The sequence below is a fragment of the Planococcus sp. NCCP-2050 genome, from assembly GCF_023708025.1.
In the GTDB taxonomy this organism is placed as follows: Bacteria; Bacillota; Bacilli; order Bacillales_A; family Planococcaceae; genus Planococcus.
The window spans coordinates 171,959-229,629 of the sequence record NZ_BRCX01000003.1 but is presented as its reverse complement, the minus strand read 5'-3'; the positions used below and the strand labels follow the sequence as shown (position 1 = coordinate 229,629).

General features: G+C 45.0%; 57 protein-coding genes, 1 tRNA gene and 2 other annotated features (2 of these 60 running past the window's edge). Of the genes, 7 read left to right on the top strand and 51 right to left on the bottom strand.

Annotated elements, in window-relative coordinates; translation table 11 throughout:
- Positions 1–295, top strand: partial view of a transcription repressor NadR gene (locus tag NFU07_RS12685; RefSeq protein ID WP_251478669.1) — the 3' portion only. Its footprint begins 239 nt before the window's first position; 295 of the gene's 534 nt are visible here — the last part of the coding sequence; the start codon falls outside the window, past its left edge; the stop codon is at positions 293–295.
- Positions 296–512: 217 nt separating this feature from the next.
- Here NFU07_RS12685 and pheA read toward each other — a convergent pair whose 3' ends face one another.
- From pheA to NFU07_RS12560, 25 genes are all read right to left on the bottom strand, one after another.
- Positions 513–1,382, bottom strand: coding sequence for a prephenate dehydratase (gene pheA, locus NFU07_RS12680; protein ID WP_251478667.1), 870 nt, complete (start codon positions 1,380–1,382; stop codon positions 513–515).
- A gap of 15 nt (positions 1,383–1,397) precedes the next feature.
- The gene (locus tag NFU07_RS12675; RefSeq protein ID WP_285835964.1) at positions 1,398–1,850 is read right to left on the bottom strand and encodes an ACT domain-containing protein; all 453 of its coding nucleotides are present in this window, start codon (positions 1,848–1,850) and stop codon (positions 1,398–1,400) included.
- 81 nt (positions 1,851–1,931) lie between these two features.
- A complete protein-coding gene (obgE, locus tag NFU07_RS12670; protein ID WP_251478665.1) occupies positions 1,932–3,221 on the bottom strand; it encodes a GTPase ObgE in 1,290 nt (429 codons plus the stop codon).
- 1 nt (position 3,222) lies between these two features.
- Complete coding sequence (locus NFU07_RS12665) at positions 3,223–3,735, bottom strand: Spo0B domain-containing protein (RefSeq protein ID WP_251478663.1); 513 nt, start codon at positions 3,733–3,735, stop codon at positions 3,223–3,225.
- Between the two features lie 147 nt (positions 3,736–3,882).
- On the bottom strand, positions 3,883–4,173 hold the full coding sequence (gene rpmA / locus NFU07_RS12660; protein WP_008431505.1) for a 50S ribosomal protein L27: 291 nt from the start codon (positions 4,171–4,173) through the stop codon (positions 3,883–3,885).
- Positions 4,174–4,186: 13 nt separating this feature from the next.
- Positions 4,187–4,516, bottom strand: coding sequence for a ribosomal-processing cysteine protease Prp (locus NFU07_RS12655; protein ID WP_251478661.1), 330 nt, complete (start codon positions 4,514–4,516; stop codon positions 4,187–4,189).
- 3 nt (positions 4,517–4,519) lie between these two features.
- Positions 4,520–4,828: a 50S ribosomal protein L21 gene (gene rplU / locus NFU07_RS12650; protein ID WP_235198996.1), complete on the bottom strand. Its 309-nt coding sequence runs from the start codon at positions 4,826–4,828 to the stop codon at positions 4,520–4,522.
- Between the two features lie 14 nt (positions 4,829–4,842).
- Positions 4,843–4,925, bottom strand: a sequence feature (ribosomal protein L21 leader region).
- Between the two features lie 170 nt (positions 4,926–5,095).
- The gene (locus NFU07_RS12645) at positions 5,096–6,034 is read right to left on the bottom strand and encodes a nuclease-related domain-containing protein (RefSeq protein ID WP_251478659.1); all 939 of its coding nucleotides are present in this window, start codon (positions 6,032–6,034) and stop codon (positions 5,096–5,098) included.
- Positions 6,035–6,133: 99 nt separating this feature from the next.
- Positions 6,134–6,934 (bottom strand): septum site-determining protein MinD, encoded by an 801-nt coding sequence (minD, locus tag NFU07_RS12640; RefSeq protein ID WP_235198994.1) that lies wholly within the window; start codon positions 6,932–6,934, stop codon positions 6,134–6,136.
- Position 6,935: 1 nt separating this feature from the next.
- Positions 6,936–7,601, bottom strand: coding sequence for a septum site-determining protein MinC (gene minC, locus NFU07_RS12635; protein WP_235198993.1), 666 nt, complete (start codon positions 7,599–7,601; stop codon positions 6,936–6,938).
- Between the two features lie 34 nt (positions 7,602–7,635).
- Positions 7,636–8,181, bottom strand: coding sequence for a rod shape-determining protein MreD (mreD, locus tag NFU07_RS12630; RefSeq protein WP_251478657.1), 546 nt, complete (start codon positions 8,179–8,181; stop codon positions 7,636–7,638).
- The gene (gene mreC, locus NFU07_RS12625; protein ID WP_235198992.1) at positions 8,178–9,062 is read right to left on the bottom strand and encodes a rod shape-determining protein MreC; all 885 of its coding nucleotides are present in this window, start codon (positions 9,060–9,062) and stop codon (positions 8,178–8,180) included. Before mreC ends, mreD begins: the two co-directional genes overlap by 4 nt.
- 14 nt (positions 9,063–9,076) lie before the next feature.
- The gene (locus NFU07_RS12620) at positions 9,077–10,105 is read right to left on the bottom strand and encodes a rod shape-determining protein (RefSeq protein ID WP_052651868.1); all 1,029 of its coding nucleotides are present in this window, start codon (positions 10,103–10,105) and stop codon (positions 9,077–9,079) included.
- A gap of 89 nt (positions 10,106–10,194) precedes the next feature.
- Complete coding sequence (gene radC / locus NFU07_RS12615; protein WP_251478655.1) at positions 10,195–10,890, bottom strand: RadC family protein; 696 nt, start codon at positions 10,888–10,890, stop codon at positions 10,195–10,197.
- Positions 10,877–11,491, bottom strand: coding sequence for a Maf family protein (locus tag NFU07_RS12610; RefSeq protein WP_251478653.1), 615 nt, complete (start codon positions 11,489–11,491; stop codon positions 10,877–10,879). The genes radC and NFU07_RS12610 overlap by 14 nt, the downstream gene beginning before the upstream one ends.
- 196 nt (positions 11,492–11,687) lie before the next feature.
- The gene (locus tag NFU07_RS12605) at positions 11,688–12,443 is read right to left on the bottom strand and encodes a prepilin peptidase (RefSeq protein WP_251478652.1); all 756 of its coding nucleotides are present in this window, start codon (positions 12,441–12,443) and stop codon (positions 11,688–11,690) included.
- Between the two features lie 147 nt (positions 12,444–12,590).
- Positions 12,591–13,553, bottom strand: a complete 963-nt coding sequence (locus NFU07_RS12600; protein WP_251478650.1) for a LysM peptidoglycan-binding domain-containing protein — start codon at positions 13,551–13,553, stop codon at positions 12,591–12,593.
- Positions 13,550–14,314 (bottom strand): PilN domain-containing protein, encoded by a 765-nt coding sequence (locus NFU07_RS12595; RefSeq protein ID WP_251478648.1) that lies wholly within the window; start codon positions 14,312–14,314, stop codon positions 13,550–13,552. The genes NFU07_RS12600 and NFU07_RS12595 overlap by 4 nt, the downstream gene beginning before the upstream one ends.
- Positions 14,315–14,316: 2 nt before the next feature.
- Entirely contained in the window at positions 14,317–15,255 is a 939-nt protein-coding gene (gene pilM, locus NFU07_RS12590) for a type IV pilus biogenesis protein PilM (RefSeq protein WP_251478646.1), read from the bottom strand.
- A gap of 54 nt (positions 15,256–15,309) precedes the next feature.
- Entirely contained in the window at positions 15,310–15,735 is a 426-nt protein-coding gene (locus NFU07_RS12585; protein WP_251478644.1) for a prepilin-type N-terminal cleavage/methylation domain-containing protein, read from the bottom strand.
- Between the two features lie 134 nt (positions 15,736–15,869).
- Positions 15,870–17,081 carry a type II secretion system F family protein gene (locus NFU07_RS12580; protein WP_251478642.1) on the bottom strand — a complete coding sequence of 404 codons (1,212 nt, stop codon included), beginning with the start codon at positions 17,079–17,081 and terminating at the stop codon, positions 15,870–15,872.
- 3 nt (positions 17,082–17,084) lie between these two features.
- On the bottom strand, positions 17,085–18,125 hold the full coding sequence (locus tag NFU07_RS12575) for a type IV pilus twitching motility protein PilT (RefSeq protein WP_251478640.1): 1,041 nt from the start codon (positions 18,123–18,125) through the stop codon (positions 17,085–17,087).
- Between the two features lie 2 nt (positions 18,126–18,127).
- Entirely contained in the window at positions 18,128–19,786 is a 1,659-nt protein-coding gene (locus tag NFU07_RS12570) for a GspE/PulE family protein (RefSeq protein WP_251478638.1), read from the bottom strand.
- 21 nt (positions 19,787–19,807) lie between these two features.
- Positions 19,808–21,307 carry a VanW family protein gene (locus NFU07_RS12565; RefSeq protein ID WP_251478636.1) on the bottom strand — a complete coding sequence of 500 codons (1,500 nt, stop codon included), beginning with the start codon at positions 21,305–21,307 and terminating at the stop codon, positions 19,808–19,810.
- Position 21,308: 1 nt separating this feature from the next.
- Positions 21,309–21,686, bottom strand: a complete 378-nt coding sequence (locus tag NFU07_RS12560; RefSeq protein WP_251478634.1) for a hypothetical protein — start codon at positions 21,684–21,686, stop codon at positions 21,309–21,311.
- A gap of 341 nt (positions 21,687–22,027) precedes the next feature.
- Here NFU07_RS12560 and NFU07_RS12555 point away from each other — a divergent pair, with 341 nt between their 5' ends.
- The 3 genes from NFU07_RS12555 to NFU07_RS12545 are packed head-to-tail and all read left to right on the top strand — an operon-like array spanning position 22,028 to position 24,903.
- On the top strand, positions 22,028–22,435 hold the full coding sequence (locus NFU07_RS12555; protein WP_251478632.1) for a type IV pilus modification PilV family protein: 408 nt from the start codon (positions 22,028–22,030) through the stop codon (positions 22,433–22,435).
- The gene (locus tag NFU07_RS12550) at positions 22,428–23,033 is read left to right on the top strand and encodes a type IV pilus modification PilV family protein (RefSeq protein WP_251478630.1); all 606 of its coding nucleotides are present in this window, start codon (positions 22,428–22,430) and stop codon (positions 23,031–23,033) included. Before NFU07_RS12555 ends, NFU07_RS12550 begins: the two co-directional genes overlap by 8 nt.
- Complete coding sequence (locus NFU07_RS12545) at positions 23,017–24,903, top strand: hypothetical protein (protein WP_251478628.1); 1,887 nt, start codon at positions 23,017–23,019, stop codon at positions 24,901–24,903. The genes NFU07_RS12550 and NFU07_RS12545 overlap by 17 nt, the downstream gene beginning before the upstream one ends.
- A 55-nt stretch (positions 24,904–24,958) precedes the next feature.
- Here NFU07_RS12545 and NFU07_RS12540 read toward each other — a convergent pair whose 3' ends face one another.
- A complete protein-coding gene (locus tag NFU07_RS12540; RefSeq protein ID WP_251478626.1) occupies positions 24,959–26,662 on the bottom strand; it encodes a sensor domain-containing diguanylate cyclase in 1,704 nt (567 codons plus the stop codon).
- A 45-nt stretch (positions 26,663–26,707) separates the two neighbouring features.
- Complete coding sequence (locus NFU07_RS12535) at positions 26,708–27,904, bottom strand: bifunctional folylpolyglutamate synthase/dihydrofolate synthase (protein WP_251478624.1); 1,197 nt, start codon at positions 27,902–27,904, stop codon at positions 26,708–26,710.
- A 73-nt stretch (positions 27,905–27,977) separates the two neighbouring features.
- On the opposite strand from NFU07_RS12535, the gene NFU07_RS12530 reads away from it, so the two are divergent.
- The 3 genes from NFU07_RS12530 (at position 27,978) to NFU07_RS12520 (ending at position 30,875) form a co-directional block, all read left to right on the top strand.
- Positions 27,978–28,841 carry an ATP-grasp domain-containing protein gene (locus NFU07_RS12530; RefSeq protein WP_251478622.1) on the top strand — a complete coding sequence of 288 codons (864 nt, stop codon included), beginning with the start codon at positions 27,978–27,980 and terminating at the stop codon, positions 28,839–28,841.
- The gene (locus NFU07_RS12525) at positions 28,838–29,623 is read left to right on the top strand and encodes an ATP-grasp domain-containing protein (RefSeq protein ID WP_251478620.1); all 786 of its coding nucleotides are present in this window, start codon (positions 28,838–28,840) and stop codon (positions 29,621–29,623) included. The genes NFU07_RS12530 and NFU07_RS12525 overlap by 4 nt, the downstream gene beginning before the upstream one ends.
- Before the next feature lie 160 nt (positions 29,624–29,783).
- A complete protein-coding gene (locus NFU07_RS12520) occupies positions 29,784–30,875 on the top strand; it encodes an NAD(P)-dependent alcohol dehydrogenase (protein WP_251478618.1) in 1,092 nt (363 codons plus the stop codon).
- A 603-nt stretch (positions 30,876–31,478) separates the two neighbouring features.
- Here the strand turns inward: NFU07_RS12520 and NFU07_RS12515 are convergent.
- From NFU07_RS12515 to sdhA, 24 genes are all read right to left on the bottom strand, one after another.
- Positions 31,479–34,115, bottom strand: a complete 2,637-nt coding sequence (locus tag NFU07_RS12515) for a valine--tRNA ligase (RefSeq protein ID WP_285835963.1) — start codon at positions 34,113–34,115, stop codon at positions 31,479–31,481.
- A gap of 478 nt (positions 34,116–34,593) precedes the next feature.
- Positions 34,594–34,815: a binding site (T-box leader), on the bottom strand.
- 22 nt (positions 34,816–34,837) lie between these two features.
- Positions 34,838–35,887, bottom strand: a complete 1,050-nt coding sequence (locus tag NFU07_RS12510) for an AbrB family transcriptional regulator (protein ID WP_251478616.1) — start codon at positions 35,885–35,887, stop codon at positions 34,838–34,840.
- Between the two features lie 189 nt (positions 35,888–36,076).
- Positions 36,077–37,363 carry a glutamate-1-semialdehyde 2,1-aminomutase gene (gene hemL, locus NFU07_RS12505; RefSeq protein ID WP_251478614.1) on the bottom strand — a complete coding sequence of 429 codons (1,287 nt, stop codon included), beginning with the start codon at positions 37,361–37,363 and terminating at the stop codon, positions 36,077–36,079.
- On the bottom strand, positions 37,363–38,343 hold the full coding sequence (gene hemB / locus NFU07_RS12500; RefSeq protein WP_235198968.1) for a porphobilinogen synthase: 981 nt from the start codon (positions 38,341–38,343) through the stop codon (positions 37,363–37,365). Before hemB ends, hemL begins: the two co-directional genes overlap by 1 nt.
- Positions 38,324–39,043 carry a uroporphyrinogen-III synthase gene (locus NFU07_RS12495; protein WP_251478612.1) on the bottom strand — a complete coding sequence of 240 codons (720 nt, stop codon included), beginning with the start codon at positions 39,041–39,043 and terminating at the stop codon, positions 38,324–38,326. The genes hemB and NFU07_RS12495 overlap by 20 nt, the downstream gene beginning before the upstream one ends.
- Positions 39,036–39,965 (bottom strand): hydroxymethylbilane synthase, encoded by a 930-nt coding sequence (gene hemC, locus NFU07_RS12490; protein WP_251478610.1) that lies wholly within the window; start codon positions 39,963–39,965, stop codon positions 39,036–39,038. Before hemC ends, NFU07_RS12495 begins: the two co-directional genes overlap by 8 nt.
- Before the next feature lie 17 nt (positions 39,966–39,982).
- Positions 39,983–40,813, bottom strand: coding sequence for a cytochrome c biogenesis protein CcsA (ccsA, locus tag NFU07_RS12485; RefSeq protein WP_235198965.1), 831 nt, complete (start codon positions 40,811–40,813; stop codon positions 39,983–39,985).
- An 84-nt stretch (positions 40,814–40,897) separates the two neighbouring features.
- Positions 40,898–42,265, bottom strand: a complete 1,368-nt coding sequence (gene hemA / locus NFU07_RS12480; RefSeq protein ID WP_251478608.1) for a glutamyl-tRNA reductase — start codon at positions 42,263–42,265, stop codon at positions 40,898–40,900.
- Positions 42,266–42,657: 392 nt separating this feature from the next.
- A complete protein-coding gene (yihA, locus tag NFU07_RS12475) occupies positions 42,658–43,239 on the bottom strand; it encodes a ribosome biogenesis GTP-binding protein YihA/YsxC (protein ID WP_235198963.1) in 582 nt (193 codons plus the stop codon).
- On the bottom strand, positions 43,236–45,563 hold the full coding sequence (lon, locus tag NFU07_RS12470; RefSeq protein ID WP_251478605.1) for an endopeptidase La: 2,328 nt from the start codon (positions 45,561–45,563) through the stop codon (positions 43,236–43,238). The genes yihA and lon overlap by 4 nt, the downstream gene beginning before the upstream one ends.
- Positions 45,564–45,699: 136 nt before the next feature.
- On the bottom strand, positions 45,700–46,971 hold the full coding sequence (gene clpX, locus NFU07_RS12465; RefSeq protein WP_251478603.1) for an ATP-dependent protease ATP-binding subunit ClpX: 1,272 nt from the start codon (positions 46,969–46,971) through the stop codon (positions 45,700–45,702).
- A 213-nt stretch (positions 46,972–47,184) separates the two neighbouring features.
- Positions 47,185–48,498, bottom strand: coding sequence for a trigger factor (tig, locus tag NFU07_RS12460; protein ID WP_235198961.1), 1,314 nt, complete (start codon positions 48,496–48,498; stop codon positions 47,185–47,187).
- Positions 48,499–48,601: 103 nt separating this feature from the next.
- Positions 48,602–49,582, bottom strand: coding sequence for a tetratricopeptide repeat protein (locus tag NFU07_RS12455; protein ID WP_251478601.1), 981 nt, complete (start codon positions 49,580–49,582; stop codon positions 48,602–48,604).
- Between the two features lie 92 nt (positions 49,583–49,674).
- Complete coding sequence (gene spx, locus NFU07_RS12450; RefSeq protein ID WP_235198959.1) at positions 49,675–50,079, bottom strand: transcriptional regulator Spx; 405 nt, start codon at positions 50,077–50,079, stop codon at positions 49,675–49,677.
- A 17-nt stretch (positions 50,080–50,096) separates the two neighbouring features.
- Positions 50,097–50,732, bottom strand: a complete 636-nt coding sequence (locus tag NFU07_RS12445; protein WP_251478599.1) for a TetR/AcrR family transcriptional regulator — start codon at positions 50,730–50,732, stop codon at positions 50,097–50,099.
- A 155-nt stretch (positions 50,733–50,887) separates the two neighbouring features.
- Positions 50,888–51,970, bottom strand: coding sequence for an S-layer homology domain-containing protein (locus tag NFU07_RS12440; protein ID WP_251478597.1), 1,083 nt, complete (start codon positions 51,968–51,970; stop codon positions 50,888–50,890).
- A 379-nt stretch (positions 51,971–52,349) separates the two neighbouring features.
- Positions 52,350–52,423: transfer RNA gene (locus NFU07_RS12435), tRNA-Arg, on the bottom strand.
- A 138-nt stretch (positions 52,424–52,561) separates the two neighbouring features.
- On the bottom strand, positions 52,562–53,167 hold the full coding sequence (locus NFU07_RS12430) for an XTP/dITP diphosphatase (protein WP_251478595.1): 606 nt from the start codon (positions 53,165–53,167) through the stop codon (positions 52,562–52,564).
- Positions 53,164–53,913, bottom strand: a complete 750-nt coding sequence (gene rph / locus NFU07_RS12425; protein ID WP_251478593.1) for a ribonuclease PH — start codon at positions 53,911–53,913, stop codon at positions 53,164–53,166. Before rph ends, NFU07_RS12430 begins: the two co-directional genes overlap by 4 nt.
- A 76-nt stretch (positions 53,914–53,989) precedes the next feature.
- Positions 53,990–54,793 (bottom strand): glutamate racemase, encoded by an 804-nt coding sequence (gene racE / locus NFU07_RS12420; protein ID WP_251478591.1) that lies wholly within the window; start codon positions 54,791–54,793, stop codon positions 53,990–53,992.
- A gap of 16 nt (positions 54,794–54,809) precedes the next feature.
- On the bottom strand, positions 54,810–55,262 hold the full coding sequence (locus tag NFU07_RS12415; protein WP_251478589.1) for a MarR family winged helix-turn-helix transcriptional regulator: 453 nt from the start codon (positions 55,260–55,262) through the stop codon (positions 54,810–54,812).
- Positions 55,263–55,337: 75 nt separating this feature from the next.
- Entirely contained in the window at positions 55,338–55,802 is a 465-nt protein-coding gene (locus tag NFU07_RS12410; protein WP_251478587.1) for an acyl-CoA thioesterase, read from the bottom strand.
- A 132-nt stretch (positions 55,803–55,934) separates the two neighbouring features.
- Positions 55,935–56,705: a succinate dehydrogenase iron-sulfur subunit gene (sdhB, locus tag NFU07_RS12405; RefSeq protein WP_235198953.1), complete on the bottom strand. Its 771-nt coding sequence runs from the start codon at positions 56,703–56,705 to the stop codon at positions 55,935–55,937.
- Between the two features lie 18 nt (positions 56,706–56,723).
- Positions 56,724–57,671: the 3' portion of a succinate dehydrogenase flavoprotein subunit gene (sdhA, locus tag NFU07_RS12400; RefSeq protein ID WP_235198952.1), read on the bottom strand. 801 nt of this gene lie beyond the right edge of the window; the window shows 948 of its 1,749 coding nt (coding positions 802–1,749); its start codon lies off the right edge, out of view — the gene reads right to left on this strand; its stop codon occupies positions 56,724–56,726.

Genomic DNA, 57,671 nt, shown 5'->3' with positions numbered 1-57,671 from the left:
CCAGCCGGATGACACGGAACGCGAATTGAAAGTTCTCGTTTCCACCGGCGTAACGGTTAAAGACGTATCCGTCGAACATCCGGTCTATGGTGAACTCACTGCCGGCATCCATGTATCGAACCATCAAGAAGTCGACGCTTTCATGCAGCGCGTCCGTGAGACTGGCGCAAGTTATTTGCTGGAGCTGACCGGCGGCACCCACCTCCATACGATTACTGCACCGAATGTTGCGATGCTTGAACAAGCGATTGCGGCGATGCGCGAAAACGGCTTTTTGCTGGAGGAAAATGAATAAATTCATGCTAAAAATCCTGAAACCGTTCGCCGGTTTCGGGATTTTTTCTTTTATTTGCGGAATTGGTGTTGTTGTTTGCGGAATAACTGAGTTTATTTGCAGAATCTGCATTGTTGTTTGCGGGATAAGCGAGTTTATTTGCGCAATCCCCTACTATATTTGCAAAAATCGCTGCTAGGCAGAAAAAATCCCACGGCGCCATCGCCGCGGGATTTTATCACTCGCTCTTATACGTATAATACGACCCCAGACTTTTCACTTCGCAGCCAAGCGCCGTAAGTTCCTCGAACGCCCCTCGCATCATCGGTGCCTGTTCGTCTTCTAAGACGTCGGTGATGAAGAAATAATTGCCGAGGCCAGTTTTAAGCGGACGCGATTCGATTTTGCTCAAGTTAAGCTGGCGCCATGCAAAGACGGAAAGTACCTGGTGAAGCACGCCGGAATGGTCGTCTTTTGGCGGTGAAATCATCAAGGTTGTTTTCACTTGGCCTTCGTGGCTCGGATCTTCCAGGCGGTGATTGGTTTTCGACAACACGAAAAAGCGGGTATGGTTGAAGTGGAAATCATGGATATCGCGCTGCAGAATCGTCAAGCCGTATTTCTCGGCTGAGAATTCATTGCCAATCGCTGCAATATTGCGTTCCGGTATCTCGCTGACCATTTTCGCAGCAGCGGCCGTCGAGCTGTATTGCTCAAGCGGTGTGTTTTTATATGTATAGTAAAGAAATTTATGGCATTGCGCCAATGCGTGCGGGTGTGAATAGATCGCTTCCAATGATTCTGCCCCTGCATTTTCCGGATGGACCAATAAATGCTGGCTGATCGGTGAAAGCACTTCTGCCACCACGTATAATTGCGCTTCGTGGAATAAATAATCCACTGTCAGTGGAACAGATCCTTCCAATGCATTTTCCAGCGGCACGACAGCATACTCGACGCTGCCTTCTGCCACTGCTTCTATGCATTCAGGAATGGAAGTGAAGGGAACCAATGTGCTGCTCGGAAAGACACGTGAAGCTGCCAAATGCGTAAAAGACGCTTCCGGCCCTAAAAAAGAAATTCGGTTTTTCAAACTTTTTTCAGCCATCCAACCACTCCTCTATTAAGATAATCCACTTGAAACCACATCAGCCGACTCGACAAAATCGAGTTTTTTCAGCTGCTGCAAGAAAGTTTCCAACTCCAACTCCATCGCCGTTACATCCAAGGAAAGCGTGACATTGGCACGGCCTTGGATCGGAATGGTCTGATGAATGGTCAAAATATTGCACCGGGCTTCCGCAACCGACTGCAATAATGTCGCAAGCGTTCCCGACCGGTCCTCAAGCTGCAAGAACACTGTCAAAATCCGCTCTTTGACAATTGAGTGGAACGGGAATACAGCGTCCCGGTATTTATAGAACGCGGAACGCGAAAGACCTGTTTTATTGACTGCGTCTAATATGGACATATGTTCGCGCTGCAGCAGTCTTTTCACTTCAAGCGTTTTTTGCATCGCTTCCGTCAAAACGTCTTCGCGCACCAAATAATACCGTTGTTCTGATATATCCTTCATCCATTAACCCTCCATCTAAAGAGAAACTAAACCCAGCCGGCACAAGTGGCCAGCTGAGCTCTATCCGGACTGATCCTTCGATCAATCCATAAATTCAAATTCAAATTCCATCAAACGAACCGTGTCGCCGTTTTCAGCGCCGCGTTCACGAAGTGCATCATCGATCCCCATGCCGCGCATCTGGCGGGCAAATCGGCGGATTGAATCTTCACGCGAGAAGTCGGTCATCTTGAAAAGACGCTCGATTGCATAGCCTGAAAGAACAAACGAACCATCCGGGTCGCGCGTAATTTCAAAGCCATCGCCTTGCGCTTCGTGCTTGTACAATACAGAGCTTTCAGACTCGTCTGCCGCTTCGTCGATCAATGGGAATTCTGGAGTGACTTCTACTAGATCCGTCACTGCGAATAAAAGATTCGACAAGCCTTGGCGCGATAGTGCTGAAATCGGGAAGATCTGTGCATCTTCCGGCATTTTCTCGCGGAACTTTTTCAAATTCTCTTCCGAATCCGGCATATCCATCTTGTTCGCCACAATGACTTGCGGGCGTTCTGTCAGGCGCATATTGTACTGCTTCAACTCTTCATTGATGGTCACGTAATCCTCATACGGATCACGGCCTTCCATCCCGGACATATCGATTACGTGGATGATAACCCGCGTACGTTCGATATGGCGCAGGAATTGATGCCCAAGGCCAACACCTTCATGCGCGCCTTCAATCAATCCTGGCAAATCGGCCATAACGAAACTGCGGTGGTCATCTGTTTCAACCATTCCGAGATTCGGTACGATTGTTGTAAAGTGGTATTCAGCGATTTTCGGTTTTGCAGCCGAAACGACTGACAATAAAGTAGATTTCCCGACACTCGGGAATCCGACTAACCCAGCATCCGCCAATACTTTCAATTCCAATATGACATTGCGCTCAAATCCAGGTTCCCCTTTTTCCGATAATTCCGGAGCCGGGTTCTGCGGCGTCGCAAAACGGGAATTTCCGCGTCCGCCGCGTCCGCCGCGAGCAATGACAGCTGTCTGTCCGTGTTCCACTAAATCGGCGATCGTTTCGCCTGTATCTGCATCTTTTACAACCGTGCCAGGCGGAACTTTGATGATCAAATCCGAAGCTTTCGCACCGTGTTTATTGGCGCTCATGCCGTGTGTACCGCGGTCTGCCTTAAAAATCCGTTTGTAGCGGAAATCCATCAATGTGCGCAAGCCTTCTTCAACGATAAAGACAACATCCGCGCCTTTACCGCCGTCGCCGCCTGCAGGTCCCCCGTTCGGTACATATTTTTCGCGGCGGAATGCGACCATTCCATCTCCGCCGTCCCCACCTCTAACATAAACTTTTACGTGATCGACAAACATATTATCCCTCCATCTGTGCGCGTATGGCGATTTTCAAGCCATCCGGTTCGCACGCTTTCACTATCTCAAGCTCCGTTTCCGGAACCGCTAATTCTGTCCATTCACCAGTCAACCGAATCTCTGCAATAAAAAAAGAATCTTCGTTCGAAAACGTGATGAAGCATTCGTACTCCTCGTAAGGATCCGTCTGTTCAAGCGCCGCTCTGATAAGCGCTTCAATCGTTTTCGAATAGGTTTCATCCAAATGGACTGGTGCCTTTGCCGCCAGGCAGCTCAGATGAAAACGGATTTCCGGAAAGCGCCATTGCGCTAGCAGCAGCCACTCTTCCGTCTTTTCCATTTTCAATCCCGAGAGCCGGCTCATCTGCACAGCCGCTTCGCCATGCGAGCGAATAATCGCCTGGACCTCATCAAGGCGCCCAAGATCCAAATTCATTTTGATCAACTGCAATTCATTCAAGAAATCATGGCGCGCATGCCGAAGCGATTGTGCCACTGTCATTGGTGTTTTCATAAGTCACGTCCTGTTCGTCTTCTTTTTTCAGTATACCAATTTTTTCGATGGATTTCCCGGAAAAAGAAGCGGCGAAACCAATTTACAAAACACCGCCATAGTTTTTCAAAATAAAAAGGACTGCATGCGCAGCCCTTTCGTTTTGTATTAAGCTTCTTGTGCTACTGGGTACACGCTCACTTTTTTCTTATCGCGTCCGTAACGTTCGAAACGTACGACTCCGTCGATTTTAGCAAAAAGAGTATCGTCTCCACCGCGTCCAACGTTTTCACCTGGATAAATTTTAGTACCGCGTTGACGGTATAAAATTGAACCACCAGTTACTTCTTGGCCGTCTGCACGTTTAGCGCCAAGGCGTTTAGATTCTGAGTCACGTCCGTTTCTCGTTGAACCTACACCTTTTTTAGATGCGAAAAACTGAAGATCTAATCTTAACATTCTGTCCCACCTCCTAAGCTGTGAAGGTTATTTTAATATATTCTTCATAGTCTTGTTCAATCGTTTTTAATGAAACAATCATGCTGCGAACAAGCAATTGAACCTGTCCATCTGTTTTCTCGTCCAGGCCATCCGGGAAACCGACTTTTAAATAGCCGCTTTCAGATTGCGTAATAGCCGGTTCGATTCCGGTAAGTTCCATGATGGCGTTCACCGCTCCAAAAGAAACAGCTGATGCTCCGGCACATACCAAATCTTGCCCGTGTTCTGCAAAGTCCGCATGACCCGACATTTCGAAAGAAGAAATGCGGCCTGACGCTTCTTTAATTTTTACGTTAATCATGTCTTACAGGTTGATCGCGTCGACAGTCAATTTTGTGTATGGCTGACGATGACCTTGTTTTTTACGGTAGTTCTTTTTCGCTTTGTATTTGAAAACAGTAATCTTTTTAGCGCGGCCGTTTTTAACAACAGTTGCCGATACAGTAGCTCCTTCAACAAAAGGAACACCCACTTTAGAATCGTCTCCACCTACAAATAGAACTTTATCAAATGTGATCACGTCACCAGCTTCACCGTTCAATTTCTCAACGTAGATTTCTTGGCCCGCTTCAACTTTGATTTGTTTACCACCAGTTTCAATAATTGCGTACATATCCTTGCACCTCCTCTTAGACTAAGACTCGCCTATTCAGGTGATCGGCATTGCTGCTGATTCTTATATAACCTGATTCGAGCGGTTGTAGCACAGGTGCGCTACAAACATAACATTAGAATAATACCACGGCAGCGCATGGCCCGTCAATGGTTTTATTAAATAGTGCGCGTTGGGGTGCGAACTTTCTGCTGCGAGGTGTGAAAATTTTCGTTTGAGGTGCGGAAAAATTGCCCTGAGGTGCGAAACAATCGCAGCGAGGTGCGTTCAGCTCCATATCGACCCAAAATACGTCTCCAATAACTCCCGCCTCGGAACAATCCATCGTTTGCCGCGTTCATTTCCCTGCAGTGCAGAGTTTTCCAACAACCGGTAAAGCAAATATTTGTCTTCGACACCGAGCAGCCGATAAGCAAAATTCGTCGGCAGCTCCGCTCCGAATAAAACCGCATATTCCTGTAGCGTAACTTCATGTGCATCACGGAAATAGCCGCCGCAGCCAGCACAATGCCATTTTCGATTTTTTCTTATCAAAGCAGAATTTCTGCACTGCGGACAAGTTACGCCGAGACGCAATGAGCCGACATCAAGGGCATAGCGCTCCAACAAATTCTGCTGGAAACTTTTCTTAGGCAGAGCCCTTACTTTCGCCGACACCTTATTCTCATCAAGCAGCATTCTTCCACCAGCCAAACTTTCCAAGTAAAACGGCAAGTAATCCAGAGACACGGCCGGATAGTTCTTCGGTCCCTCTACCACTCTTCCTGAACGGCTCGCCAGTACAATGACGCCAGTGACAGGAATTCCCAAAAACCTTTCTGTCGCTTTCACTGCACGATGCAGTTGAGACTCTGGGCTTTTCATCCCTTCAATACGCCCGTCCACTGTCCGATGGAATTGGAAATTTTCCGAGTCAAAGTAAAAATCGCCTTTCATGTTTTTCACTTCAAGAACGCAGACAAATTCCCGATTCACTACGAGAAGGTCTACTTGCGCATAACCGTCTTTATGCGGAATCGACAAATCCGTCAGAATAATTGTCTGCCCCGGAAGAACCAACTCCCTTTTCAAAAGGGAGAAGGTCCGACTTTCTCCTCCTGCTCCAGCCAGTGAATTTTTTAATTCGCTGAAAATGGAAATCCAGGCAGGATGGTTTTTCGAAACTCTTTCCGCCAAAATCATTTGAGCCAACAACCGTTCGTTCACTTTACACCTCCCATTCCAAATAAAAACCCCCGTTTCCAAACTGTCTCTCCTCGTTAACAAGCAGAAACAATTCGGATGCGGGGGCATCATCATTGTAAATTATTTAGAAAAAATGGCTTTGATTTTTGAGAACACGCCGCCGCTCTTCTGGTCCATCGTCATGAGTGGCACAGATTCGCCTAAAATACGGCGAGCGATGTTGCGGTAACCCATTGCTGCGCGGTTGTTCGGATCCATCACGACAGGTTCGCCGCGGTTTGAACTCGAGATAACCGTCTCATCATCAGCGACGATTCCGAGTAAATCGATCGACAGATGCGTCGTAATTTCATTGACATCCAACGCTTCGCCGGCTTTCATCAAATGCTGGCGGATGCGGTTGATGATCAATTTCGGCGGCTCGATGTTTTCTTCAAGCTCAAGGAGACCGATGATCCGGTCAGCATCGCGCACCGCTGAAATTTCAGGGGTCGTTACGACGATCGCTTTATCGGCACCCGCTACGGCATTTTTATAGCCTTGCTCGATGCCGGCCGGGCAATCGATAATGACGAAATCATAGTCTTCTTTCAGTTTCGTTACCAATTCTTTCATTTGCTCCGGATTGATTGCGTTCTTATCCGTTGTTTGAGCAGCTGGCAATAAATACAGCATGTCATCAAAACGCTTGTCTTTGACAAGCGCCTGGTGGACTTTGCAGCGGCCATCGAGAACGTCGACCAAATCGTAGATGATCCGGTTTTCGAGTCCCAAAATAACGTCTAAATTCCGCAAACCGATATCGGTATCGATTAAGCATACTTTTTTGCCTTGAAGAGCCAATGCAGTGCCGAGATTGGCGGTCGTCGTCGTTTTACCGACGCCTCCCTTACCTGACGTTATGACTATTGCTTCTCCCACATTAGCTTCCTCCTTTAAACGTTGAAATTTGCGGCCGTATAAATCGCAATTCCTGCAAGCGGTCGATGATGATATGGCCATTCGTATGTAAATAAGCACATTCCATTTCCGGCTGCTCGGAAAGCACCGTCAATTCATCGGTCATCGTTTCCAGCGCGTCATCGATTTTCAGATGCGTCGCTTCCAGCCATGAAGCCGCAATGACCGCTTCACGGTTGCCGTTTGCTCCGGCATGAGCCATTCCTTTTAGACGGCCGAGCACATATATATTGCCTCCAGCGACCACTTTCGCGTTCGGATTGACATCCCCGACCACGACTAGATCGCCTTCCGCTTTGACCACCTGGCCTGAACGCACAATGCCGACATAAGTTTCGGATTGGCGTTCCATGATCCGGCGGTTGCTTTCTTCGACAGTGATGACATCGCTTCTCACGCTCGACACCCGAAGATGCGAATTGCTTTGCGTGATCGCAATGACTTCTTTTGTCTGCGCTTCCGTGCAATACCGGTTCCCCAGATGAATCTGCACTTCCGCACTGCCATCAAGCGCAGGATCCGACACCTTTGCCTGCAGCTCCGTCAGCAGATCGGTGTAAGAACACTGGTCGTCGAGCTGCAGAACGAGCCCTTGTTTCGTCCCTTTGATATAGACAAGATTCCTCAAAAATGTGTCACCTGCGCTTTCATTAAAATAAGCCTTATTGGCCGTTGTAGCCGGATAATCCTGGACTGTTCTGGCGTTCGATAAAACGGGCCACGATCACCGATCTGAAAGCCCATCCCAAGATGAATAAAAACAGCGAATTCGCAATCATCGTCGGAAGCAAGCGGGTCTCCAAAAAGGCTTTAACCGGCATCGAAGCAAGTCCGATCAACGAAAAGAATTGAAACAGGACAAATTCGAAAAGCGCCGTCAAGACCAAAGTCAAAACAGTCGTGATGAATAAATTCCGATGGATCGATTTTACGGTGTAGCCGGCGATTACACAAACGGCCGGATACAGAAAAGAATATAAACCAATAATATCAATGAAAAAGACATCATACAAGAGTCCGAAGAATAATCCGTAGTACATTGCCCGTTTTGTATCGTAATAAACGGACACGAATATCAGGAACATGATCAAAAAGCGCGGGACGATGTAATAATAATCGCCATTCATCTGCAGCGGTGAGAAGAGTCCGAAAACAGGTTCAAGGAAAAACAGGACCAGGCCGATAAGCGGGATCAGGTAACGGATCATGATTCACCGTCTCCTGTCTCCCCATTATCTTCCCCGTCCACTTCCGGCGTCAGCCGATCAGCTATGACGACATGGTTCAGCAAGGTGAAGTCTGCCGCCGGTTTGATGTAAGCAAGTTTGGTCAAACCGAATTCATCGATGGCCACTTCCGTAATTTCCCCGATCACGATGCCTTTCGGGAAAATCCCGCCAAGCCCGCTGGAAACGACTTTTTGCCCTTCTTTAAGTTCGATTTCCGCATCAATCCGCTTCAAAAGCAATTCCCGGCGGTCAGCATCATAGCCTTCAATCAGGCCGAATACCGCTTTATCGCCGCCGAGCACCATCGCAGATACGCGATAGTTCGGGTTTTGAGTGGAAATCAATTCAACCGTTGAAGACAATTTGGTCACTAAAGTCACCTTGCCGATCAAACCTCGCGCTGTCATGACGGCCATATTCGGTTTCACGCCGCTCGTCTCGCCTTTATTGATGACGATTTTCTCTTCCCATTGATCCGGGTTCCGTGCAATGACGGTTGCCTGGATTGGATTATAATCCCGTAAATCCTCTTCTTTGCCGACCAGTTCTTTCAGTTCCGCGTTTTCAGAACGAAGATCCGTGACTTCCGCCTGGACCGTTGCAAATTCTTCCAGACGTGATTTCAGGTATTTGTTTTCTTCATATGTATTCAAAAGCGAATCCACGTTATCGAAAACTCCTGTGACAAAATGTGCGGGCCCTGAAAAGACCGATTGCCCAGCACCAACGGCATCTTTGATGATCTGCTCCGGCAATGACACATTATCCCGATCGCGCAAAGAAAAAGAAATCAAAGCGACGAGTAGGATAACGCCCAACAGCAGCAAGATAAGCCGTTTATTCGAAAAAAACTGTGGCATTAGTGCAATCCTCCTTATTTATGCGATTGCTGGCGTCGGATCTGATCCATATTATCTAAAGCTTTACCAGTTCCAATTGCGACACAATCCAATGGATCATCTGCAATTATAACAGGCATCATTGTAACATCTGAAATAACTTTGTCCAGGTTTTTTAGAAGCGCTCCGCCTCCGGTCAAGACGATTCCGCGTTCCATGACATCCGCTGATAATTCAGGCGGCGTTGTTTCGAGCGTTTTCTTCACGCCGTCGATGATTGCGGCAATTGACTCTTTCAATGCTTCCGCAATTTCGTCCGCTGAAATTTCAATTGTTTTTGGAAGGCCCGTCAAAAGATCGCGTCCGCGGATCTCCATTTTCAAATTCTTCTCGGCTTCTGTTGCTGCACGAGCTGAACCAATTTCCATTTTAACCGCTTCTGCTGTCCGTTCACCGATTGTTAAGTTATACGTTTTACGGATGTATTGCGTAATTGCCTGGTCCATTGAATCGCCGGCAACCCGAACCGATTCGCTTGTTACAATGCCGCCAAGTGAAATGACTGCAACTTCAGTAGTACCGCCACCAATATCGACGACCATACTGCCCGTAGGTTCCCATACCGGAAGATTTGCACCGATTGCAGCTGCAAAAGGCTCTTCGATTGTGAAAGCTTCCCGAGCTCCCGCTTGGCGGGATGCATCGATAATCGCACGGCGCTCAACTGAAGTGATGCCATAAGGCACACAAATCATGACGTTCGACTTTTTCCAAGTCCCGCCTGCCACTTTCATTGCTTCTTTCAAGTAATATTGAATCATTGCGGTGGTTGTATCATAGTCAGCGATAACGCCGTCTCTCATCGGACGGATCGCTACGATGGACCCAGGAGTCCGTCCGATCATATTGCGCGCATCGTTTCCGACAGCGACGATCTCACCTGTGCTTGTGTTTTTCGCGACAACTGAAGGTTCACGAAGAACAATCCCTTTATTTTTTACAAAAACTAACGTATTAGCAGTACCTAAGTCTATTCCTACATCTTTTGATCCGATTCCAAACAAGTCAAATCTTCCCTTCTTTATATGCCAAAAAGCCATAGTGTTTACACAATACCTTTCATTATAGCTGAAAAGTAAAGAAAACAACAGTGTTACATATAGCCCTTTTCATTCAAAGAAATGAATTGATGGTCACCAATGACGATATGATCCAATAGTTCGATTCCGACAATGCTGCCAGCCTCCATCAGGCGCTTCGTAACGGCGATATCTTCCGGTGAAGGCGCCGGGTTGCCGGAAGGGTGATTATGCGCACAGACGATGGAAGCAGCCGATCTTCGCACTGCTTCACGAAAAATTTCACGTGGATGGACGATGCTCGCATTTAAACTGCCGACAAAAATGGTTTGCTTATGCATGACTTGATTTTTGATGTTAAGAAAAAGAACCACGAAATGTTCTTGTTTGAGGGAAGTCATATCCGCCATCAAATAAGAGGCGGCATCTTTTGGGGAACGGATCGTATATTTCGTGTCAGTCTGTTTGGAGGATAAACGGCGGCCAAGTTCGATTGCAGCGAGCAGCTGGACAGCCTTTGCTTGGCCGATGCCTTTAATGGAAGTCATTTCTTCGATCGTCGCATCTTTTAAATGGTGAAGATGCTCGAAATGGTGAAGCACTTGGTTGGACAGATGCAGGACCGATTCCTGTTTCGTCCCGGTGCGGAGCAAAATGGCAATGAGTTCCTGGTTGGATAAACTCGTAGCGCCTTGGTTGACCAGCCGCTCACGCGGCCGGTCCTGCGCATGGACGTCCCGGATCATCAACGGCTGTTCAGAAGTCAGCATGGACATGGCTCCCTTCCAATGAAATATAGCCGGATTGTTCCAGTTTCCGGGCAAGGCTCGCAACCGGCAACCCGACAACGGTTTGGTAATCACCTTTAATTTCTTTGACAAATAAACCGGACGCTGTTTGGATCCCGTATGCACCTGCCTTATCGTATGGATCGCTCGTGTTGATATATGCTTCGATCCACGCTGAGTCCAGCTCGTAGAAAGTCACTTCAGTTTCTTCATAAAATGTTTGCTCGTTATCTCCTTGTTTAATCGCTAGCGCCGTAACCACTTCATGTGTGTTGCCGGACAAACGCGCCAAAAAATTCCGTGCCTGCTCTTTATCTTTCGGCTTCAGCAAGATCTCTCCGACAAGCACAACAACGGTATCCGAACCGATGACAACGGACTCCGGCGCCTGTTTGGCAACTTCCTTCGCTTTTTGAAGTGCACATTCGACTACATATTCCACAGCCGTATTGAAATTATCAGGCGCAGGTTCCGCTTTCTTACTCGGGATAATTTTAAAGTCAATGCCGAGCCCTTCCAGTAATTCTTTTCGACGCGGCGATGCCGATGCCAAGACAACCGGCTGATTTGCTTTGAATTTCATTTCGCATTCCTCCCTTTTTTAGCATCATACCGAAAATTTTTCAGTTTGAAAAATTTCTCCGGAATGCGAAAAATGATTTTTAAAGCTATAGGCCGAATCAAAAATAGGATTTGCCGCTCTATTTTTTATTATTCGCATATCCAACAGCTTTCAAATATTTATTTTGGTGCAAAGAAAAAAGGACGAAGCCTATGCTTCATCCTAAAAATCCGAAATACCAATCAAGCAGCGGCTCACCCCAGAAATAGACAATCAACGCGCCTAGCGCAATTGAAGGACCAAATGGAACCGGTGTTTTTCTGCCAGCTTTTTTTATTCGCAGTTGGAAAATTCCCGCAATCGCACCGATCAAAGAAGCTAAAAACAATGTCAGCAAAGTACCCGTCGTCCCAAGCACGAGGCCGATGACAAAAAACAATTTGATGTCGCCGCCGCCCATGCCGCCTTTTGATACGACCGCAATCAAGAACAATAGAAGGAAGCCGACGACGGCGCCTAAAATCGAATCCCACCACGGGTCAAGCGGGATGAAGAAACGGAGCACAAGCAAGAGAAGCGCAAACGGCAGTAATACTTTATCCGGAATCAGCATATAAGCGATATCTGAAACCGTGATAATCACGAGAAGCGACACAAAAAGAATCGCAATGAGGAGTTCTGGCGTGAATCCGAAGTCCCAAAATGAGAACGCAAATAATACCGCAGTGAAGAATTCCATCAGCGGATAAACCCAGTGGATCTTCTCGCCGCACGATCGGCATTTGCCGCGCAGGAAGAGATAAGAAAATACCGGCACGAGATCAAGCGCCGTCAGCTGGCGGTTGCATTTTGTGCAATGGGAAGGCGGATAAGCGATTGATTCCTTTTTCGGTACCCGAAGGCCAACCACATTAAAGAAAGAACCAAAAACCAGTCCGAAAATAAACGAAAACACTGTATAGGTGATTGTCATAGCTGCCCCTTTTCATCCGTTTTTTTGCATGGCAAATAAGCTGAATCCACTTTTTTTGGAAACAACGGTCTTCCTTTGATTTTGAGAATAAACTTAAGAGCCCTTAAATACGAAGCATCAGCCCAGCGCTAGGCCTATAATCATTTATTATGTAAGTGCAGGAATAACTAAACTGTCTCCTGTGAAAATCATCGTGCTGTCCAGTCCATTCGCTTCTTGCAATTCAGCTACTTTATCGGCATCACCGAAATATTCGAGCGAAATCGCAGAAAGCGTGTCGCCGGCTTGGATCTGATGAATTTGTTCAGAAAGGCCGGCAACTTGGAAGCTGTCTTGTGTATCAATTTTTGAAACGTCCACGCTTTCCTCGTCCGCATCTGCCGAAGGTGTCGAATCCGCTGCTGGTACTTCCACAGCCTCAGGCGTTGTCGTCTCTAATTCTAGGTCCGTTCCGTCGTTCTGCGGCAAAGGATTGCTTTTCCCAGCAGGTGCCGGTACCGCAACTTTAGGCATTGTATCTTGCAAAGCGATCAAATCCGGGCGGTAAAATGCGGAGAAAGTAAGTGACGCTGTTAAAGTTTCATTTTCTTCCGATACTTGCGTCACTTCCGGATTCGCCCCGAAATCGATTGCATCGATGATCATGATCCGGTCCATCGATTCGATTTCGCGGATAAAACGAAGGATGCTGCCGTAATCAGCGGCTTCGATCTCAACTGTCGTCAGCACTTCCTGGATATTCTCGACGCCTTCAACCGGCTGCAATAATTCAAGCGGCCCTTCCGTAAATGCGATCGATAATGCAAGGGTATCGGAAATCAATTCCGCTTGTTCCACTTGCAAAAGAATCAGATCAGTCAGCGGTTCCACTGAAACTTTCTGCTGCAGGTCTGAAATGCTGATTTTTTCGCCAACCGGCTTTGATTTCACTTGCGTCTCAAGCGCCATCAGCACTTCCCGTTCAGAGGACAATAACTGCTCTGCCTGAAGTTTTGCATCGCGGGCAGGAGTATAGATGCCAAAATACGAATAAGCAGCTAAACCTAAAAGGAATAAAACAGCCAGGACCACGAGCCCCATTTCTTTTTGTCTTCGAGTCAAACTGCTCATCGCAAATCCCCCTCCGTTTCAGCCGGAACAGCATCTGCGTCAGTTGCCGGGGCTTCTTCTACTGGTGTCTCTTCTATAGGAGTTTCTTCTACGGGTGCTGTTTCTGCCGGAACTTCTTCAACTGGCGGGGCAACGACTTCTCCGTCCACCACTTCGCCTTCTGCAGTTCCTTCTGCCGGAATACGCTCATCTACAAAAACAATCGAATAAGTTGCCAAATAACGCGGATTTTCAAGCATCGCGTCTTCCGGGATTTCTTCCCCTTCGACAACCGCTGTATCCACGGCTTGATTTGCTACAGAATCCAAGGTCGCAGAAGCGATCAAATCAGATGCTTTTAACTGCGTCAAATAATACGCGGCTTCCCGCGTCGTATCAAATTGCAAAGTCAATGTCGCCTGGTTAGGCGCTATGTAAGAAAAACTATTGAAAAATCCGCGTTCAGGCAAGATCGACACCATTTCGTTCAATAAAGGAACGGTATCGTATTGGTAGTTCACAGCCCAATCGACTGTCGCCTGCAATTGCTGTTCTTCGTTCAACCCGGAAGTCTGCTCGATTTCAGCACGCAAAATCGCTTGTTCTGCCGCAATTTGTTCGGACTGTACCAAATAATCATTTTGTTCTGCTGTATTGGCGCGAGCCATGAAAAAGAGAACCGCCCAAATAATGACAGCTACCAATAAAATCGAAAGTGCCGCAATCAGGAAAGCGGGACGGTCCCGTTCCTTTTGCGGCAATAAATTAATATCAACCAGCATACTTACACCTCTTTCAACGCAAGACCGATAGCACGATTGAAGCGTACAGGTACACTTTTCACTTGATCGGACGGAATGGAATCAATAACGAGTGGAGTGACAGGCACCGCAAACCGCTCTTCAAGGCGGGACTGGAACGTAAACCAGTCTTCAAACTCCCCGTTGCAGACGATATGCGTAATGCCGGCTTCTCCGCCGTTCATGTTGTAGCGATAAAAATTAGCTAATTTTTCGGATTCAGTTTCAATGGTAGACGTGATTGTTTCAGTATCCAAAACTAAACCGCCGAATGCGTCAAATTCCACAGGACGCATGAATAACGGATAATGCTCATGGAAAATCGAGACCGTCATTTTTGTCGACTGGATATCGATTAACATGATGTGCTCGTCTTTCTGGAAATCATGCTGCAAAAAGCCGAGGCGGTATAAGGCAAGCGGCGTAATATCCGCTACAACCGGATCGAGTTTTGCCCGGTCAAATGCGCGCTCGTAATCGGAAATCACCGATTCTTTTGAGGCAATGATGATCGCTTCCGGTTCTTCCGAATCCGATTCATAAGGCACGACATCGAATACAGGATCTTCGAACGGAAGGTAAAGCGTAGAGCCGATTTCAATGAAAAAGTGGCCTTTCAATTCATCGGCTTCAATATCTTCGGGGTAATTCACTTTGCGGATAATAACGAATTCGTCAGGGGCGAGGAAGCGGACTGACTTCTTAGAGAGACCCCACTGATCAACAGCCTTATCGAGAATCGATTCAAGCGCGTCGCTGTCCACAATCTTGCCGTCTTCAATGATGCCTTGCGGAAGATCCATCTCTTCCGCACAGCTCAGCTGAAGCGGCGAAGCCGACCGAATATCCACGTGCCGGATTGCGTCTTCTTCTATAGTAATGGTCACGACTCTTGCTTTTCTCGATAAAAACGATAAGGCCATTTTTTCAGCTCCTAATAATAATAAATACTTAGTCTTAGTCGAAAATACTAAAAATTACTCTTCTTCAGTGCCACCGGTTAATAAATCTCTCCCTTGGGAAGATAATGAGTCTGCTGTAGCGGTTACATCAGAATAAGTGGTACTTCCGGCTGTTCCCGTAAATGTAATTGAATTCGGAGAACCTTTAGTTACTGTAGCAGCGGTTACCCCACCAGAAGTTTCTAAATAACCACCCGTCGCTTCCAATTCGGAAAGACTTACTGTAGTTTTTTCACCATTGTCAGCAAAATAAAGGTTTGCTGCCGACAATACGTTTTGTGCATCCGAAATCAAAGCATCTTTTCTAGAATTATCAATAATATTACCAATAGCCGGTATTGCAATCGCTGCAATTATAGCGATAATAACAATTACTGCTAAAAGCTCAATTAAGGTCAACCCTTTTTGATCTTTTAATTTTTTTTGAATAAATTTTTTCATGAATGTATGCCTCCCATATTCGGTTAAATTGGTACTGAACGAGTACAATCTTATTATATCAATAGAACTAAAATAAACAATAGTAAAATCATAAAAATTTATAAAAAATTTACATCTTAAAACAACTTTAGACCCTACATATTGTCTACATTTTCAAACATTCCAAACATCGGCATCATAATAGATAGTACTATAGTACCTACAAGCAATGCCAAGAACACAATCATGAGCGGTTCAATTAATGCCTTTAAGCGGTCCGTTTCCTGCTCAACTTCTTTTTCGTAGAACTCTGCTACTTTTTCAAGCATATGGTCAAGCGCTCCTGTCTGCTCTCCTATCGAAATCATATGAGGAATCAGCGGTGGAAAGGCCCAATGGTTTTTCATCGGTTCTGTTAAAGATCCTCCGCGTTCAAGTGAATCCCGGGCTGCCAAAAGAACTTTTGACATGACGGCATTTCCGACCACTTTTTCGGTCATGGTCATCGCTTGCAAAATCGGCACCGAGCTTGAGAATAGCGAACTTAAGGTTCTTGTTAGCCTTGCTAAAGCCGATTTTTTCATGATATTGCCGAAAATCGGCACTTTCAAAACTGCTTTATCCAATAGCATATTGCCAGCAGGATTTCGCCTCATCATCCAATAAGTTCCGGCAATCAATATGACAATGAGCAGCAAGACATACCAGTAGGCGATTACAAAATCACTGGCCAGCATGACGAATTTCGTCAGCGCCGGCAATTCTCCGCCGAAACTCGCGAACATGTCGACAAACATCGGCACAATTGAAGAAAGGAGGAAAATGACGACTACTACAGCTAACACACCAACAATTGCAGGGTAAGTCATCGCCGAAATGACTTTTTGCCTCGTTTGATAGGCTTTGTCGTAATGCGTCGCTAAACGGTCCAGCGATTCATCAATATTTCCAGACAATTCTCCTGCCCGGATTAAATTGATGGTTAAGGGTTCAAATATTTTCGGGTATTTTTCCAATGAATCGGACAAGGTATTCCCTTTCCGTAATTCTTCATCGACTTCAACCAAGGTTTTCCGCAACGGCTTTGAGTCCACTTGCTTTGAAAGAATCCGCACCGCATCAACAATCGTTACTCCCGCTCGCATCAACGTCGAAAACTGGCGAAGGAACATAATGAACTGATCACGTTTCACCGGATTGCCGATCGTAATATCTTTTTGCAATGCCGTGGTTTCCACTTCACGAATATCAATGACTTTGATGCCTTCATCTCGCAAACGCTCCACTGCATCACGCCGGCTCGTAGCCACCACAATGCCGGAACGGATCCTCTTCCGGTCACGTCCTTCGTATTTAAAACGCGCCATATTCTATTCCTCTCCTTCCAGAAAAGGCTGTGCTGTCTGGCGGGAAATTTTCCCTTGCGAAAGGAGATTTTGAATCGTTGTCAGCATCATATGCATGCCTGCAGAACGGTTCGTTAAGATAACATTCGGAATTTGATGCACTTTTTCGGTTCGGATCAAATTGGCGATAGCCGTATTATTGATCATGATTTCAGTCGCGGCAACTCGGCCTTGATTGTCCGCAGTCGGCAGTAAGCGCTGCGCAATGACCGCTTTTAAAACGCCGCCGAGCTGTGTACGCACTTGTGATTGCTGTTCCGGCGGGAAGACGTCGATAATCCGTTCAATGGTCGATGCAGCACTTGAAGTGTGGAGCGTCGCCATAACCAAATGGCCTGTTTCAGCAGCTGTAATGGCTGTTGAAATGGTTTCCAAATCCCGCATTTCTCCTACTAAAATTACATCCGGATCTTGGCGCAATGCAGCCCGCAGACCATTTGCAAAAGAATCCGTATCAAATCCCACTTCCCGCTGGTCAATAATCGATGAGCCGTGTTGATGCAAATATTCAATCGGATCTTCCAGCGTAATAATATGTTTATTCATTTTCTCATTTATATGGCGGATCATCGCAGCGAGCGTTGTTGATTTCCCAGAACCAGTGGGTCCTGTCACTAGAATCAGCCCTTGATTAATCTCAGCCAAGTTTTTCAAAGTCGGCGGCATATTCAAGTCTTCAACTGTCGGAATATGCGTCGGAATCATCCGAAAAGCATGGGAGATCGACCCACGCTGTTGGAATGAGTTGACGCGGAAACGCGCAACACCAGGCAATGAGTAGGAATAGTCCATTTCCCCTTTTTCAAGAAAAACGTCCCATAGTTTCTCTGGGATTAGCGCTTTCCCGATTTCCCGTGAAAGTTCCGGTGTAATATTTTCATCGCCGAATCTCTGAAGCTTTCCGTGCATCCGAAAGACCGGCGGAATTCCGACTGTGATGTGGATATCCGATACATTTTTTTCCTGGGCAGCAGTTAATACTTTGTTAATATAATCATTTGGCATAATTAGTCAATCATGGCAACGCGCATTACTTCCTCTGTCGTTGTCATGCCCTCCTTTACTTTCATTAAGCCATCGTCTATAAGGAATATCGTTTTGTTTTTATTCGCTATTTCGCGAATTTCAGCTGCGGTCCCGCCGCGGTTGATTACATCTTTAATGGCTTCGTCTACTACTAACACTTCGTGGATCGCCATCCGCCCGCGGTAGCCGGTCATATTGCATTGCGAACAGCCGCGGCCTCTAGCGATGATATCGATGTCGAGTCCGCGCTTTTCAAAAATCTCTTTTTCGCGCATAGTTGCCGGCTGGATTTCCCGGCAGTCGCGACAAACCCGCCGAATCAGCCGCTGCGCGACAACGGCATTTAATGAAGCCGTTACTAAGAACGGCTCTACTCCCATGTCCATCAACCGGGAAATGGACGCGATCGAATCGTTCGTGTGGATCGTACTTAAAACCAAATGCCCTGTCAGTGAGGCACGAATCGAAATGTCCGCTGTTTCCTTATCTCGGATTTCCCCGACCATAACGATGTCGGGATCCTGGCGAAGAATGGAACGGAGCCCAGCCGCAAAGGTCAAACCGACATTCGTATTCACTTGGATCTGGTTGATGCCTTCCAATTGATACTCAACCGGGTCTTCAACGGTAATGATGTTCACTTCTTCATCATTAAGCTTATTCAAGGCGGCATATAAAGTAGAAGATTTACCCGAACCCGTCGGCCCTGAAATTAAAATAATGCCGTTCGGTTTTTCAATCGCATGCATAAAGCGTTCCATATTGGTCTGGTTAAAACCAAGCTTTGAAATATCGGTCAAGTTATTGCTCAAATCCAAAATCCGCATGACGACTTTTTCGCCATAGACCGTTGGAAGCGACGATACCCGCAAATCGATCGGACGGAAATCGACTGTCGACTTGATCCGCCCATCTTGCGGAATCCGGCTTTCCGTAATATCCAAGTTGGCCAAAATTTTAATGCGCGCGGTAATCATGCCTTGCATCAATTTTGGCAAAGTCCGTACAGTACGAAGTGCACCGTCGATGCGGTATCGCACGAGAATTCGGCTTTCTTGCGGGTCGAAATGGATATCACTCGCTTTTTGAGCGACTGCATTGGAAAGAATCTGGTTAACGAGCCGGACAATCGGCGCATCCAAATCACTCAGTTCTTCCTGTTGCTGCTGGGTCACTTGCGGCATTTCTCCAAGAAGTTCATCATACGATTCCTCGTCGTAGTATTTCGCAATCGTTTTTAAAATATCGTCTTTCGAAGCAATAGCCGGTTCGATTTGGAAACCCGTCGTCAAGCGGAGATCATCAATCGTGATGAAATCCATAGGATCGGTCATCGCAACGAATAATTTATCGCCTTCCGTTTTCAAAGGAACTAAAAGATTCCGTTTCGCGAATTCTTTTGGCACAACGTTGAACAGATTCGGGTCGAACGGATAGCGGAATAAAGTGATGTGCGGAATGCCTAATTGAACTTCCAGCGTTTCGATCAATTGCTGTTCGGTCACCAAGCCCCGCTGCAATAAAGCATCCCCTAATTTTTGGTCGTTTTGTTTCCCTTGCAAAGTTTCTTTTAAGTCTTCCTCAGTGAGCAAACCTTGCTCGATTAATATATCGCCTAGCCTTCTTCGTGCTGCTGCCAAGTCTACTCCCCCTCAAAACTGTTAAGGATTAATGATATTTCCGCCTTTATCATAAGTTGGATCGGATCCTTTTTCATTGCCAGACCCAGTTGAATGATCATTTTCTGAACCATCCGCTTTATCGCTATCATCAGTGCTTCCTGATCCGCCATTATTATTTCCGGATCCATCACCTGCTCCGTTGCCGCCGGTTTGGCTGCCGTCTGCTGAAGGTCCGGTTCCGTCAGATCCTGTATCCCCTATAGATGAATCCGTTCCACCAGCTCCCGCATCTCCTGTCGAAGGATCTGCAGAACCATCTGTTGATGGATCAGTTCCAGTTGAAGCATTTACATCCCCCGTTGCCGGATCTGAAATTGCCCCTTCTTCCGGAACTGTTTCTGTAGAAGCTAAAGGATAAACTTCAATTCGGTGAGTCGGGGGATAGAAATCGGTCGAAATCGCTTCAATTTCAAGCTCTTCCCCTTGATTTAGAATCAAGCGGCCAACGTTCAAGCGAACTCCATCAGCACCCGGTTCTTTGATTGTGGAACCATTCGAGACGAACGCACTGTATTGCTTGACCAAACGAGGCTTCACTTCTTCCTGCTCACCAATCTGAACAGAATACGTATAGACAAAAGGCAATCCAGTCATTGAAGCTTCTATAGCTGCCCCGTTCGTGCCGATATTTAAGATGAAGCTGCTGTCATTCGGATTGGTGAATACGAAGTCGATATTCAATGCGCGATTGATGGCCGCTTCCTGGCCCAATGGGATTGCAGCCGGCATTTTCGTGCTGATACTGCGTTCATCGATAATAAAGTTAGACTGTAGAATTACCCCATAAATTGCAGAAGCTATATTGGTCAATTCTTCATCTGAAACCTGTTGGATATCGAGTTCATCCAAAAAATTAATGAGCGAGAATTGCGTGTTTGGCGCAATCTGGTAACCATTCAGCGCAGCCAAGACTGCTTGGGCTCCTTTGCTTTGCAGATTATAGTTGAATGAAACCGAAGAAACGATTCCACGCTCAACATTTAAGTTATCATCGCTGATTGTTACGCGCGTTTCTGCTTGACCATTATGGAGAGCTTCTTCCAATTTTGCCGTAATGTTTTGAATTTCTTCATTGGAAAACATCACTGTTGGAAAATTCTCAGTTAAAAAGGTTTGGGTTGTTGCATCTGATAATTGGAAAATGAAGTTATTCTGAGATCCTGTTCGTGCTTGCTGGACCGTTTCATCCAAAAGAATTTCTGCATTATCAAGCGGATAATTCGCAGTCGCATCCTGGTAAGTCACAATAAGCTGGGCGGATTGTTTCCACGACTCGACTCTTCCTGCAAATAATTGCTTAGCTTCAGCGACTTCCATATTAGAGACGTCTGTTGCACCAATATAGGTGTTGTCTCCAAACTTTTCAGCCGGGAAAAACCATTGATCGACTGCCAAAGCTCCTGCATTAGCTACGCCGAAAAAAACAAAAGCAGATAAAATAATGGCTAAAAATGTAGTGCCGAAAACTTTATTGTCCATCTTACGACTCCCTCCGCTTCCGGCTCACATTGTCCATTCCCGCCGCTTTTTGAAAATTTTGTTCCAAATCGCCTTTTTCTTTTCGTGAAAGGAATTTCTGGCGCGCAGCCCGGCGCTCTTCAGATTTTTTGATTTTTTCTTGCTGCGTTTTCTCTAGCTGCTTCATATAAATCAAAGTGGCCATTAACGAAATGGCTACGATAGCAAGCAAGGACATATAAAAAGGCATATAGCTCTGTATTAATACTCCGATCGCCGCTGCAGCCACTGCTCCACCTATAATAGTCATCTTCTTTTTCATAGGGATTGTTTTGAATAATGTATAAGCTAATGCAAAAGCAATTGCAGCAAAGATTACTAAAACCAAAATACGTACCATAACGAACCTCCTGTATAAGTTGAAAAAATTTGAAAATAAGTTCTGTATAAATTCTATTGATTATATTAGGAAAACTCATTGTTCTCCTGATAAAATGTAAAATGAAGTAAAGTGTTTAGGTTGAGTTTACCACTTATCACTAGTAATCATACAAGATATTTGCTATAGATGAAAGTAGTTCTTGCATACTAGTCATAAATATTTTTATTGCAAAATAAAGTAAAGTGTTATAGCTTACAGGTTGAAAAAATGTTATATATAACTGTAGAAGTAAAATAGAATCGATAAAATGGGTATTTAGATTTAATTTACATATGGTTTAATTATAGATGAGGTGTAATATGAAAAATGAGAAGGGTTTTACATTAGTTGAAGTGTTAGCTTCATTGGTGATCATCTCAATCGTATTGGTTAGTTTTATGGTTATTTTCGGAAATACAAATCGGTTGGCTGTAACTAATAGCGAGAAATTGGTAGTTATTAATTTAGCTGACGCTTATTTGGAGAGAGTGAAAGTTAATCCAAATGAATTTATTAATAATTACCCCCCTGCACCACCTACTAGTATAAGCAATGGAAAAACACTTCCCCCATATAAAATCAATGATAAGTTTTATAGAATTACAATTGATGTTTCTCAAAACTCTTCTGAAGTGTCTTTGTCATTGTTAAATGTAAAAGTTTCTGTCCAGTCCACTAAAACAAACATGAAAAGTACAGTTGAAGGATATGTGAATTATAATGATTAGAGTGAAAAATGAGAGTGCTATTTCTTTAGTTGAAGTATTGGCAACCATTGTTATTTTAAGTATTGTCTCAGCTCTTGCTTATTCTTTACTATTTCAAGGGTACTCAAACTACCAAAGAATACAGGCCGAAACAGAACTACGAGATGAAGCAGATCTTATTATGGCAAGCTTCATCTATGAATTATTCACTTTAAAAACATCGGAGGTAAAAACAATTACTTCCGCCTGTACTAATAACTCAACTACTGATTCTTTTTTAAGCATTAAAAAGAATAATACTTTACCAATTTCAGATACAGGATTTAAAACTGGTAATGTATCAGGAATTATTAATCAATCCGCCGTTGTTAACGGTAAAATCGTTCAATTTAATAATAAAAATGTTAAATTGGTGCCTAATAAGTGTGGCGTTAAAATTTACAATTCAATTGTTGCTACTCCTAGCCCGAATCCTACTGAATCTGCACCAAGAGAATATACAATTAAATTTAGATTGGAAACATTTAAGGGAAAGACTCCCCATTCTTTAGATTTTGAAAACACGGTACAGATTATTGACGATACCAAGGAGGCTAAAACTAGTGCAACAACTCCGTAATGAAAAAGGCTATTCACTTTTATTAACTTTAATGCTAATTTTACTCTTTACTATAATGGGAGCAGCCTTAATTGCTATGACTTTTAATGGGCTTACACGAAATGAAATGAGAGAAAATACAATTCAGTCAGTAGACTTGGCAACTAAAGGAGAAGAATTTGTAGTAGCAGATTTAAATAAACAAACTAGAGATTATGTTAATGGGAATTCTATAGTTACAAATGAGTTGTTTAATCAAAATTTTACTGCATTATTAACTAAATATAGATGTGCCAATTTATCAACTAGCACAGAATTAAAAAATTTAAATGATAGATTAAAAACCGGTCTCTCGACAGGAACATCTAATATTTGCATTGAGTCATTTACACCTTATGAAGAAAGTCTAACTAAAATGGCAGTAACATTTAGAAGCACTGGTCTATCTGGTAAAAAAGAGTCTAGTGTACGATCTACCTATCTAATGGGAGCTCAAGAAGTTAAAGAAGCGTTAAAATATTCAGTTTCCACTTTTAAAAAAGGTAATGGTCAAGGAGGTAATTTAATACTTCATGGCGGTTCAGAACTTAAAGGAAATATTAACGTGGAAAATAATTTATTCATTACAAATTATAGCTATGGTTTAGGAAGGTGGCTTAAAAGCACTAAACCAAAAATAATTAATTCAAAATTTTATTTAAATAACGATGTATTCACTTTCAAGAATAATATAGTTTACAGTAATCAAGATCTTTATGAAAAAACAGAATGTATTTTTATATTTATTTGTGGCCCCTCAAATTCTCTGAACTATAACAACCATACTAAATTTCTATCTTCTAATGAACATTATAGTAAAATTTCAGTTCCAACTCAGGAATCATTCAAAAACCTCTTTTTAAATGGATCTGTGGTTGAGAAGGAAGAAAAGAATTTAAATGATACACCTTTGTTTTATGATGTAAATGATAGCTTTACTTCGTTAAATAACAGCAATTTTAATTTTTTTTCTATGTCACACACAAACTCCGAAAAATTTACAAGAAATAATAAAACACAATACTGGAATTATCATCTCATAAATTCAAGCAAAACCATCGACACTTCCAGCAAAAATCACCATGGAATCAGATACAAGGGAGATTTATACATTAAAGATGATCGAGATGACAAACTAAAAAAAGAAATTGTAGTTAATGTTAAAAAACCTATATACATCGAAGGGGATTTAATTATAGGTGATTTAGTTTATGATGCGAATAATGAATCATCGTATGACAAAATAACTCTAAATGGATCAGTAATTTTTGTTGAAGGAAAAGTACGAGTTCAGGGCGTTAATCTAAAAGCAAACGGAAATTTATATGTTAAAGGCGATAACGTTCCTACTTCATATACGAATTATAAAGAACAGAATACTACTTTAGGAACTAGGTTTTATGAGCTTACATTATCAGGACTAGACGGCACTAATACAGGAGAATTAATTGTCTTTACAAAGAAAGAAATGCAAATAGCTAATATCTCTGAAAACTTACCCACCCCTAGTACTATAGAAGGTTATTTCTATTCAGAAGACTCCATGGAATTATATGGGTTTGGTTCAAATCTAAAAATTGTTGGCGGAGTGTCAGCGAATAATATAACTATGAATGCAATGAGGGGGGATTCACTTCTTTCTTGTAATAATCAAACTTCATATCAAAAAATTGGCTCTAGATGTTTTGATGTAGAATCAAATCAGTTGCAAAAGAATACGAGATTAACAATAGAATATAACAAAGAAATCTTAGAAACTTATTCTCGAAATCAAAATGGTTTATTTACGAATATTTCGGAAGAAGATGTCATTGAAGAAGTTAGATTGCTCGATAGAGAAAAGATTCAATAATTTAACAAAAAAGAAGACCCGAAAATTTCAAAACGAACTTTTCGGGTCTTCTTTTCTATTTCACATAAGCCGCAACCTTATTCCGCCCCGCCTGCTTCGCTCCGATATACAATGCCCTATCCGCATTCCGGATTAGTGCATTCGGTTCGTCGCTGTCATCTGGTGCAGTAGAAACGCCGATGCTAAGCGTAATATGGACGTCTTGAATGCTTCGATCAGCGCCTAAATCGGTTTTGATTTTAAAGGCATGTTTTTCAATTTTTTTGCGCAAAGATTCTGCAAATAACATCGATAGGTCTTTGCCGTAGTTCGGGAAGAGAACGACAAATTCTTCGCCGCCGTAGCGGGCAACAGTCCCTTCCTCTCCTACCTCTGCTTCAAGCAGCCTTGCGAGTTCGATCAGGATATCGTTGCCGCTTTGGTGGCCATACGTATCATTGATGCTCTTGAAGTGGTCGATGTCCATCATGACGAGCGACAGCTTTTCGAGCTCGCCGGATTTGACTTTGTTCATGCATTTTTCAAGTGCTTCATCTAAATAACGGTAATTGTATAATTTCGTTAAGCCGCAGCGCTCACTCTTCGCAATCGCTTTTTGTACGTAGCCCGCTTTTTCAAGCGATACAGCAAAATACGTACTCAAGATATCGAGGATCTGCAGCTGGTGGCTGACGTACGCATATTTTTTCTTCGAAGCGAGCACGAGCACGCCTTCGATTTTATTGTTCCGGGCGACCGGTGTACACATGATGCTTTCCGCATCCACTGGGATATAACCGGTGACAATTTCATTCCACTGGCTCTTTTTCTCGTAGACGACTGGTGTGTTCGTGACGATGACATTTCCGGCAATGCCTTTATTGTAGCGGACTGCCGGTATGTCCAATTTGATGAATTCATTATTTTCAAACATCCGCAGCATGATCAATTCGCCGCCACGGTAGTCGATGACATAGGCGTAATCGCTTTTGAACATATCTGCTACTTGAAGAACGAATTGGTCGAGCACTTCGTCCGTTGACAGCCGGGCAGCCAGCTGATGGCCGATCTCCCCTGCTTTTTTCAAATCGATGTTGACTTGTTCCGAGCTGTTGTACATTTTCATGACCGCTGTCATGATGAAGAACGGAATGCCGAGCAGCACGAGAGCCGCACTACCGATATAAGCTTCTGTAATATAAAGGGCAATAGCGTAAGGGAACACGCACAACGTCAGCGCAAAATCCCAGATGGCGTCAATGGAAAAGAATTTATTCGGCGTGCCGGTAATTTGATCGTAAATGTAAAAAATCACTTGATTGGCAACAACTGAAACGATTTGGAAAATTAAACCGAACACGATGATATGGACCAGATTGACCGATCCAATTTCCCCGCCGGCCAAGATAAATGCCATACCCGCTAAACAGGAAATCAGGAAAAACATGATCGAATTGAACGGGATGCGAAGGGATTGCGGTTCATCTGTCCGGCTTCTGAACAGCACCACCAGCATCGTCAGCTGGGAAATGAACAATTCTACGACAATGCCATATTTCAAGAATACAGCGACGGTCACCCATTGAACGAGAAAAGTCGATGCTCCGTTGATGTTCATGGGCATTAAACACATCAATACGAAAAATAAGATGAAGGCAAAAAGGTTCCATGGATCAATTTCCGGAGGCGGGAAATAATGGATGATCAAATAAAATCCAGGCAGAACGATCAATAGCCACAATGCCCAAAGAACTGTTCTTCTGTTGTTTGAATTCGGCATAGCATCTTCTCCCTAGCTGATTTTGCGCGAATTAAGGCTAAACCCTTAGCGGGCTGCGCTTTTATAGTTAGCAAAAATCTTGAAATCTTCGTTTTTAAGAATTGACAATAAATTCATCGAACCTGTGACTATTGTCATGACGTCTTTACCTTGTACAGGTAATATATCACATTGATTTTGAATTGTCTTTATTTTACTTCTACTTTCTTTAAATAAAATATTTCCAGCTAACGCACGCTCGCTTACAAATTCAATAAACGTGAACCGATTACTGATACGCTCGAGTTTCCGCAAGATTTCCGGGTAATTTTTGTCTTTTAAAATGCCCACGACGAAATGGATTTCTTTAGTTGGATATTGTTCTTTTACTGTCGTAATCAATGCTTCGATGCTTTCAACATTATGCGCCGCATCTAAAATTAGCCCCGGGTAGAGTTCTTCAAAACGAAACGGAATAGTGGCTTTAGAAAGACCGGCATTCGCTTTTTCTTGATCGAAGGTCAGCAATAAAATTTCCTTCGCTGCTTCTATCGCGAGTTGGGCGTTTCGGATTTGATGCTGCCCTTTCAGTTTTAATTCCACCGTAATCGGCTCTTTAGCTTTGATGACTTCGGAATGGAGCTTGTCAGATGTTTCATTTACTACTGCCATCGCGGCTTCAGGAAGAGCGCCTACAACCACTGGCTTCCACTTTTTGATAATCCCAGCTTTATGCCAAGCAATTTCTTCCAGTGTATCACCGAGAAAAGCCGTATGTTCCATCGAAATGGACGGAATGATCGAAAGGAATGGATCGATGACGTTTGTGCTGTCGAAGCGCCCGCCCATCCCTGCTTCAATGATCACAGCATCAAGCGGATGTTCACTAAATACCAGGAATGCCGCCGCAGTCAGCAATTCAAAATCCGTAAGCTGCGTCCGGAGCGATGCTAGCCGTTTCATCGTGCGGTCCATTTCTTCTGCTGGAATCGGCTCGCCGTTGATCTGGATTTGGTCATGGAGATCTTCAATTTCCGGGGAGAAGAAATTGCCGACCGATAAACCGTGCTCACGTAAGATGCTTGCCAGGAAAGTGGCAGTCGAGCCTTTGCCGTTGGTACCGGCAATATGTATGAAAGTCCCTTTTTGATGAGGGTTGTCTAATTCTTTTAAAGCAGCCGTAATGGCATGCAGCCCGGGTTTGATAGCAGCTTCCGTCTGGATGTTCCATTTCTTCTTGTAGGTGTCGAGTCCATTTATCATTTTTATCCTTCTTTCTCCGTTAAACGTGATACACTTTTTTTAAGATTAATTATACCATGAAGGAGAACTGGAAATGACAACATGTTGGGTGATTTATAACGGAAGTCTGGTCTCTGATAAATTCGCTGACCAAGCCCGTTTAACCGCAGATGCGGCTGAACGGGCCGGCGTTTCGGCAAGAATGATGAAAAACTACGAGGCGATGATGGATCTGTCTGCCGAACCGGATCTCCCTGATTTTGCGGTGCTCCTCGACAAAGACATTTTGCTTGGCTATTTCCTGAAAAGCCGAGGGGTTCCCGTATACAATGACCCTGCCATCATTGACCTTTGCGACAATAAAGCAAAACAGTATATCCAGCTTGCGTCTCATGGCCTCCCGATGCCGCGGACCATTGTCGCGCCGAAAGTCTATCCGAATTTCTCGATTTTGGAGTCCGGCTATTTCGAACGGGTAATCGATACATTGAAACTGCCGATGATCATTAAAGAAGGCCATGGCTCATTTGGCATGAAAGTCTATTTGATTGAAACGGAAGAGCAATTTTACGAAAAGGTGGAATCGCTTCGCGGCATCGATTTTGTCTTCCAAGAATTTATTGCATCGAGCCGCGGACGCGACATCCGCGTCAATATTGTCGGCGGCGAAATCGTTGCAGCGATGTACCGCCATTCAGAGACGGATTTCCGTGCAAACATCACAAATGGCGGAACAGCTTCCCCGGTTGAATTGACAGAAGCCCAAAGCAGGATGGCCATTGAAGCGGCGGCAGCAGTGGGAGCCGTTTTTGCCGGAGTTGACCTTTTGTTTGATGATCAGGAACAGCCGCTCGTCTGTGAAGTGAACGCCGCTGCCCATATCCGCAATATCCTGAATGTGACGGGCATCAATGTCGCAGATGCCATGATCGAATTCATACTGGAGGACTTGAAATGATCCTATTGTACGAGACGGCGGACGCTCATCGCAATAAAGTATTTATAGACGAGCTGCAGAAGTTCGGCAGTTTTAAACTGCTGTGCTGGGACGATTGGTCGGATGAGGGATTGGATGCGCTTGCTGAGAAATTGAAAAGTTCGCTCGTTTTGTTCCGTGTCCGCCGTCCTGCTGCCGCTCGGTTCCTCGAAGATCAGCGGATCCACTTGGTAAACCGTGCCGAAGTGAACCGGATTGCCAATGACAAATGGCAAAGCTTTCAGTTTATGCAATTGATGGGGGTTCCTGTGATTCCGACTTACCGGGAAGCGAAAGAATTTCCGTGTGTCGCTAAAACAGCGGACGGACACGGGGGAAACGGCGTTGAATTGGTCCACTCGGCTGCCGAGATCCCGACAGATGCTTCTATTTTTCAGCCCGTTGTCGACCACGTAGCGGATGTTCGTGCTTATGTAATTGGCAGCGAAGTGGTCGGTGCAGTCAAGCGGAGTTCTACCGATTCATTTAAAGCGAATTACTCACTCGGCGGCAAAGCGGAGAAATACATCCTCTCAGCTTCGCAAGAAAAAGACGTATTGAAAATTGCCCGTGCGCTGAAAAGCGATTACGTCGGTGTCGATTTTCTTTTATTGCCGGACGGACTGCATTTGTTCAATGAAATCGAAGATCCGGTCGGTGCGCGGTCTTTTTATGAGACACACGAAGAAAATATTGCCGAACTGTTGGCAATGCATTTGAAGAAGATTGAAAAAGAACGGCCTTTTCGCCTGAAGGAAGAGTAAATTAATCCAGCCTGCTTTAGCGGGCTGGATTTTTTATTAATGATTTTATAGACAAGTTTGATTATCTTTCAGCAATTTTAATAATTTCCATTCACTGACTATTCCTCTCTGAAAGCGGGTATCTTACAAATTGAGCAGAAAAAATAACAGGAGGGATTCAATGAAGATTCAAGCAGCAGTGACGCACGGATTGGGTGAGGATTTTAAATTTGAAGAAGTGGAACTTGGCGAACCGAAAGACCATGAGGTACTCGTGAAAATTGTAGCGACCGGCGTTTGCCATACAGATGCCGTAGCCCGGGATTTAGGATTGTCGCCTTTTCCAGCGGTGCTTGGCCATGAAGGCGCCGGTGTTGTTGAAAAAGTCGGGTCGGCGGTTACCTCGATTGAGGCCGGCGATCATGTCGTTTTGTCGTTTGCCTATTGCGGCCATTGCGAGAATTGCCTGACCGGCCATCCGACGGTTTGCCTGAACTTTAACGATTTGAACTTTGGCGGAAAGATGCAGGACGGCACAAACCGGATTCACCATCACGACCATGCTGTTTCAACGTTTTTCGGCCAGTCGTCGTTCGGCACTTTCGCGGTTACAAACGAGCGAAATGTCGTCAAAGTTGATAAAGAAGTGGATTTAACCCTGCTTGGGCCGCTTGGATGCGGTATTCAGACAGGTGCCGGGACGGTATTGAACCGCTTGAAACCGGAATTCGGCTCTTCTATTGCTGTTTTTGGCAGTGGTGCTGTTGGATTGAGTGCAGTAATGGCTGCGAAAATTGCAGGCTGCCTTAATATCATTGCCGTCGATATACACGACAACCGCCTGGAATTGGCAAAGGAACTCGGTGCAACCCATATTCTGAATGGCAAAAATGTAGATGTGGTACAAGAAATCAAGGCAATTACGGGTGGCGGCCTTCATTACGCAGTAGAGACGACAGGCGTTCCCCCGGTCGTTAAACAGGCAATCCATTCACTTCGCCCACTCGGCTCCTGTGCAATCGTCGGTGTGACGCCAGAAATGACTTTTGATGTCCATAACGACATCATGGCGGAAGGAAAAACAGTGATGGGCGTTATCGAAGGCGACTCGATTCCGCAGGTGTTCATTCCGCAGCTCGTGAATTATTTCAAACGAGGCTTGTTCCCGTTCGACAAACTGACGAAAGTATATGAGTTTGAACAGATCAACGAAGCCTTTGAGGATTCGAAAAACGGCTCGACCATCAAACCGATTGTCAAAATCGCTGAATAACAAAACGCTCCTGAACTTTTTCAGGAGCGTTTTAATTTTATGTGGGATTCGGCTGCAGCTAATTCATCGCCATTGATCCCCTCTTCTTTAGTTTCAAAATTGTCGCATGGCTGTATTATTAAACGCATGAAGAGAATATTGTGGAATTGTTGATGCAGCATCTTCAGAAATTGGAGAAAGACGCCCCATTTCGTGTGTGATGGAAGTTCGCTGATAAAGCGGGCTTTTTTATTTCGCTTTTCTGGCAAAGGCAGACACAATTGAAGTTGAAACTCGATTAGTGTCAGAAGGAAACTCCCATAGTGTCAAAAGAACTCCGATGAGTGTCGAAAGAATTCCTTTTAGTGTCGATAAAAACTCGGGTAGTGTCGATAAAGAGTCGAGTAGTGTCAATAGAACATGGAAATCGGGTGTGGATGGCTAACTAAGCACCCCTCACTTCCGTTTTTGATGAAAACTTGCTGCTTGCAGGCTTTTTTTATTTGTTCGGATTGGATCAGTGTCGATAGAAAGTGATTTAGTGTCGATAATGAGCCGAGTAGTGTCAATAGAACACAAAAAAGTCGGCCACCCTCAAATTCGAGAATGGCCGGCTTTCAACTTTTATAGATTCTTTAATTCTTCCATGCGTTTTTCAACGGTTGCGTGTTTTTCGAGGTAGTCGGCTTCTTTTTTGCGTTCTTCGGCCACTACTGCTTCAGGCGCTTTGGAAACGAAGCGTTCGTTCGACAGTTTGCCTTGAACGAGTTTGACTTCCTTCGCCCATTTCTCAAGTTCCTTTTGAAGGCGCGCAAGTTCTGCGTCAACATCGATCAAACCTTCAAGCGGCATGAACAATTCTGCACCGGATACAACAGCGGACATTGATTTTTCAGGCGCTGCGATGTTTTGGCCGATCGTCAAGGTTTCCGGGTTGCAGAAACGTTCGATGTACGCGGCATTTGTCGTCAACACATTATGCGTGTTTTCATCTTTAGCAGAAATCGTCAATGGCACTTTCTTGCTCATCGGCGACTGCACTTCTGCACGGATTGTACGAACAGCTGTGATGATGTCCATCAATAATTTCATGTTCGTCGACTCACTTTGTTCAGACAAGGATTCGTCAACTACCGGCCAAGCGGCAACCGTAATCGATTCGCCTTGGTGCGGCAAGTTCTGCCAGATTTCTTCTGTGATGAACGGCATGAATGGGTGCAATAGGCGCATTGTGTTGTCGAGTACGTACGCAAGAACCGAACGCGTCATTTTCTTCGCTTCTTCGTCTTCTCCGTACAATGGCAATTTCGCCATCTCGATATACCAGTCACAGAAATCATCCCAGATGAAGTTGTAAAGCGAACGGCCTACTTCACCGAATTCGTAACGTTCTGCAAGATGCGTCACTTGTTCGATGGTTTCATTCAAACGAGTCAAAATCCATGAATCGGCTACTGAACGTTTGCCGGAAAGATCGATTTCATCGTATGTCATGCCTTCCATATTCATCAAAGCGAAACGGGAAGCATTCCAGATTTTATTCGCAAAGTTCCAAACCGATTCCACTTTTTCCATCGAGAAGCGAAGATCCTGCCCTGGGCTTGAAGCCGTCGCCAGGAAGTAGCGAAGCGAATCCGAGCCGTATTCAGAAATTACGTCCATCGGATCGACGCCGTTCCCAAGGGATTTCGACATTTTGCGTCCTTCCGCATCGCGAACCAGTCCGTGGATCAATACGTCTTTAAACGGTTTTTCTTCCGTGAATTCAAGCGCTTGGAAAATCATGCGCGAAACCCAGAAGTTGATGATGTCATAGCCCGTTACAAGTGCGTCTGTCGGGTAGTAGCGTTTCAGCTCTTCATTATCTGCGTCCGGCCAGCCAAGCGTAGAGAACGGCCATAGAGCTGATGAGAACCAAGTATCCAGAACGTCTTCGTCCTGTGTCCAGTTTTCAGCATCTTCTGGTGCGTCCATGCCTACGTAAATTTCGCCAGTTTCGTTGTGGTACCAAGCTGGAATCTGATGGCCCCACCATAATTGACGGGAAATGCACCAGTCGCGGATGTTCTCCATCCAGTGAAGATAAGTTTTTTCAAAACGGTCCGGCACGAAATTCACACCGTCTTCGCCTTTTTGAAGATCCACCGATTTTTGCGCAAGTGGCTTCATATCCACAAACCATTGCGTCGATAGATACGGCTCAACTACGGCACCGCTGCGCTCGGAATGTCCAACCGAATGCATATGCTCTTCAATTTTGAATAAAACATCCATGTCCTGTAGGTCTTTAACGATCTGCTTGCGGCATTCGAAGCGGTCCATGCCTTCGTATTTGCCGGCGTTTTCGTTCATCGTGCCGTCTTCGTGCATGATCAAGACGCGCTCAAGATTGTGGCGATTGCCAATTTCAAAGTCATTCGGGTCGTGAGCAGGCGTAATTTTCACCGCACCGCTTCCGAATTCCATATCCACGTAATCGTCCGCAACGATTTCCATTTCGCGCCCAACAATCGGAAGAATGATTTTCTTGCCAATCAAGTGCTGGTAGCGCTCGTCTTTCGGGTGAACCGCAACGGCTGTATCGCCAAGCATCGTTTCCGGACGCGTTGTCGCGATTTCGATGTGCCCGCTGCCGTCAGCCAGTGGATAGCGCATATGATAGAATGCACCTTGCACATCTTTGTAGATAACTTCGATATCGGAAATAGCGGTTTTCGTTGCCGGATCCCAGTTGATGATGTATTTGCCGCGGTAGATGAGTTTTTTCTCATATAATTTAACGAATACTTCTTTAACGGCATCCGATAAGCCTGCATCCAACGTGAAGCGCTCACGGGAGTAATCGAGTCCAAGGCCAAGTTTCGACCATTGTTCACGGATATGCCCAGCGTATTCCTCTTTCCATTTCCACGATTCTTCAAGGAATTTTTCGCGGCCAAGGTCATAGCGGGATTTGCCTTCTTCACGCAATTTCCCCTCCACTTTCGCCTGCGTCGCAATTCCGGCATGGTCCATTCCTGGAAGCCATAAGGCATCGTATCCTTGCATGCGTTTCATGCGCGTCATGATATCTTGGAGCGTCGTATCCCATGCATGCCCTAAGTGCAATTTCCCTGTTACGTTCGGCGGCGGAATCACAATCGTATACGGCGTCTTGCCGCTTTCCGGCTTCGCTTCAAAAAACTTGTTGTCAATCCACCACTCGTAGCGGCCTTTTTCAATCGCCTGCGGATCATACTTTGTCGGCATTTGTTCAGTCATTGAAATTCCTCCTTTTTAAACTAAAGTACGAACTTGAGCGTGGCGCGTTGTTTTCATAACTAATAATGAAAGAACTATTAACTTTCATGACCATATATGTTGAACTAAAGAATTAGCTTTTACAAATCGCTTCGGCGCTTTGGGCAGTGCAAAGATTATGCTCCTGCGCACTGCTCGTCGCAAAGGAGGCGACAAGTCGCTCCTTGCCTTACGCAATAAGCCGAGAAAACCACTCGTCTTATTGCTTCGGCTAGCCCTGAGGCGCGCCGGCGCTGGAACACCCTCCAAAGATATGGAGCAAAACAGCGGAGACGCCTTGGGGACCAAGCGAAGTGATGAGATCCACTCGGGCGTTTAGCCCGAGTTAGCTCAGCGCGAGCCCCCGGCAAGCGAAGCTGTTTTGCGGAATATCGGCTGCTGCAGTTATCTAATTCAACTTTTAAAAGTTATTTAGAAAACAAAAAAACCCCTTCGTCTGTAAAAGGACGAAGGAGTTGTTCGCGGTACCACCTTTATGCGCAAGTCAAAAAGAACCTGGCTCTCAAGTTCGATAACGGATTTCACATCCGGTCCCCGCTACTCGAATTTCACGGAAACTGCTCCGAGGTGACATTCAAATGTTTGTTCATGAAAGCCTTTCACCAAGCGGCCTTCTCTCTGAAATGTACGCACATTTTACTATCCTCATCAACACATTAATTATTTACTTGAATCCATTGTACTCAATTTGCGCTTTTAGCGTCAAGCTTTTTCACGATAACGGCCACAATCGGCGAGGCGACGAGCAGGATAAAGAAGAGGCGGAATAAATGAAAGCTTGTGATCAAGGCCACATCCGCTCCGGCATCAAGCGCAGTAATTGCCATTTCTGCCATGCCCCCCGGCGCTGCACTCAGGAAGAAATCGAGGAATAGATAGCCTGGCAGCCAGCTCGTTAAGAGATACGCGATGCCAGTCGAGAAGGCAATCAACAAAATATTATTTACGACAATCGCTGTACCAAGACGGATATTCATCTTTTCACGAACTTGTTCCATCTGCAGCCCCAAATTCGCCCCGATGAAAATCTGCGCCATGGCAATGAGCCAGTACGGCATTTCAACTAATACTTCCCCGGTGATTGTTTGCATTCCGGCCATTGTGAGGATTGGCGCGAGCACTTCCGCCGCTGGGAATCCGATTTTTTTCATTCCAAAGTAAACGAGGATCCCCGCAGCAATCGCTAAGAAAAAATGGCCAGGAGCAAACGAAAATTTCTGCGACAGGATTTCGCCAGCTTCTCGCCCATCCAGGAATACGGTCAAAAAAGGCACAATCGTTACGACTAGTAAGATACGGAAAGTCTGCATCATTGTCACGACTGTGACATTCGCAGACTTAACATCTTCCGAAATGACGACCATCTGCGATAGGCCACCCGGCATCGAGCCGAGCAGACTTGTCGCCAAGCTTTCATCGGCCATCTTTCGGAAAAGCAAGCCTAGAAGCAAGGATAAGGCGACGACGGAAAATGTCAGAAAGGCCATGAACGGCAAATCGAGCCACATCAAAAACACCGCTTCACGTGAAAACGAGGAGCCGATTTGCACCCCGAGAAGCACAAGTCCAGCGACTTTCAAAAATTTCGGCCAGTAGAATTTCAGTTTTGTAAATTGATTTAGGATCAATAGCACGAACATCGGCCCAAGCAGCCAAGGCAAAAACATGCCGACGGCTTCAAATAGAGCACCTGAAGCAATAGCGATCAACGCAGTTAAGATAAACGGTCTCACAAAATTTCCTACTTTCACAACTTAAGCTAATGTCCATGATACACCAAAATAGAAGCGCTATGAACTCTATGAGCGCTTTTTGAAGTTCTAAGAGAGGAAAACCCGATTCTATAATCGCCCGCCCTCTTTTATTCCACAAAAAAACAGACGGATAAACTTACTATCCGCCCGCTCTCTTTTCTTCTTTTATTAACGCGCTAATTTAGCGAATACGTTATGGAAAGCTTCCACCGTTTTCGCAATATGCTCTTCTGTATGGGCAGTTGATAAGAACATGCCTTCAAACTGGGATGGCGGCAGGAAGATGCCTTCTTCCGCCATCAAGCGGTAGTAATCGGCAAATAATGCCGTGTCGGATGTTTTTGCTGTTTCAAAATCCACCACTTCTTCGTTCGTGAAGAAAAAGCCGATCATGGAACCCGCACGGTTCACCGTATGCGGAATGTTGTATTTCTCAGCTGCTGCACGGAAACCGGCTTCCAGCTGATCACCGCGTTCAATGAAGGTTTCGTAGCTCGCTTCGTTTAAACGGCTTAATGTTTCGAACCCTGCAGTCATCGCAAGCGGGTTGCCTGAAAGCGTCCCTGCTTGGTAGATTGAACCGCTTGGCGCCACTTGTTCCATGATTTCGCGCTTACCGCCGAATGCACCGACAGGAAGTCCGCCGCCGATGACTTTGCCTAGGCATGTCATATCCGGCGTTACGCCGAAATAGCCTTGTGCGCAGTTATAGCCGACGCGGAATCCGGTCATGACTTCGTCAAAAATCAAGATTGTGCCATTTTCAGTCGTCAAATTGCGAAGTTCCTGCAAGAAACCGTCTTTCGGCGGGACAACGCCCATATTGCCGGCAACCGGTTCAACAATGACAGCAGCAAGATCGTCTCCGAATTCACGGAATGCGTGTCTTACACTTTCCAAATCATTGTAAGGAACTGTAATTGTATTTTGTGCAACTGAAGCTGGCACTCCCGGTGAATCCGGCAAGCCAAGCGTCGCAACACCTGAGCCCGCTTTGATCAAAAGGCTATCGCCATGGCCGTGGTAGCAGCCTTCAAATTTCAAGATTTTATTGCGTCCAGTGTAGCCGCGCGCAACGCGCAATGCACTCATCGTCGCTTCCGTTCCGGAAGAAACCATGCGCACCATTTCAATCGATGGTACACGCTCCATTACAAGTTTAGCAAGTTCGTTTTCAAGCAAAGTCGGCGCACCGAAACTTGTACCGGACAATGCAGTTGCCTGGATCGCTTTGACTACATCCGGGTGGGTGTGGCCCAGGATCAGCGGTCCCCAAGACAACACATAGTCGATATACGTATTGCCATCGATATCCGTAATCGTCGCACCGCTGCCGGAAGCCATGAAAATCGGGTCCATATTGACCGATTTAAACGCACGCACCGGGCTGTTTACGCCGCCCGGCATTAAATTTTTCGCTTCGTTAAATGCTGCAATCGAATTTTCGTATCCCATTACTTCTCCTCCAGCCAGCGTGCCGCATCTTTTGCATGATACGTCATCAAGATATCCGCTCCAGCGCGTTTCATGCTGAGCAAAGTTTCAAGAACGATCTGTTTTTCGTCAACCCAGCCATTCAATGCGGCTGCTTTGACCATTGCATACTCGCCGCTGACGTTATAAGCAACAATCGGCACATCAAAGTTGTCGCGTACTTCACGGATGATGTCCAAATAAGAAAGAGCCGGTTTCACGATCATGAAATCCGCACCTTCTTCAATATCTGATCCTGCTTCGCGCAAAGCTTCCAAGCGGTTCGCCGGATCCATTTGATAAGTTTTGCGGTCACCGAACTGTGGAGTTGAATGCGCCGCTTCACGGAACGGGCCGTAATAAGCAGAAGAATATTTTACGCCGTAGGACATAATCGGCGTATTTTCAAATCCAGCCTGGTCCAAACCGTAGCGGATTGCTGCGACAAAGCCGTCCATCATGTTCGACGGTGCAATAATGTCCGCTCCTGCTTTCGCTTGGGACACCGCTGTACGGGCAAGCAAATCAAGCGATTCGTCGTTCAAGATGACACCATTTTCGATCACGCCGCAATGGCCGTGGTCGGTATATTGGCAAAGGCATGTATCGGCAATCACCACTAATTCCGGATGGCGATTTTTAGCAAAGCGGATCGCTTCCTGCGTAATGCCATGGTCGTGGTAAGCTTGCGACCCGACAGCGTCTTTTTCATTCGGCACACCGAACAAAATGACAGAAGGAATTCCTAAAGAAACCACTTCGTCCAATTCTTCGCCTAGTCTATCCAATGAAAAATGGAATACGCCCGGCATCGATGAGATTTCCTCTTTTACATTTTCGCCTTCCACTACAAAAATCGGGTAAATAAAATCTTCTTTCTGTACGCTCGTTTCGCGAACCATCGAACGGATATTAGCCGATCCGCGCAAACGGCGATGGCGTCTAAAATTCAATTCTGTCATCATTGCAACTCCCTTTCGCTATTTCGTTAATCACTTCTAAATACGTATACTTTTTCGGGCGGTAATCGACATGGCCGCCATTCTGTTTGATGGCGTTTTCCGTAATGTGGCCAATGGCCGCCGTCCGGATGCCTGACCAATCCCCTCCTGCTTCCCGGTAAGCCGAGACAGCTGAAGGACTGGCAAATATCACGATCAGGCCTTTCATTTCCATCAATGTGCGTGCATTGCCGATTTTAAGGGAAGTCTCATAAATTGTCCATTCATCAACATGGAGCGGCATCGATGCAATCGTGCTCTTCGCAAGCGTCCCTTTCACAAACAGGCATTTCACATCGCTCCCCACAAATGCCGGGAATTCCTTCACAAAAACATCTGCACTATAGACGGTGGGAATAAAATCCACACGGTAGCCATGCTGCTCTAAAGCTTCAGCCGTCTTTTCCCCAACAGCGGCGATTTTCGCGTGAGTCGGAACTTGCAGTTGGCAAAAAGCCTCCGCACTCGTGCCGCTCGTGAAAATCAGCCAATCGTATAATTGGACCGGAGGCATTTCGCCTTGCCGAATCGACGTTTCAATGAGCGGCAAATACAAAGCTTTGCCGCCCAATTGTTCTACTTTTAAGACCGCTTCTTCCGGCTTTCTTGAACCGGTAAAAACAATGGTCTCACCCTTTAAAGCGTTTATCTTCTCAGACATTGCTCTCAGCTTTTACTTTTTGGATCAACTCATAGCCGCCTTGTGAACTGATTTTTTCAGCTACCATACGGCCTGCTTCGATCGGATCGCGGCTGATAGCTGTTTCTTTGAACACTTGCTCAGCATCAGGCGATGATATCAAACCAGTAAATGAAATTTCTCCTTCAGAAACCGTTGCATAGCCGGCAATCGGCACTTGGCAGCTGCCGTCCATATCTTTCAAGAATTTGCGTTCTGCGTTAACTGCAAGCGCTGTGTTCTCATCATTTAGTTTCGCCAGTTCTGTAAGCAATTCCGTATCTTCTCCGCGGCATTCGATGCCAAGCGCCCCTTGTCCGATAGCCGGAAGGCATTCATCGACTTCCAGGAATTCCGTCACGATGTCTTCTTTCCAGCCCATGCGCTTCAGTCCGGCAGCAGCCAGCAAGATTGCGTCGAAGTCGCCTGAATGCAATTTTGCAATGCGGGTATCAATGTTTCCGCGGATCCACTGGATATCAAGGTCCGGGCGCAAAAGTAGCAACTGTGAGCTGCGGCGCAGGCTGCTTGTCCCGACTACGGCTCCGATTGGAAGGTCCATCAATTTTACATGATCATTTGAAATGAACGCATCACGCGGATCTTCGCGTTCCGGCACACAGCCAATGACAAAGCCTTCCGGAAGAACCGACGGCATATCTTTCATGCTGTGTACTGCAAAGTCGATTTCTTTATTGTAGAGCGCCTGTTCAATTTCTTTGACGAACAAGCCTTTGCCTCCAACTTTAGAAAGCGTCACGTCAAGAATCCGGTCGCCTTTTGTCACGATTTCTTTTATTTCAAATTCAAACGGCGCACCTGCCGCTTTTAATTTTTCGATAAACTGATTCGTTTGCGTCAACGCAAGTTTACTTCTTCTTGAACCTACAATAATTTTTCTCATTTGAATCCTACCCTTCTTTAATACCAGAAATGAAATTCAGATAACCGACTTCCCAAAAAGAAATTGATCAATAATAATAAAAATGCATAAATATGGGCCATCGCATACGGCATGCCGCTAAGTGAACCTTTGCGGTTGCGGTATAAAATCCAGCTGTAGACGAGCAGCAAAATGAAGGACCCGACGATCTTCATGTCGAAGAGCGAGAATTCATTCAGCGAAATGACTGCCCATTGAAGCCCAAGCACGAGCGATACAAACAGCAAGGAAATTCCGACCAGTATCGAAATCGTCATGCCGAGCTCCGCTTGCCCAAGCGACGGCAGATTGCTCCACTGTTTCGTCCATTTTTTCTTTTTCAGCAAGCGGTACAAAATCATGTAAAGCGCTGAAAAGACGAAGGACAGCGAAAACGCCACATAAGACAAAATGGCAAACGTGATGTGAATCAGCAACAGCTCCGAAACGAGCGATTCCCCCACCGGCGAACGTTCAATCTGGACCGGCGCGAATGTATGGATGGTCATAAAGATAAATCCGATGATGTTAATGAAAAATACCGCAAAATCGAAGCGGTAAAATATGCGAAGGACAAGTGACAAAGTCACGAGCAGCCAAGCATAAAAATAGATCCCTTCGAAAAGGGTCAATATTGGAAAGCGCTGCGTTTCAATAATATACAGCACTAAAAACACAGTCTGCAAAACCCAAACAATTCCAAGCAACGTCATGGCAATGCGGCTGGCTTTTTTCTCTTTATATAAATAATCGATAAAATAAAAAACAAGGCTGACAGCATATAGAATAACCATAGCTTCATGCAGCCTTGCCATTGTTATATCAGCCATCCTATTCCCCTTCGTTTCCATAGTTAAAGGCGCTTCGTATCTACATTTTAACATATAGATTCGAAAACGCCTCTTTCAGAAAGCTTAAAATGAATATCCGGGAATTTCCTGTTGCTCTGCCTGTTTTGAAGATGTGGCCGCTTTTGGTTTAACGGCTGCCGTCTGCTTTTGGATTTCTGCTTCGACTTCATCTTCAATGCCAAAGATCTGCTGGAACAATTCGAGCTGTTCCCGCGCTTTTGGCGCACCGGCCATTTCTTTCGCCTGCAAAATCGGGTCTTTCAATAATTGATTGATGATCGATTTTGTGTGTTTGTTGAGGATTTTCTTTTCACGGTCTGTCAGGTCGGGCATTTTGTTTTCAATGCTCGCCATTGTTTCCGACTGGATCGCCAATGCTTTTTGGCGCAATGCCGAAATCACAGGAACCACGCCAAGCGTCGCCAGCCAATCATTGAATTGGTTCGACTCCTGCCCGATCATCGCCATGATTTGTCCAGCTGCCCGTTCACGCTCAGCCAAGTTCGCTTCAACGATTCCTTGCATATCATCGATGTCGTATAAGAAGACATTCGACAAATCACCGATGCGCGGATCGATATCACGCGGCACTGCAATGTCGACCATAAATAATGGCTTGCCTTTGCGAAGCTTCTCTACGTATTGCATCAATTCGAAATCGATGACAAAATCCGTTGCTCCTGTAGAAGAAATCAGAATGTCCGCATCTAAGAGCGCACATTGCAATTGATTCATCGGCAACGCTTTGCCTTCAAACTTCTCTGCAACAGCTTCCGCTTTCTCGAACGTACGGTTGATGACCGTCACGTGATTAGCTCCGCTGCCTTGTAGATTTTTAATCGCGAGTTCGCCCATTTTCCCGGCGCCTAAAATTACGACATGCTTGTTTTTCAAGCTGCCGAAGATTTTCTTGCCCAGTTCCACCGCTGCATATGAAACCGATACGGCATTCTCGCCGATCGCTGTTTCTGAATGCGCACGTTTCGCCAGCGTCACTGCTTGCTTGAACAATTGGTTGAAAACCGTTCCAGTCGTCCCATACTCCTGGCCAGCCAGGAAACTGTTCCGGACCTGTCCAAGGATCTGAGTTTCTCCAAGCACCATCGAATCGATGCCGGCAGTTACACGGAACAAATGCTCAACCGCTTCTTCTTGTTCATAGACAAATAAATATTGGGAAAATGACTCTTGCGGAAGTCCGAAATAATCCGCCAAGAATTGCTTCACGTAGTAACGGCCAGTGTGAAGCTGATCGACAACTGCATAGATCTCTGTCCGGTTGCAGGTCGATACGATGACATCTTCCAATATGCTTTTTTGCTCTTTTAACGCTTGCATCGCTTGTGGAAGTTCAGACTCGATAAACGACAGTTTTTCTCTGATTTCCACTGGTGCAGAGCGATAATTCACCCCGACTACTAATGTATGCATGGGATCAAAACACCTTTCACGTTCAATATTTCCTATCTATAAGTATACCACTATTATAGTTTCAGAAGCCTTTCAAAATGTGAACAAGCCATGAAACTATTACATTTTGCTGTACAGTGGGAGTTAATATTATTACTTTATAATTATTATAATGTAAGTTTAGCAAAGCATCCTTCCGACAACAAGTATAACGCTCTTAGTCGAAATAGTGCATTAACTTTCGGCTTGTTAAGGAGAAAATTTGAGATGTTTGCGGGATAACCGCGTTTATTTGCGCAATAAACGAGTTGTTTGCGGAATTTCTTATTTTATTTGCGGAATAGCGAACTTTATTTACAGTAAGCCATTTCCCCATAAAAAAAGAGCGCGGCTCATAGCTGCGCTCTTTCCAATTACATTCTTTTTTCGATTTCAGCCCATGCTGCATCTTTGCCAAGCCCGGTTTCAGATGAAAAGACGATTAACGGATCGCCTTTTTCCATTTCCAAGGTTTCACGGACAATTTTCTTATGCTTGTCCCATTTCCCTTTTGGAATCTTATCCGCTTTTGTCGCAATGATGATGCACGGAATATCGTAATGCTTCATGAAATCGTACATCGCGATATCGTCGCGGCTTGGCGGATGGCGAAGATCGACGATTTGGATAACCGCTTTTAGCTCATCTCGTCCCGTAATATACCGCTCGATCATTTTGCCCCATGCTTCGCGTTCCGTCTTTGCCACTTTTGCGTAGCCATAGCCCGGTACATCCACATAGAACAATTTCTCTTCGATTTTGTAAAAGTTCAAGGTCTGTGTTTTCCCCGGTTTCGAGGAAATGCGCGCCATGCTTTTACGTCCGATCATTTTGTTAATGAAAGACGATTTCCCGACATTTGAACGTCCCGCTAAGGCAAATTCCGGCAAGCCGTCTTCCGGATACTGATCCGGACGGACGGCGCTGATTACAAGTTCTACATTATTGACTATCATTCATTTTCTCCTTCTAATGCGATTTCGAGTGCCTCTTCCGCTTGAGAAACAAGTTTGAACGTCAATTCTTCACGGACACTTTCCGGAATGTCTTCGATATCCCGCTCGTTATCTATCGGCAAGATGATCGTTTTCAATCCAGCACGGTGTGCGCTTAATGTTTTCTCTTTCACGCCGCCAATCGGCAAGACGCGTCCACGCAGCGTAATTTCACCGGTCATGCCGACTTCGCGGCGAATCGGACGTTTGGACAGCGCAGATACCAGTGCAGTCGCAATTGTGATCCCGGCAGATGGGCCGTCTTTTGGCACCGCTCCTTCAGGTACGTGGATATGGATATCCTGCGATTCATGGAAAGACGGGTCAATGCCAAGTGATTCTGCATTTGCTCGGACAAACGAAAGTGCCGTCTGTGCCGACTCTTTCATGACATCGCCAAGTTTACCGGTCAATTGGAGTTTGCCTTTGCCAGCCGATAACGAAACTTCGATCTGAAGCGTGTCTCCGCCAACTGTCGTGTATGCAAGGCCTGTCGCCACGCCGACTTGGTTGACCGTTTCAGCCATGCCGTAGCGGAATTTGCGCTTCCCTAAATACTCTTCCACTAAATCAGCAGTTACTGCCACCGATTCTTTTTCACCGCTGACAATCTGTTTCGTCACTTTGCGGCAAATGGAAGCAATTTGGCGCTCAAGGCCACGGACTCCCGCTTCCCGAGTGTAATAACGGACAACAGAAAGCAATGCAGCGTCATCGAAAGTCAACTGGCTTTCTTCCAACCCATGTTCTTTCAATTGCTTCGGCGCTAAATGGTTTTTCGCAATCATTTGTTTTTCCGCTTCTGTGTAGCCGGCAATCGTAATGACTTCCATCCGGTCGCGAAGCGGTCCTGGAATCGATCCAAGATCATTTGCCGTCGCGATGAATAAAACATTCGAAAGATCGTAGGTTTCTTCTATATAATGGTCGCTGAATGAATTGTTCTGTTCCGGATCCAATACTTCAAGCATAGCTGATGAAGGGTCTCCGCGGAAATCATTCGACATCTTATCAATTTCATCGAGTAAGAACACTGGATTTACGGTAGATGCCTTTTTCATTCCTTGAATAATGCGTCCTGGCATCGCGCCGACATATGTGCGGCGGTGGCCACGGATCTCCGATTCGTCGCGCACGCCGCCAAGCGATACACGGACAAATTTGCGGTCGAGCGATTCAGCAATCGATTTTGCTAGAGAAGTTTTACCGACTCCAGGAGGGCCTACTAAACAAAGGATGGGCCCGCGAAGCGATTTCGTCATCTGCTGTACGGCTAAATACTCCAATACACGCTCTTTGACGCTTTCCAAGCCGTCATGGTCACGGTCAAGGACTTCTTCAGCGTATTTGATATCCAACCGGTCTTCTGTCGAATTCGACCATGGAATCGTCACAAGCCACTCGATGTAATTGCGGATAATGCCGCTTTCAGCAGCTGCTGACGGCAATTTCTCGTAACGGTCCAATTCTTTCAGTGCGGCTTTTTCCGTAGATTCCGGCATGCCGGCTTCTTCGATGCGTTTCTTCAGATCAACGATTTCAGCTGATTTGCCGTCTTTATCGCCAAGCTCTGTTTGGATCGCCTTCATCTGTTCACGAAGGTAAAACTCTTTTTGCGTCTGTTCCATCGATTTCTTAACGCGCTGGCTGATGCGTTTTTCCAGATCGATCACTTCTTGCTCATTATGCAAGCGTGTAATCAGCATTTCCAATCGCTTATCAATATCGAAGGTTTCCAGGATTTCCTGTTTGCCAGCCACTTTAATCGGCAAATGCGATGCCACCATATCGGCTAGACGGCCAGGCTCTTCGATGTCGGCCACAGTGTTATAAGTTTCAGTCGTGATTTTCTTCGAAGCTTTTGCGTATTTCTCAAAATGCTCCAGCAGCAAGCGCATCAATGCATCTTGCTCCGCTGTCCGCTCCGTTTCATCCGGGAACGTAGTCACTTCAACCATCGTCAAGTTTTCTTCTTCTGTATATTGCTTCCACTGCGCACGTTCCTGTCCTTCTACAAGAACACGGATGGTGCCGTTCGGCAATTTCAACATCTGTTTAATATATGCGAGTGTACCGATTTTATGCAGATCGTCTTTTTCCGGCTGTTCTGTACTCATTTCTTTTTGAGTTGCCAGGAAAATGATATTGTCTTCAAGCATTGCTTGCTCTAGAGCCGCAATGGACCGCTCCCGGCCTACATCAATATGCAAGACCATCGTCGGAAATACGAGGAGCCCTCGCAGCGGCAATAAAGGCACGCGTTTTGTTATTTTTTTCTTAGCCATTCGGGAGAACACCTCCGGTTATTTTCGTCAAAAAAACAAGCTGACCCTAAACGCGCGGATGTGCACGATCAGAGTCAGCCCGTATCATCCTATATTCCGCTTGCTTGCAGCGGCTTCCCGCTGAAAGCAGTTTTACTTAGGCGGATGTTTTCTCGTTATTGTCGCCTTTATATTCTGAGCCGTCTTCTAGCAAAAGTTTCGGCTGAGCGCTATCAGTGACGGTTTCTTTTGTAATGACGCATTCCACGATATCTTCGCGGGACGGCAGGTCGAACATGACTTCAAGCATGATATTCTCAATGATTGAACGAAGTCCTCGGGCACCTGTCTTGCGTTCAATCGCCAATTTCGCGATTTCCACTAAGGCATCGTCTTCAAATGTCAATTCGACATCATCAAGCTCCATCATTTTCTGGTATTGCTTGATCAATGCATTTTTCGGTTCAGTCAAGATCTGCACCAATGCGTTTTCATCCAATTGCTCTAGGCTTGCCAATACCGGCAAACGCCCGATGAACTCTGGAATCAAACCGAATTTCAACAAATCTTCAGGAATCAATTGGCTAAGCAATGATTTCTCGTCCAATTCCTCTTTGTTCGGGTCTGCACCGAAACCGATGACTTTATTGCCCAAACGGCGTTTGATGATTTGGTCTACACCGTCAAAAGCACCGCCGACAATGAATAATACATTCGTCGTATCGATTTGGATGAATTCTTGATGAGGGTGCTTGCGTCCGCCTTGTGGTGGCACGCTTGCAGTCGTTCCTTCAAGAATTTTCAATAATGCTTGCTGAACGCCTTCACCGGAAACATCGCGTGTAATCGATGGGTTTTCCGATTTACGGGCCACTTTATCGATTTCATCGATGTAGATGATGCCTTTTTCTGCGCGTTCTACGTCATAATCCGCAGCTTGGATCAGTTTCAATAGAATGTTTTCAACGTCCTCACCTACATAGCCTGCTTCGGTTAAAGAAGTAGCATCTGCGATTGCGAAAGGAACGTTCAGGATGCGAGCCAAAGTTTGAGCAAGCAAAGTTTTCCCGCTCCCTGTTGGTCCAATCAAAACGATATTCGATTTCGACAGCTCGACATCGTCGATCTTGCTGTTCGAGTTCACGCGTTTATAATGGTTATACACAGCGACAGCAAGCGACTTCTTCGCTTTTTCCTGTCCGATTACATAACCGTTTAAAATGTCCAAAATCTCTTTCGGTTTTGGAACTTCTTTGAATTCTACTGCTTCTTCTGTACCAAGCTCTTCTTCTACGATTTCCGTGCAAAGCTCAATACATTCGTCGCAAATATATACACCTGGTCCTGCAACCAGTTTACGGACCTGCTCTTGCGGTTTACCGCAAAATGAACATTTAAGATGGTCTTTTTCGTCATTGAATTTGAACAATGTATTCACCCCTATTCAAGCCATTATCTTACAAGATATTCGTTATTGTATCAACTAATTAGAATTAAACCAAAAGGAAAGCATTATGTAGGGCATTAAATTGATGTTAGTTGATTTCTTTTACATGGGTTATGTCTATTTTATTGGTTTTATGTAGAAGAAAACAAGGCACGATGCCGTGCCTTGTTTTCGGTTGTAAATTATAGGCTTTAATTATTCAGCGTCTTCAGCATTTGCAATTTCAGTTGTAATTTTAGCGTTTTCCACTAAGAATTCAACTGTGTTTTGCATACGGATGTCATTTTCAAGCATTTCAGTACCGCCTAAAGCAGCTTTGATCTGTTCTGCATCCATGTTGAATTGGCCAGACATTTTTTCAAGTTCTTTGTTGATGTCTTCAGCTGTTACTTCCATGTTCTCTGCAGCAGCAATTGCTTCAAGAACTAGCGATACACGTACGCGTGTTTCAGCATCATCGTGCATTTGAGCGCGAAGTGCCTGCTCGTCTTGTCCTGAGAATTGGTAGTAAAGGTCAAGGTTCATGCCTTGTTGAGTCAAACGCTGTTCGAAATCTTGCATCATGCGGTCCATTTCAGTGTGGATCATTGCATGCGGAAGGTCGATTGTTGCGTTTTCTGCAACTTTCTGAACCAACTCATCGCGAAGTTGAGCATCAGAAGCTGATTGTTTTTCAGCTGACAATGTTTCTTTCATTTTTGTGCGCAATTCATCTAAAGAAGCGACTTCCGCATCAATTTCTTTTGCAAATTCATCGTTAAGTTCAGGAAGTTCTTTTGCTTTCACTTCGTTTACTTTCACTTTGAAAGTTGCAGCTTTTCCTGCAAGCTCAGCCGCGTGGTATTCTTCAGGGAAAGTGACTTCAACGTCTTTTTCTTCTCCTGCTTTCACGCCAACCAATTGCTCTTCGAATCCAGGGATGAATGAGTTTGAACCGATTTCAAGAGAATAATCTTCTCCTTTGCCGCCTTCAAACGCTTCTCCATCAACAAACCCTTCGAAATCGATAACAGCTGTATCGCCTTCAACGATTGCTTCGTCTTCTTTAACAGCAAGTTCAGCAAAACGCTCTTGGTTTTCTTTCAATTGGTTTTCGATTTCTTCGTCTGTTACTTCTGTATCTTGTTTTGTTACTTCGATGCCTTTGTATTCGCCAAGCTGAACTTCAGGTTTAACGATCACTTTAGCAGTGAATACCAATGGCTTGTTTTTCTCCATTGTGTCGATATCGATTTCCGGGCGGTCAACTGGGTTGATTCCGGCTTCTTCAACAGCGTTCGCATAAGCGTCCGGCAAGATGAAATCCAAAGCATCTTGGTACAATGATTCTACACCAAAACGTTTTTCGAACATTTGGCGAGGCATTTTTCCTTTACGGAAACCTGGCACGTTGATTTCTTTTACAACTTTCTTGAATGCTTGATCCAATCCTGCATTTACTACTTCTACAGGCACTTCTACTGTTAACGTTCCTGTGTTACCTTCTTGTTTTTCCCATTTTGCTGACATATATTAGCCCTCCAAACATTTTCTACAAAGTCATATTACGTGTATTATACGAATTTTGACAACCTCCATATTATAGCATAGATGGCGTCATGTTCAACTATTTCTACCCATTCCGAAACTCGAACCAAGCTTCTGCCTGAATTATCAGCTTGAGCAGCTCTTCATCCACCCCATTTGATGCTTCTCCGGTAAACAAACTATCCAGATAACCCATATAGGCTTCTGCAACTTCCCGCCCTTCAAATTCATCCCACGCAAAAGGATAGATCAAGTAAATATGGCGTTCAAACAGTTCAATCGCCATTTCCAGGCGGGTCGGGTCTTTCGATAAAGCTTCTTCCAAATAACTGCGGATTATTTTAATGCGTTTATTGTTTATAGGGTCCGGCAAGGCGGCGGCTGAAAATTCACCTTCGTAATGGAACTTCTTGATTTTGAGCCGGCCGGCCACTTTTTCCTGGTGGAGCGTAAATAATATGTATGTTTTGGTGAGCAGATCGGTATCTTGGTGTTCAGCAAGCGCAAACAATTTCTCCTTCAGCGGCTCGTAATATGCCGGCTGCAGTTCCATGATGAGATGCTCCTGCTCGCTCGGCCGAAGCGCGGTGAAATGTTCAGCTTCGTATAAACGGATATCCACTTTTTCTTTGGATACATTCGCTGCAATCCGTTCGTTCAGCTCGCGCAATTGCTGAAATTGTTCAAGCCGCTCTTCCGGCAAGATTTTTTCTTCAATAAGCATTTCGATCATTTGCTCAGCTTCTTCAAATTCCCTCACTTGCATCAACAAACTTATGTATAATTCCATCGTCTCCAAATAATGGATCGGACCCACTTTTAACAGCTCGCGGCAGACGTCGAGCGCCTCTTCATAATCCCCCAGCTCAAATAAGCAATAAGCGTAGGCTCCAAGCGCTCCCGCATGTTCAGGTTCATACGCCAGCACTTGGTAGAGCTTATCGCGGGCTTCGGTGTACTGCTCGTCTTTCAGGAGATTCATGCCGTCTGTCAACAAGCGGTTGATCGTGGTCGGAAATACGATGACATTGCCTTTTCGTTTAAGCTCCCTATATTTCTTCCGCATTTTTACCACCCCATTTATTGCCTCTATCATAACATAAGGGGATTTATCGGGAAAATAAAACCATGGATTTTTTTCATTTCCTGGGAGCTGTATTAAATATTGCCTGACAAGCTAATTAAATTTTTGAATTGGTCTAACCGGAACCAGCGCGGCAAGAATTGGCGGATTTCATCGTCATTATAGCCCACCTGCAATTTTCTGCCGTCATGAATAATCGGCAAGCGAAGAACGCCCGGGTTGTCCTGGATGACTTTATAAAGCTGAGGCAAAGACAAAGCATCGAAATCGATTTTCAGCTTTTTGATTGCATAAGCTTTTTTCGAAATGATTTCTTCTGTTCCTTCATTTGTCAGGGAGAGAATTTCTTGAATCTCTTCTATGGTGATGGGTGTCGTGGAGAGGTTTTTTTCTTCGTATGGAATTTCATACTCATCTAACCAAGCGATCGCTTTTCGGCATGAGGTATTGCTCGTTGCAGTGAATAATTTAGCTTTCATCATTTCACATTCCTTTCTTAAATCTTTCCTGTGCGCATTTTCTGGAGACTTTCCGGAGGGAACAGCGTACGGCAAAATATTTTCGCGAATTGCTGGTAATCCACGTCCTCCCCTTTATTGACCCGATTTTGCAGCTTTTCTAATAAGGACTCCAAACACCAGGTTAAAGTTTCAATCTCAATGTCCGGCCAGAGATACCCTTTCTTCTGCAAAACGGTTAAATCTTTTACAAACTTCTGATGCATCCGGTCTTTTGCGTTATTGATGATTTCTGCCAGCTCAGCGTCACGCAGCAGCAACTCAGGCATCAATTTTTGGAGATTGGATTCATTTATCTTGTGGTAATGGATTTCAAGGCGTCCTGCGAGCAGCTTTTCCGGATCTCCGCTTTTCCATTCCAGCTCGAGCGGCATCATCGAATCCAATTGGTTTTCGATCAAGGACATCAGGAGTTGGCGTTTATCGGAAAAGTAGCGATAAAAAGTTCCAGTCGCGACACGTGCATGGGCCGCAATTTCTTTTGCAGTGGTTTGGTCGAACCCTTTTCGGCTGAATAATTCCTTGCCACTGGCAATTAAGGCTTCTTTTTTTTGTTTTGACCGTGATTGTTTAGGAGAAGTCGGAAAACTTCCAACAAGGTCTTCATGTGGCATTTTCTCACCTCTTTATACAGAATAACATATCCGGAAGAAAAACATGAACTCGAGTTCACGTTTTTCATATTTTTTTCGGAAAGGGATTCACATTATGGACAAATAAATAAAAAACCTTGCCGCTTTAAAAGCTGCAAGGTTTTAAAAATATTGTTTTATTCCCAAATTGAGAATTTGGCTGCAATACTGACTGAACCAGGCTGTTTTTCCGGGTAAAATTCTTGGACGATCCGATAAAACCCATCTTGCAGCGGCGCTTGATAGCGGGGTGAATCAACTTCCAGTGTTAATTCAAGTTTCTCGCCAGCTTCCAGCTCTTCCATGATCGTATAAAAATCGACGAATTTGCTGTAAGGAACTTCATACCATTTGTCTCCGACTTGCTTTTGCAGTGAATATTCCGGACGGTGAAGGTAATTCTGTTGTCCTGTATTTCCCATAATGATCTTTATCACTTTATCGGAATAGGTATCATACGACTGTTTATCTGCGGAAATCGAAAGGCCCTTCTCTTCTGCCGGATATTCCTGTTTGTCTTCTGCTCCAAGCGGCCCATCGTATTCATAAATCCGTTCAATCAATAAGGCCATTTGACCTCTTGTCAACGGTTCATCTGTGCCGAATCTGCCGGCCGTTTTCCCTTTAATGATTCCGGCCTCTGACAAGACATGCACAGCTTCTTTATAGCGGCCGGAAACATCTTTGAACACAAGCTTGCCGTCGAGTTCTTCGGTTGGCGGAAACACCTCTTTATGCGCGTTATGAAGCATGATTGCCGCTTCACCTCGCGTAATGTTCAAGTTCGGGCCGAATTTGGTTTTGCTTTTTCCATTTAGAATACCGTGGTGTTTTAAAATGGAAATTGTCTTTACTGCACGCTGTGGAAGGTCTGTAAAAGCTGCTTTGGGTACATCTGTATCTTCGACATACACGAAATTTCCGAGAATCATAGCTGCATCCACGCGCTTAATCGGTTCGTTTACCCCGAAATAGTCGTATGAGAATCCATGGGCAATGCCGCTAGTTGTCACAAACCAGACTGCATGAGCGTATATCGTACCATTCGCGTCTCGATAATTCGTGAATCCCTCTCCCGTCTCTAACGGCGGCAACGGTTCATATGTATCTTCTTGGCTTTCTTCCGGCAGATCCGTTTCAGCAAACACCGGATATACTGATGCCGGAAATAATGTTCCTGCAAGCATAATTGAAGCAAGGACTTGTAATGGCTTCTTCATGAGAGGTGCCTCCTCTATGTGTTTTATGTTAATTCGAGTATACAGGAAAACAAAAAACTATTTCCATTTTTTCATCTTTATGTTTTTTATAAAAGCTTCTCAATCTTTTGCACTTTCATCCGGAACAACGTAAGGAGACTGAAAATGAGACTCATGGGTGGCTCCAGCTATTTTCTAAATAAAGTCTTGGATCAACAGATTGAACAACAGGACTCTCTCTGAATTTCGGAGTCGTATATCGCTGGTCCTCACATACTGTGCCCCTCTCTATTACTATATGAATCATAATAGTATTTGGCTCAAATTCGTCCATTCAATAGAAAAAGCCGGAAGCGAATGGCTTCCGGCTTTTTCTTATGTATCATTTCGAATAAGTTAACGTCCCAGGAGCGATTCGAACGCCCGACCGACGCCTTAGAAGGGCGTTGCTCTATCCAGCTGAGCTACTGGGACATGGCTTTCTTCGTTTTCAAACTCAGCACCACTGAGTGGGCTGCGTTTTTCAACTGAAAGACAATTTTAATTATAGAAATGATTTCAAGAAAAGTCAATGCTATTTTAAAAAAACATTAAAATTTATTTCTTTTTATTTTATTGGCCGTTATCCAGCCATTTCGGCATTGCTTTCTCCAATTCGCGGAGTGCGTTGCCCCGGTGGGAAATCGCTGCTTTTTCTTCTGGCAGAAGCTCAGCCATTGCTTTCCCTTCACTTGGCACGAAGAAAATCGGATCGTATCCGAAACCATGGCCGCCTCTCCGTTCAGAAAGGATCATTCCTTCACACGATCCTGAATAGGTAACAGTTTCCTTATCAGGTGAGGCAATTGCGAGGACGCAGCGGAACCGTGCTGTACGTTGTTCTTCAGGCACGCCTTCCAATTTCGTTAATACTTTTTCAATATTGGCTTCATCGCTTTTCGCTTCACCGGCATAGCGTGCTGAATAGACCCCAGGCTCCCCGTTTAACGCATCAATTTCCAGGCCGCTGTCGTCTGCAATCACTGTAGTTTGAAGGGCTTCAGCCACCGCTTCCGCTTTAAGAATGGCATTTTCTTCGAACGTTACGCCTGTTTCTTCAACGTCCATGTCTTTTGCTACATCGCGAAGCGTTAACACCTCGTATCCAAGCGGTCCGAAAAGGGCTTCAAAATCCTTCGCTTTTCCTTTGTTTTGCGTCGCAATAATTACTTGTTTCATAAGTTTGAGTTCACCTCTTCTCCGATTTTTTGCGCTAAGCTTCCTAGTACCTCTTTTTGTTTTTCAATCAATTGCTGGATTCCGCTTTCACCAAGGTCAAGAAGTTCATTGAGTTGAGTCCGCGTAAACGTCGACTCTTCCCCAGTTCCCTGCAGTTCCACAAAATGGCCGGCTCCAGTCATTACAAGATTCATATCGACTTGTGCAGAAGAATCTTCTACATAATTCAAGTCCAAGATAGCTCCAAGTTCACTGTCGATGCCCACGCTAGTCGCTGCTAAAAAGTCAGTAACCGGAAATGCAGGAAGCTCCAATTTCCCAATAGCCATTACCATTGCCACAAACGCTCCAGTGATTGAAGCTGTACGTGTCCCGCCATCTGCTTGGATAACGTCGCAATCGATCCATAAAGTCCGTTCACCCAGCTTTTCCAAATCTACGACAGCACGCAAAGCACGGCCGATTAAACGCTGGATTTCCATCGTCCGTCCACTGATTTTCCCAGCAGAAGCTTCCCGGCGATTCCGGCTATTGGTGGCACGTGGCAACATGGAATACTCCGCCGTGATCCAGCCTTTTCCTTGGCCGCGCAAAAATGGCGGCACTTTGTCTTCAATGGTCGCTGTACAAATCACTTTTGTCTGGCCAACCGTAATCAATACAGATCCTTCCGGATGGATTAAATAATCCGCTTCCATCTGCACCGCACGCAGTTCATTTGTTGCTCTTTCATCAATTCTTGTCATGAGAATCCTCCTTGTATTTGCTCAAATAGCTTACCATATTTCCTTTACTACAGCCAAAAACCCGATAGCTCAGCCATCAGGTTTTTGGAAATCGGATAGAGTGGATCAACGGATGATCAATGCTTAGCCATTTTTCAATAATCGAAGTAAAGATCGGTGTGGAACCGGATGTATAAAAGTGATGGGTTGGCGGCTTTTGCCGGTCAGCGAGCTGTTTTTTGTATCTCAGGTGCCGCTCGACATCTTTTGCCGTTTCTTCAGCAGAAGACAATACTTTTACGCCGTCCCCGAAAACTTCCTCGATAAATCCTTGCAGCAACGGATAATGGGTACACCCCAAAATTGCCGTATCGAATTCTTCTTCTTCAATCTGGGAAAGGGTATCTTGCACCATTGTCCGTGCAAATTCCCCCTCATATTCATCACTCTCCACAAGCGGCACGAACCGTGGACATGCCAGTTGGACCACGTGGGCAGATGAAACCAGCGATTTGATCGCTTTTTCATAAGCGCCGCTTTTCACCGTCCCCAAGGTTCCAAGAACTGCGATGTTTTTGCTGTGTGATGTTTTAATCGCAGCTCTCGCACCAGGGAAAATTACCCCGATCACAGGAATCGGCAGTTTTTTCTGCAATGAATTCAACGCAGCAGCCGTCGCTGTATTGCAGGCGATCACCAGCATCTTAATTTTCTTTTTCATTAAGGCCTCAGCCATTTGCCATGTGAATTTACGGACTTCTTGGAGAGAACGGGGTCCATACGGGCATCTGGCATTGTCCCCTATGTAATAAATCTGTTCGTTCGGCAAAAGTTTGATGATCTCTTTTGCCACCGTCAGTCCGCCTACTCCTGAATCAATAACTCCGATTGGCGCATTCAAATTAGTTACCTCAATTCTATTTCATGTTTGTATGCAGTTTTTCAAGCAAGAACGAAAACTGCTCGACTTCATCGGCGCTGAAATCTTCAAGCACCGTCTCTAAATAATCTTGTCTCTTTTTAATTACTTCTTCAATGATCCGTTCGCCCTCTTTTAGTAATTTGATTCGAACGACACGGCGGTCTTGTTCTTCCCGCACTCGGACCACTAACTCATTTTTTTCCATTCGGTCGACAAGGTCTGTCGTCGTACTGAAAGCCAAATACATTTTGTTGGAAAGGTCCCCGATTGTCATATCACCATGTTCGAAAAGCCATTGCAGCGCCACAAATTGCGGAGGCGTGATGGTGTAGGAATTTAAGATCTCTCTGCCTTTTTGTTTGATCAAGCCAGATATATAGCGCAATTCTTTTTCCATGAATGCTACTTTATCGGAATTGTGTGGAATATGGTTATTGGTGTTTGTCATTCTAATCATCCACTCCTCGGTTATGTATCTTCTCTTCTATAGTGAAGGTTTTTTATGGTTATGGCAAGAACACAGTCAGTTTTCCATCGAAACAGCTTGGTTTTTGGTTAACAATTCACGTTCTTCCGCACTCCAAGGATAACCTTTTCCAGTTTTCTTGGAAATCTGTACCATCGCGCCTCTTCCTGTAAAACAAGTCTCCTCTTTTTCATTGATTGCCCAGTAATGGACGTCTATCGAAGAAGTGCCGACTGATGCAACTTTCACGTAAACAGTCAATTTCTCATCAAAGAAAACTTGTTTCACGTAATCGACTTGCATATCCGCAACGACAGGAAACAAATCACTGCCTTTTAGCCAGCGCTGCATAAGCCCCAGTTCTTTCATATACTCGATGCGTGCAAATTCAAAATACGTAATTGGCACCGTATTATTCACATGCCCGAACATATCCGTTTCTGAAAAACGCACTTGGACCGGCGCAGAAAAGCGAAACTCTTCTTTCCATTTATTAAAATTTTCAATGTACTTGGCTTTCATCTAAAATCCTCCAGTTTATCTTCTAAGGTCATATTTTATTAGTATAGCAAAACTTTGACCTTCACCTGAAGTCATATGTAAATAAATCAAAAGAAAAAATCCCTGCCGCAGCAGGGATTTTTTTCAATAAGACTAATCAACCATTCTGTCGCTTCCGAAGAAGTTGCGGAACATTTGAACTGTTGTGTCGCGGTTCAACGCTGCGATTGATGTTGTCAAAGGAATTCCTTTTGGACAAGATTCAACACAGTTTTGAGAGTTACCGCAGCTGCCTAGACCGCCATCGCCCATGATTGCATTTAAGCGCTCATCGCGAGTCATAGATCCAGTTGGGTGCGCGTTCATCAAGCGAACTTGTGAAAGTGGTGCCGGTCCGATGAAATCGGATTTATCATTGACGTTCGGGCATGCTTCTAAGCATACGCCGCAAGTCATACATTTTGAAAGTTCGTAAGCCCATTGGCGTTTGCGTTCTGGCATACGGGGTCCGTCGCCAAGGTCATGAGTTCCATCGATTGGCACCCAAGCTTTGACTTTTTTCAGTGAATCGAACATGCGGCTGCGGTCTACGATCAAGTCGCGGACTACAGGGAATGTCTTCATCGGCTGAAGGCGGATTGGCTGTTCCAATTGATCGACAAGAGCTGTACACGACTGGCGTGCTTTGCCGTTGATGACCATTGAACAAGCTCCACATACTTCCTCAAGACAGTTCATGTCCCAAGTTACCGGAGTTGTTTTTTTGCCGTCCATTGTTACTGGATTCCGGCGGATTTCCATCAACGCCGAAATGACGTTCATGTTCAAGCGATATGGCAATTCGAACTTCTCGAAATACGGCGCTTCGTCCGTAGAGTTTCGGCGTTCGATTTCAAATATAACCGTTTTTGCTGCTTCACCCATGGTAAATTAGCTCCCTTCTTAGTGTGCTGATGAGTAATCTCGAATTCGAGGTTCAACCAGCGATGTATCGACTTCTTCGTAAGTGAAGATCGGCTCATCGTAGCCATTGAATTTGGCCATTGTTGTTTTCAAGAATTCTTCGTCATTGCGTTCCGGGAAGTCCGGTTTGTAATGAGCTCCACGGCTTTCATTGCGATAATAAGCCCCAAGTGTGATCACTCGTGCTAAATGTAGCATATTTTTCAACTGGCGTGCGAACATTGCGCCTTGGTTGCTCCAAAGCTGAGTATCCGTGATGCTGATGTGGTTGAAACGTTCAAGCAGCTCTTGGATTTTCTCATCTGTCGCTTTCAAGCGGTCGTTATAGCGAACAACTGTTACGTTGTCTGTCATCCATTCGCCAAGTTCTTTGTGAAGAACGTAAGCATTTTCAGTTCCATCAAGTGCTAGGATTTCATCCCATTTGCGCTGCTCTTCAGCAACTGCACGGTCAAAAATGTCCGAAGGAAGATCTTCAGCCAATACATCCAAACCTTGAACGTATTCCATTGCATTCGGGCCTGCCACCATTCCGCCATAAATAGCTGAAAGCAATGAGTTAGCGCCTAAGCGGTTTGCTCCGTGCTGCGAATAATCACATTCTCCTGCTGCAAGAACGCCAGGAATGCTTGTCATTTGGTGGTCATCGACCCATAGTCCGCCCATCGAATAGTGGACAGCCGGGAAAATTTTCATTGGAACTTTACGAGGGTCATCACCAGTGAATTTCTCGTAGATTTCAATGATTCCGCCAAGTTTGATATCCAATTCTTTTGCATCTTTATGGGAAAGGTCAAGATAAACCATGTTCTCGCCGTTGATGCCCAGTTTTTGGTTTACACAAACATCAAAGATTTCGCGCGTCGCGATATCACGTGGAACCAAGTTTCCGTATGCCGGATACTTTTCTTCCAAGAAATACCAAGG

What these genes read in the sequence shown, in the direction of transcription:
- hemL (WP_251478614.1), bottom strand. Translation starts at nt 37,363, where the DNA reads ATGGGATACGAAAATTCGATTGCAGCATTTAACGAAGCGAAAAATTTA.
- pheA (WP_251478667.1), bottom strand. Translation starts at nt 1,382, where the DNA reads ATGGCTGAAAAAAGTTTGAAAAACCGAATTTCTTTTTTAGGGCCGGAA.
- NFU07_RS12495 (WP_251478612.1), bottom strand. Translation starts at nt 39,043, where the DNA reads ATGTCTGAGAAGATAAACGCTTTAAAGGGTGAGACCATTGTTTTTACC.
- pilM (WP_251478646.1), bottom strand. Translation starts at nt 15,255, where the DNA reads ATGGCCTTATCGTTTTTATCGAGAAAAGCAAGAGTCGTGACCATTACT.
- NFU07_RS12565 (WP_251478636.1), bottom strand. Translation starts at nt 21,307, where the DNA reads ATGGACAATAAAGTTTTCGGCACTACATTTTTAGCCATTATTTTATCT.
- NFU07_RS12555 (WP_251478632.1), top strand. Translation starts at nt 22,028, where the DNA reads ATGAAAAATGAGAAGGGTTTTACATTAGTTGAAGTGTTAGCTTCATTG.
- NFU07_RS12600 (WP_251478650.1), bottom strand. Translation starts at nt 13,553, where the DNA reads ATGAGCAGTTTGACTCGAAGACAAAAAGAAATGGGGCTCGTGGTCCTG.
- yihA (WP_235198963.1), bottom strand. Translation starts at nt 43,239, where the DNA reads ATGATAGTCAATAATGTAGAACTTGTAATCAGCGCCGTCCGTCCGGAT.
- NFU07_RS12455 (WP_251478601.1), bottom strand. Translation starts at nt 49,582, where the DNA reads ATGCGGAAGAAATATAGGGAGCTTAAACGAAAAGGCAATGTCATCGTA.
- NFU07_RS12520 (WP_251478618.1), top strand. Translation starts at nt 29,784, where the DNA reads ATGAAGATTCAAGCAGCAGTGACGCACGGATTGGGTGAGGATTTTAAA.
- lon (WP_251478605.1), bottom strand. Translation starts at nt 45,563, where the DNA reads ATGGCTAAGAAAAAAATAACAAAACGCGTGCCTTTATTGCCGCTGCGA.
- NFU07_RS12665 (WP_251478663.1), bottom strand. Translation starts at nt 3,735, where the DNA reads ATGAAAACACCAATGACAGTGGCACAATCGCTTCGGCATGCGCGCCAT.
- rplU (WP_235198996.1), bottom strand. Translation starts at nt 4,828, where the DNA reads ATGTACGCAATTATTGAAACTGGTGGTAAACAAATCAAAGTTGAAGCG.
- mreC (WP_235198992.1), bottom strand. Translation starts at nt 9,062, where the DNA reads ATGCCACAGTTTTTTTCGAATAAACGGCTTATCTTGCTGCTGTTGGGC.
- NFU07_RS12550 (WP_251478630.1), top strand. Translation starts at nt 22,428, where the DNA reads ATGATTAGAGTGAAAAATGAGAGTGCTATTTCTTTAGTTGAAGTATTG.
- NFU07_RS12655 (WP_251478661.1), bottom strand. Translation starts at nt 4,516, where the DNA reads ATGATTAACGTAAAAATTAAAGAAGCGTCAGGCCGCATTTCTTCTTTC.
- ccsA (WP_235198965.1), bottom strand. Translation starts at nt 40,813, where the DNA reads ATGGCTGATATAACAATGGCAAGGCTGCATGAAGCTATGGTTATTCTA.
- rpmA (WP_008431505.1), bottom strand. Translation starts at nt 4,173, where the DNA reads ATGTTAAGATTAGATCTTCAGTTTTTCGCATCTAAAAAAGGTGTAGGT.
- hemB (WP_235198968.1), bottom strand. Translation starts at nt 38,343, where the DNA reads ATGACAGAATTGAATTTTAGACGCCATCGCCGTTTGCGCGGATCGGCT.
- NFU07_RS12605 (WP_251478652.1), bottom strand. Translation starts at nt 12,443, where the DNA reads ATGACAATCACCTATACAGTGTTTTCGTTTATTTTCGGACTGGTTTTT.
- NFU07_RS12440 (WP_251478597.1), bottom strand. Translation starts at nt 51,970, where the DNA reads ATGAAGAAGCCATTACAAGTCCTTGCTTCAATTATGCTTGCAGGAACA.
- mreD (WP_251478657.1), bottom strand. Translation starts at nt 8,181, where the DNA reads ATGATCCGTTACCTGATCCCGCTTATCGGCCTGGTCCTGTTTTTCCTT.
- NFU07_RS12445 (WP_251478599.1), bottom strand. Translation starts at nt 50,732, where the DNA reads ATGCCACATGAAGACCTTGTTGGAAGTTTTCCGACTTCTCCTAAACAA.
- spx (WP_235198959.1), bottom strand. Translation starts at nt 50,079, where the DNA reads ATGAAAGCTAAATTATTCACTGCAACGAGCAATACCTCATGCCGAAAA.
- hemA (WP_251478608.1), bottom strand. Translation starts at nt 42,265, where the DNA reads ATGCATACATTAGTAGTCGGGGTGAATTATCGCTCTGCACCAGTGGAA.
- radC (WP_251478655.1), bottom strand. Translation starts at nt 10,890, where the DNA reads ATGCTGACTTCTGAACAGCCGTTGATGATCCGGGACGTCCATGCGCAG.
- NFU07_RS12430 (WP_251478595.1), bottom strand. Translation starts at nt 53,167, where the DNA reads ATGAAACAAGTAATTATTGCGACGCAAAACAAAGGAAAAGCGAAGGAT.
- NFU07_RS12515 (WP_285835963.1), bottom strand. Translation starts at nt 34,115, where the DNA reads ATGACTGAACAAATGCCGACAAAGTATGATCCGCAGGCGATTGAAAAA.
- rph (WP_251478593.1), bottom strand. Translation starts at nt 53,913, where the DNA reads ATGACAAGAATTGATGAAAGAGCAACAAATGAACTGCGTGCGGTGCAG.
- NFU07_RS12595 (WP_251478648.1), bottom strand. Translation starts at nt 14,314, where the DNA reads ATGCTGGTTGATATTAATTTATTGCCGCAAAAGGAACGGGACCGTCCC.
- obgE (WP_251478665.1), bottom strand. Translation starts at nt 3,221, where the DNA reads ATGTTTGTCGATCACGTAAAAGTTTATGTTAGAGGTGGGGACGGCGGA.
- NFU07_RS12585 (WP_251478644.1), bottom strand. Translation starts at nt 15,735, where the DNA reads ATGAAAAAATTTATTCAAAAAAAATTAAAAGATCAAAAAGGGTTGACC.
- NFU07_RS12530 (WP_251478622.1), top strand. Translation starts at nt 27,978, where the DNA reads ATGACAACATGTTGGGTGATTTATAACGGAAGTCTGGTCTCTGATAAA.
- NFU07_RS12580 (WP_251478642.1), bottom strand. Translation starts at nt 17,081, where the DNA reads ATGGCGCGTTTTAAATACGAAGGACGTGACCGGAAGAGGATCCGTTCC.
- hemC (WP_251478610.1), bottom strand. Translation starts at nt 39,965, where the DNA reads ATGAGAAAAATTATTGTAGGTTCAAGAAGAAGTAAACTTGCGTTGACG.
- NFU07_RS12535 (WP_251478624.1), bottom strand. Translation starts at nt 27,904, where the DNA reads ATGATAAATGGACTCGACACCTACAAGAAGAAATGGAACATCCAGACG.
- NFU07_RS12575 (WP_251478640.1), bottom strand. Translation starts at nt 18,125, where the DNA reads ATGCCAAATGATTATATTAACAAAGTATTAACTGCTGCCCAGGAAAAA.
- sdhB (WP_235198953.1), bottom strand. Translation starts at nt 56,705, where the DNA reads ATGGGTGAAGCAGCAAAAACGGTTATATTTGAAATCGAACGCCGAAAC.
- NFU07_RS12540 (WP_251478626.1), bottom strand. Translation starts at nt 26,662, where the DNA reads ATGCCGAATTCAAACAACAGAAGAACAGTTCTTTGGGCATTGTGGCTA.
- tig (WP_235198961.1), bottom strand. Translation starts at nt 48,498, where the DNA reads ATGTCAGCAAAATGGGAAAAACAAGAAGGTAACACAGGAACGTTAACA.
- NFU07_RS12410 (WP_251478587.1), bottom strand. Translation starts at nt 55,802, where the DNA reads ATGAAAGCCAAGTACATTGAAAATTTTAATAAATGGAAAGAAGAGTTT.
- NFU07_RS12675 (WP_285835964.1), bottom strand. Translation starts at nt 1,850, where the DNA reads ATGAAGGATATATCAGAACAACGGTATTATTTGGTGCGCGAAGACGTT.
- NFU07_RS12415 (WP_251478589.1), bottom strand. Translation starts at nt 55,262, where the DNA reads ATGACAAACACCAATAACCATATTCCACACAATTCCGATAAAGTAGCA.
- NFU07_RS12610 (WP_251478653.1), bottom strand. Translation starts at nt 11,491, where the DNA reads ATGAAATTCAAAGCAAATCAGCCGGTTGTCTTGGCATCGGCATCGCCG.
- NFU07_RS12525 (WP_251478620.1), top strand. Translation starts at nt 28,838, where the DNA reads ATGATCCTATTGTACGAGACGGCGGACGCTCATCGCAATAAAGTATTT.
- NFU07_RS12560 (WP_251478634.1), bottom strand. Translation starts at nt 21,686, where the DNA reads ATGGTACGTATTTTGGTTTTAGTAATCTTTGCTGCAATTGCTTTTGCA.